55 protein-coding genes, 5 tRNA genes, 1 rRNA gene and 1 pseudogene (1 of these 62 running past the window's edge) are annotated in these 57671 nt (G+C 35.5%); 51 read left to right on the forward strand and 11 right to left on the reverse strand.

Features of this window, described 5'->3' with window-relative positions:
• Window positions 1-7: 7 nt before the first annotated feature.
• From rrf to F5ESL0263_RS01440, 6 genes are all read left to right on the forward strand, one after another.
• Window positions 8-124, forward strand: a 5S ribosomal RNA gene (gene rrf, locus F5ESL0263_RS01415).
• A gap of 11 nt (window positions 125-135) precedes the next feature.
• Window positions 136-208, forward strand: a tRNA-Asn gene (locus tag F5ESL0263_RS01420).
• A gap of 166 nt (window positions 209-374) precedes the next feature.
• Window positions 375-1379: a mannose/fructose/sorbose PTS transporter subunit IIA gene (locus F5ESL0263_RS01425; RefSeq protein ID WP_122034314.1), complete on the forward strand. Its 1005-nt coding sequence runs from the start codon at window positions 375-377 to the stop codon at window positions 1377-1379.
• 18 nt (window positions 1380-1397) lie between these two features.
• Window positions 1398-2204: a PTS mannose/fructose/sorbose transporter subunit IIC gene (locus F5ESL0263_RS01430; protein WP_046306072.1), complete on the forward strand. Its 807-nt coding sequence runs from the start codon at window positions 1398-1400 to the stop codon at window positions 2202-2204.
• Window positions 2205-2231: 27 nt separating this feature from the next.
• Window positions 2232-3146 carry a PTS system mannose/fructose/sorbose family transporter subunit IID gene (locus F5ESL0263_RS01435; RefSeq protein WP_122034316.1) on the forward strand — a complete coding sequence of 305 codons (915 nt, stop codon included), beginning with the start codon at window positions 2232-2234 and terminating at the stop codon, window positions 3144-3146.
• A gap of 3 nt (window positions 3147-3149) precedes the next feature.
• The gene (locus F5ESL0263_RS01440) at window positions 3150-3512 is read left to right on the forward strand and encodes a DUF956 family protein (protein ID WP_109715127.1); all 363 of its coding nucleotides are present in this window, start codon (window positions 3150-3152) and stop codon (window positions 3510-3512) included.
• 38 nt (window positions 3513-3550) lie between these two features.
• On the opposite strand, the gene F5ESL0263_RS01445 is transcribed toward F5ESL0263_RS01440, so the two are convergent.
• Window positions 3551-4243: a B3/4 domain-containing protein gene (locus F5ESL0263_RS01445; RefSeq protein ID WP_122034318.1), complete on the reverse strand. Its 693-nt coding sequence runs from the start codon at window positions 4241-4243 to the stop codon at window positions 3551-3553.
• A 144-nt stretch (window positions 4244-4387) separates the two neighbouring features.
• The gene (locus F5ESL0263_RS01450; protein ID WP_122034320.1) at window positions 4388-5758 is read right to left on the reverse strand and encodes an amino acid permease; all 1371 of its coding nucleotides are present in this window, start codon (window positions 5756-5758) and stop codon (window positions 4388-4390) included.
• Between the two features lie 149 nt (window positions 5759-5907).
• Between F5ESL0263_RS01450 and F5ESL0263_RS01455 the strand changes: the two genes are divergently transcribed.
• A complete protein-coding gene (locus F5ESL0263_RS01455) occupies window positions 5908-6459 on the forward strand; it encodes a GNAT family N-acetyltransferase (RefSeq protein WP_122034322.1) in 552 nt (183 codons plus the stop codon).
• 25 nt (window positions 6460-6484) lie between these two features.
• On the opposite strand, the gene galE is transcribed toward F5ESL0263_RS01455, so the two are convergent.
• Window positions 6485-7477: a UDP-glucose 4-epimerase GalE gene (gene galE, locus F5ESL0263_RS01460; protein ID WP_122034323.1), complete on the reverse strand. Its 993-nt coding sequence runs from the start codon at window positions 7475-7477 to the stop codon at window positions 6485-6487.
• Between the two features lie 136 nt (window positions 7478-7613).
• Here galE and F5ESL0263_RS01465 point away from each other — a divergent pair, with 136 nt between their 5' ends.
• The 4 genes from F5ESL0263_RS01465 (at window position 7614) to F5ESL0263_RS01480 (ending at window position 10600) form a co-directional block, all read left to right on the forward strand.
• The gene (locus F5ESL0263_RS01465; protein ID WP_122034325.1) at window positions 7614-8378 is read left to right on the forward strand and encodes an NADPH-dependent oxidoreductase; all 765 of its coding nucleotides are present in this window, start codon (window positions 7614-7616) and stop codon (window positions 8376-8378) included.
• A gap of 119 nt (window positions 8379-8497) precedes the next feature.
• Window positions 8498-8570: transfer RNA gene (locus F5ESL0263_RS01470), tRNA-Thr, on the forward strand.
• A gap of 573 nt (window positions 8571-9143) precedes the next feature.
• The gene (locus F5ESL0263_RS01475; RefSeq protein ID WP_122034326.1) at window positions 9144-9815 is read left to right on the forward strand and encodes a DUF6287 domain-containing protein; all 672 of its coding nucleotides are present in this window, start codon (window positions 9144-9146) and stop codon (window positions 9813-9815) included.
• 17 nt (window positions 9816-9832) lie between these two features.
• Window positions 9833-10600 carry a hypothetical protein gene (locus F5ESL0263_RS01480; protein ID WP_122034328.1) on the forward strand — a complete coding sequence of 256 codons (768 nt, stop codon included), beginning with the start codon at window positions 9833-9835 and terminating at the stop codon, window positions 10598-10600.
• A 347-nt stretch (window positions 10601-10947) separates the two neighbouring features.
• On the opposite strand, the gene F5ESL0263_RS01485 is transcribed toward F5ESL0263_RS01480, so the two are convergent.
• Entirely contained in the window at window positions 10948-11130 is a 183-nt protein-coding gene (locus F5ESL0263_RS01485) for a YlcI/YnfO family protein (protein ID WP_122034330.1), read from the reverse strand.
• Between the two features lie 238 nt (window positions 11131-11368).
• Here F5ESL0263_RS01485 and F5ESL0263_RS01490 point away from each other — a divergent pair, with 238 nt between their 5' ends.
• The 8 genes from F5ESL0263_RS01490 (at window position 11369) to F5ESL0263_RS01525 (ending at window position 18777) form a co-directional block, all read left to right on the forward strand.
• Entirely contained in the window at window positions 11369-11965 is a 597-nt protein-coding gene (locus F5ESL0263_RS01490; RefSeq protein WP_122034332.1) for a CFI-box-CTERM domain-containing protein, read from the forward strand.
• Window positions 11966-12009: 44 nt separating this feature from the next.
• Window positions 12010-12858 carry a hypothetical protein gene (locus tag F5ESL0263_RS01495; protein WP_122034334.1) on the forward strand — a complete coding sequence of 283 codons (849 nt, stop codon included), beginning with the start codon at window positions 12010-12012 and terminating at the stop codon, window positions 12856-12858.
• Between the two features lie 159 nt (window positions 12859-13017).
• Window positions 13018-13572 carry a hypothetical protein gene (locus F5ESL0263_RS01500; RefSeq protein WP_122034336.1) on the forward strand — a complete coding sequence of 185 codons (555 nt, stop codon included), beginning with the start codon at window positions 13018-13020 and terminating at the stop codon, window positions 13570-13572.
• 7 nt (window positions 13573-13579) lie between these two features.
• Window positions 13580-14161, forward strand: coding sequence for a hypothetical protein (locus F5ESL0263_RS01505; protein WP_122034337.1), 582 nt, complete (start codon window positions 13580-13582; stop codon window positions 14159-14161).
• Window positions 14162-14228: 67 nt separating this feature from the next.
• Window positions 14229-14972 carry a hypothetical protein gene (locus F5ESL0263_RS01510; RefSeq protein ID WP_122034339.1) on the forward strand — a complete coding sequence of 248 codons (744 nt, stop codon included), beginning with the start codon at window positions 14229-14231 and terminating at the stop codon, window positions 14970-14972.
• Between the two features lie 29 nt (window positions 14973-15001).
• A complete protein-coding gene (locus F5ESL0263_RS01515; protein WP_122034341.1) occupies window positions 15002-16159 on the forward strand; it encodes a hypothetical protein in 1158 nt (385 codons plus the stop codon).
• A gap of 424 nt (window positions 16160-16583) precedes the next feature.
• Window positions 16584-17828 (forward strand): MrcB family domain-containing protein, encoded by a 1245-nt coding sequence (locus tag F5ESL0263_RS01520; protein WP_122034343.1) that lies wholly within the window; start codon window positions 16584-16586, stop codon window positions 17826-17828.
• 208 nt (window positions 17829-18036) lie between these two features.
• Window positions 18037-18777, forward strand: coding sequence for a BspA family leucine-rich repeat surface protein (locus F5ESL0263_RS01525; protein ID WP_122034344.1), 741 nt, complete (start codon window positions 18037-18039; stop codon window positions 18775-18777).
• A gap of 127 nt (window positions 18778-18904) precedes the next feature.
• On the opposite strand, the gene F5ESL0263_RS01530 is transcribed toward F5ESL0263_RS01525, so the two are convergent.
• Both F5ESL0263_RS01530 and F5ESL0263_RS01535 read right to left on the reverse strand, forming a co-directional pair.
• Window positions 18905-19669: a MerR family transcriptional regulator gene (locus tag F5ESL0263_RS01530; protein ID WP_122034346.1), complete on the reverse strand. Its 765-nt coding sequence runs from the start codon at window positions 19667-19669 to the stop codon at window positions 18905-18907.
• A gap of 128 nt (window positions 19670-19797) precedes the next feature.
• The gene (locus F5ESL0263_RS01535) at window positions 19798-20760 is read right to left on the reverse strand and encodes a D-2-hydroxyacid dehydrogenase (RefSeq protein WP_122034348.1); all 963 of its coding nucleotides are present in this window, start codon (window positions 20758-20760) and stop codon (window positions 19798-19800) included.
• Window positions 20761-21022: 262 nt separating this feature from the next.
• On the opposite strand from F5ESL0263_RS01535, the gene F5ESL0263_RS01540 reads away from it, so the two are divergent.
• The 13 genes from F5ESL0263_RS01540 (at window position 21023) to F5ESL0263_RS01605 (ending at window position 32106) form a co-directional block, all read left to right on the forward strand.
• Entirely contained in the window at window positions 21023-21853 is an 831-nt protein-coding gene (locus tag F5ESL0263_RS01540) for a DUF6574 domain-containing protein (protein WP_046306085.1), read from the forward strand.
• A gap of 21 nt (window positions 21854-21874) precedes the next feature.
• Window positions 21875-23269, forward strand: coding sequence for a zinc ribbon domain-containing protein (locus F5ESL0263_RS01545; protein WP_158593011.1), 1395 nt, complete (start codon window positions 21875-21877; stop codon window positions 23267-23269).
• 374 nt (window positions 23270-23643) lie between these two features.
• Window positions 23644-23970, forward strand: coding sequence for a hypothetical protein (locus F5ESL0263_RS01555; RefSeq protein ID WP_147441550.1), 327 nt, complete (start codon window positions 23644-23646; stop codon window positions 23968-23970).
• A gap of 210 nt (window positions 23971-24180) precedes the next feature.
• Window positions 24181-24936 carry a DeoR/GlpR family DNA-binding transcription regulator gene (locus F5ESL0263_RS01560; RefSeq protein ID WP_122034356.1) on the forward strand — a complete coding sequence of 252 codons (756 nt, stop codon included), beginning with the start codon at window positions 24181-24183 and terminating at the stop codon, window positions 24934-24936.
• A gap of 22 nt (window positions 24937-24958) precedes the next feature.
• Window positions 24959-25387: a galactose-6-phosphate isomerase subunit LacA gene (lacA, locus tag F5ESL0263_RS01565; protein WP_122034358.1), complete on the forward strand. Its 429-nt coding sequence runs from the start codon at window positions 24959-24961 to the stop codon at window positions 25385-25387.
• 11 nt (window positions 25388-25398) lie between these two features.
• A complete protein-coding gene (gene lacB, locus F5ESL0263_RS01570; protein ID WP_122034360.1) occupies window positions 25399-25974 on the forward strand; it encodes a galactose-6-phosphate isomerase subunit LacB in 576 nt (191 codons plus the stop codon).
• A gap of 199 nt (window positions 25975-26173) precedes the next feature.
• On the forward strand, window positions 26174-27172 hold the full coding sequence (locus F5ESL0263_RS01575) for an NAD(P)-dependent oxidoreductase (RefSeq protein ID WP_122034362.1): 999 nt from the start codon (window positions 26174-26176) through the stop codon (window positions 27170-27172).
• A gap of 187 nt (window positions 27173-27359) precedes the next feature.
• Window positions 27360-28076, forward strand: a complete 717-nt coding sequence (locus F5ESL0263_RS01580; protein WP_074426396.1) for a GntR family transcriptional regulator — start codon at window positions 27360-27362, stop codon at window positions 28074-28076.
• Between the two features lie 30 nt (window positions 28077-28106).
• A complete protein-coding gene (locus F5ESL0263_RS01585) occupies window positions 28107-29270 on the forward strand; it encodes an SIS domain-containing protein (protein ID WP_122034364.1) in 1164 nt (387 codons plus the stop codon).
• Between the two features lie 151 nt (window positions 29271-29421).
• Window positions 29422-29910, forward strand: a complete 489-nt coding sequence (locus F5ESL0263_RS01590) for a PTS sugar transporter subunit IIB (protein WP_109715145.1) — start codon at window positions 29422-29424, stop codon at window positions 29908-29910.
• 10 nt (window positions 29911-29920) lie between these two features.
• Entirely contained in the window at window positions 29921-30835 is a 915-nt protein-coding gene (locus F5ESL0263_RS01595; protein WP_122034366.1) for a PTS sugar transporter subunit IIC, read from the forward strand.
• A complete protein-coding gene (locus tag F5ESL0263_RS01600) occupies window positions 30822-31640 on the forward strand; it encodes a PTS system mannose/fructose/sorbose family transporter subunit IID (protein ID WP_074426349.1) in 819 nt (272 codons plus the stop codon). The genes F5ESL0263_RS01595 and F5ESL0263_RS01600 overlap by 14 nt, the downstream gene beginning before the upstream one ends.
• A gap of 64 nt (window positions 31641-31704) precedes the next feature.
• Window positions 31705-32106, forward strand: a complete 402-nt coding sequence (locus F5ESL0263_RS01605) for a PTS sugar transporter subunit IIA (RefSeq protein ID WP_109715148.1) — start codon at window positions 31705-31707, stop codon at window positions 32104-32106.
• A gap of 55 nt (window positions 32107-32161) precedes the next feature.
• Here F5ESL0263_RS01605 and F5ESL0263_RS01610 read toward each other — a convergent pair whose 3' ends face one another.
• Entirely contained in the window at window positions 32162-34180 is a 2019-nt protein-coding gene (locus F5ESL0263_RS01610; RefSeq protein WP_122034368.1) for a hypothetical protein, read from the reverse strand.
• 471 nt (window positions 34181-34651) lie between these two features.
• Between F5ESL0263_RS01610 and F5ESL0263_RS01615 the strand changes: the two genes are divergently transcribed.
• Window positions 34652-37351: a TIM-barrel domain-containing protein gene (locus tag F5ESL0263_RS01615; RefSeq protein ID WP_122034370.1), complete on the forward strand. Its 2700-nt coding sequence runs from the start codon at window positions 34652-34654 to the stop codon at window positions 37349-37351.
• Window positions 37352-37526: 175 nt separating this feature from the next.
• Window positions 37527-38519: a tagatose 1,6-diphosphate aldolase gene (locus F5ESL0263_RS01620; RefSeq protein WP_122034372.1), complete on the forward strand. Its 993-nt coding sequence runs from the start codon at window positions 37527-37529 to the stop codon at window positions 38517-38519.
• Window positions 38520-38767: 248 nt separating this feature from the next.
• On the opposite strand, the gene F5ESL0263_RS01625 is transcribed toward F5ESL0263_RS01620, so the two are convergent.
• Window positions 38768-39928, reverse strand: coding sequence for an SLAP domain-containing protein (locus tag F5ESL0263_RS01625; RefSeq protein WP_122034373.1), 1161 nt, complete (start codon window positions 39926-39928; stop codon window positions 38768-38770).
• Between the two features lie 256 nt (window positions 39929-40184).
• Window positions 40185-40946 (reverse strand): MurR/RpiR family transcriptional regulator, encoded by a 762-nt coding sequence (locus F5ESL0263_RS01630; protein ID WP_109715153.1) that lies wholly within the window; start codon window positions 40944-40946, stop codon window positions 40185-40187.
• A 118-nt stretch (window positions 40947-41064) separates the two neighbouring features.
• Between F5ESL0263_RS01630 and pfkB the strand changes: the two genes are divergently transcribed.
• The 3 genes from pfkB (at window position 41065) to F5ESL0263_RS01650 (ending at window position 45156) form a co-directional block, all read left to right on the forward strand.
• Window positions 41065-41997 (forward strand): 1-phosphofructokinase, encoded by a 933-nt coding sequence (pfkB, locus tag F5ESL0263_RS01635; RefSeq protein WP_122034375.1) that lies wholly within the window; start codon window positions 41065-41067, stop codon window positions 41995-41997.
• Window positions 41997-43898 carry a fructose-specific PTS transporter subunit EIIC gene (locus tag F5ESL0263_RS01640; protein ID WP_122034418.1) on the forward strand — a complete coding sequence of 634 codons (1902 nt, stop codon included), beginning with the start codon at window positions 41997-41999 and terminating at the stop codon, window positions 43896-43898. Before pfkB ends, F5ESL0263_RS01640 begins: the two co-directional genes overlap by 1 nt.
• Before the next feature lie 595 nt (window positions 43899-44493).
• Window positions 44494-45156, forward strand: coding sequence for a hypothetical protein (locus F5ESL0263_RS01650; protein WP_122034377.1), 663 nt, complete (start codon window positions 44494-44496; stop codon window positions 45154-45156).
• Between the two features lie 80 nt (window positions 45157-45236).
• Here the strand turns inward: F5ESL0263_RS01650 and F5ESL0263_RS01655 are convergent.
• A pseudogene (locus tag F5ESL0263_RS01655) lies at window positions 45237-45530 on the reverse strand (UTRA domain-containing protein); the annotation flags it as partial.
• A 427-nt stretch (window positions 45531-45957) separates the two neighbouring features.
• Between F5ESL0263_RS01655 and F5ESL0263_RS01660 the strand changes: the two are divergent.
• The 9 genes from F5ESL0263_RS01660 (at window position 45958) to F5ESL0263_RS01700 (ending at window position 51790) form a co-directional block, all read left to right on the forward strand.
• A complete protein-coding gene (locus F5ESL0263_RS01660) occupies window positions 45958-46209 on the forward strand; it encodes a GntR family transcriptional regulator (RefSeq protein ID WP_122034380.1) in 252 nt (83 codons plus the stop codon).
• 96 nt (window positions 46210-46305) lie between these two features.
• Window positions 46306-47364 (forward strand): SEC10/PgrA surface exclusion domain-containing protein, encoded by a 1059-nt coding sequence (locus F5ESL0263_RS01665; RefSeq protein WP_122034382.1) that lies wholly within the window; start codon window positions 46306-46308, stop codon window positions 47362-47364.
• Between the two features lie 102 nt (window positions 47365-47466).
• A complete protein-coding gene (locus F5ESL0263_RS01670) occupies window positions 47467-47982 on the forward strand; it encodes a GNAT family N-acetyltransferase (protein WP_122034384.1) in 516 nt (171 codons plus the stop codon).
• Window positions 47983-48100: 118 nt separating this feature from the next.
• Window positions 48101-48172: transfer RNA gene (locus F5ESL0263_RS01675), tRNA-Gln, on the forward strand.
• 163 nt (window positions 48173-48335) lie between these two features.
• On the forward strand, window positions 48336-49517 hold the full coding sequence (locus F5ESL0263_RS01680) for an aminotransferase class I/II-fold pyridoxal phosphate-dependent enzyme (RefSeq protein ID WP_122034386.1): 1182 nt from the start codon (window positions 48336-48338) through the stop codon (window positions 49515-49517).
• A 62-nt stretch (window positions 49518-49579) separates the two neighbouring features.
• Window positions 49580-49661: transfer RNA gene (locus F5ESL0263_RS01685), tRNA-Tyr, on the forward strand.
• Window positions 49662-49668: 7 nt separating this feature from the next.
• Window positions 49669-49740 (forward strand) — tRNA-Gln (locus F5ESL0263_RS01690).
• Window positions 49741-49894: 154 nt separating this feature from the next.
• Window positions 49895-51010: a hypothetical protein gene (locus F5ESL0263_RS01695; protein ID WP_122034388.1), complete on the forward strand. Its 1116-nt coding sequence runs from the start codon at window positions 49895-49897 to the stop codon at window positions 51008-51010.
• Between the two features lie 81 nt (window positions 51011-51091).
• Window positions 51092-51790, forward strand: coding sequence for a GntR family transcriptional regulator (locus F5ESL0263_RS01700; protein WP_046306117.1), 699 nt, complete (start codon window positions 51092-51094; stop codon window positions 51788-51790).
• 39 nt (window positions 51791-51829) lie between these two features.
• Here F5ESL0263_RS01700 and tagD read toward each other — a convergent pair whose 3' ends face one another.
• Complete coding sequence (gene tagD, locus F5ESL0263_RS01705; protein WP_046306118.1) at window positions 51830-52216, reverse strand: glycerol-3-phosphate cytidylyltransferase; 387 nt, start codon at window positions 52214-52216, stop codon at window positions 51830-51832.
• Window positions 52217-52341: 125 nt separating this feature from the next.
• Between tagD and F5ESL0263_RS01710 the strand changes: the two genes are divergently transcribed.
• From F5ESL0263_RS01710 to alaS, 5 genes are all read left to right on the forward strand, one after another.
• A complete protein-coding gene (locus F5ESL0263_RS01710; RefSeq protein WP_122034390.1) occupies window positions 52342-53073 on the forward strand; it encodes a WecB/TagA/CpsF family glycosyltransferase in 732 nt (243 codons plus the stop codon).
• 2 nt (window positions 53074-53075) lie between these two features.
• Entirely contained in the window at window positions 53076-54176 is a 1101-nt protein-coding gene (locus tag F5ESL0263_RS01715; RefSeq protein ID WP_122034392.1) for a glycosyltransferase, read from the forward strand.
• Between the two features lie 71 nt (window positions 54177-54247).
• Window positions 54248-55726 carry a nicotinate phosphoribosyltransferase gene (locus F5ESL0263_RS01720; protein WP_074426371.1) on the forward strand — a complete coding sequence of 493 codons (1479 nt, stop codon included), beginning with the start codon at window positions 54248-54250 and terminating at the stop codon, window positions 55724-55726.
• Window positions 55723-56556, forward strand: coding sequence for an ammonia-dependent NAD(+) synthetase (gene nadE, locus F5ESL0263_RS01725; RefSeq protein WP_122034394.1), 834 nt, complete (start codon window positions 55723-55725; stop codon window positions 56554-56556). Before F5ESL0263_RS01720 ends, nadE begins: the two co-directional genes overlap by 4 nt.
• A gap of 325 nt (window positions 56557-56881) precedes the next feature.
• On the forward strand, window positions 56882-57671 hold the beginning of the coding sequence (gene alaS, locus F5ESL0263_RS01730) for an alanine--tRNA ligase (protein ID WP_122034396.1). Its footprint extends 1847 nt past the window's final position; 790 of the gene's 2637 nt are visible here — the first part of the coding sequence; the start codon lies at window positions 56882-56884; its stop codon lies off the right edge, out of view.

Below are 57671 nucleotides of genomic sequence, written 5' to 3' on the forward strand. Positions count from 1 at the left end.
AAAAAAGTACGGTGGCAATAGCAAGAAGGAAACACCTGTAACCATGCCGAACACAGCAGTTAAGCTTCTTCACGCCGAGAGTAGTTGGTGGGAGACTGCCTGCGAGGGTAGGACGCTGCCGTGCTTTTTTAATATTCCGGCTTAGCTCAGTTGGTAGAGCGCTTGACTGTTAATCAAGATGTCGTCAGTTCGAGTCTGACAGCCGGAGCAAAGTACAAGAAAAGAGGATCTTAATTGATCCTCTTTTTTGTTGTACTATATTTTTATTAAATAAATAATATTATAAGATTAGAATGTGATTAGTCTGCGGTTTATAGCTCTTTTTAGGTGTACAATGTAAATGGATACATTTTATCTAAAAGGAGGAAAAGCTCATGGTAGGAATTGTGTTAGCCAGCCATGGCGGTTTTGCCGATGGAATTGCGCAGTCTGCGCAAATGCTATTCGGAGAACAAGACAATTTTGCTCATGTTATTTTGTCGCCTGATGAAGGGCCGGAAGATATTAAGAGCAAGATGGAAGATGCAATTGCCTCATTTGATGATTCGAATGAAGTATTGTTAATAGTTGATCTTTGGGGTGGGACACCGTTTAATCAAGCAAACGGTTTACTAGAAGATCACGAAAACTGGGCAGTCGTTTCTGGTATGAATTTACCAATGGTTGTTGAAGCTTTAACGCAGAGAATGACCAATCCTGATCATACTGCAAAAGAAATAGCCACTGCTATTATTGAACCTGCTAAGGATGGTATTAAAACTAAACCAATAGATTTAATGCCAAAAACTGAAGCTTCAGTTCAAGGTGGTGCAGGTGTAGCTAAACCTGCAAAATCTATTCCAGAAGGAACAGTAGTTGGTGATGGACATATCAAGTACGTTCTAGCTAGAATTGATTCACGTTTATTGCACGGTCAAGTTGCTACCGGATGGATACCAGCAATGCATCCTGATCGCGTTATTGTTGTTTCAGACAGTGTTGCTAAGGATGAGATGCGTAAGAGCATGATTCGTGAAGCTGCACCTGCTGGTGTTAAGGCTCATACTGTTCCAATCAAGAAAATGATTGAAATTGCAAATGATCCTCGCTTTGGTAATACTCATGCATTATTGCTGTTTGAAAATCCTGAGGATGTTCTAACAGTTATTAAAGCTGGTATTGACCTTAAGACTATCAACGTGGGTTCAATGTCTTATAAAGTTGGTGATGTTAACGCTAATAACGTCTTGTCAATGAATCAAGACGACGTTGATACTTTCCGCGAACTTGAAAAAATGGGAGTTGAGTTCGACGTACGGAAAGTACCAACTGATAAAGGCGGTAATATGGACGCAATTTTGAATAAGGCTCAAAGCTTGTTGGATGAACAAAAGAAATAAAAGAGTAGGAGCAAAAAAATGAACGCTATACAAATGATCTTAGTTGTTCTAGTTGCCTTTCTTGCAGGTATGGAAGGTATCTTGGATCAATGGGAATTTCACCAACCTTTAGTTGCTTGTACACTAATTGGATTAGTTACTGGACATCTAGATTTAGGAATTATCTTAGGTGGTTATTTACAAATGATTGCACTAGGTTGGGCTAACATTGGTGCCGCAGTTGCACCTGATGCCGCATTAGCCTCAGTAGCTTCAGCTATCATTTTGGTTCAAAGTGGTCAGGGCACCAAAGGAATTGGTATGGCTACAGGTATTGCTATGCCTTTAGCTGTTGCCGGACTATTTTTAACTATGATTGTACGTACTATTTCAACTGGTATTGCGCATATTATGGACGCTGATGCTAAAAAGGGAAATTGGCGCAAAATTAATATGTGGCAATGGGTTGCTGTTTGCTTGCAGGGATTAAGAATTGCTATTCCAGCTGCTTTATTGCTAGCTATTCCAGCATCTACTGTTAGATATTGGTTAGGTTTAATGCCAGCTTGGTTAAGTGATGGTATGTCACTCGGTGGTGCTATGGTCGTAGCTGTTGGTTATGCAATGGTTATTAACATGATGGCTAGCCGTGAAGTTTGGCCATTCTTTGCAATTGGTTTTGCTTTAGCTGCCATCAAGGACTTAACTTTAATTGCTTTAGGCGCAATTGGTTTGGCTCTTGCCGTAATGTACTTAGCTCTTGAATCTAAGGGTGGTAATGGCAACAAGAGTTCAGATAATGAAGGTACCGGCGATCCACTCGGCGATATCATTGACGACTATTAAAGTGATATTTAAGAGGAGGATTTTATTATGGCTGATCAAAAAATCAAATTAAGTAAAGCCGACCGCTTCAACGTGATGTGGCACTCACAATTTTTACAAGCATCATGGAACTATGAAAGAATGCAGAATGGTGGTTTTGCGTATTCACTAATTCCAGCATTAAGAAAGCTATATCCAAAAAAGGATGATATGTCTGCAGCACTCGAACGTCACTTAGTTTTCTTCAACGTTCACCCTTACCTAGTTTCACCAATTTTAGGTGTTACGCTTGCTTTGGAAGAAGATAAGGCAAACGGTGCTGAAGTTCAAGACGAAGCTATTCAAGGTGTTAAAGTCGGAATGATGGGACCTTTGGCTGGTGTCGGTGACCCAGTATTTTGGTACACAGTTCGTCCAATCCTAGGCGCTTTGGGAGCATCAATGGCTATCCAAGGCAACCTTTTAGGGCCTATTTTGTTCTTTGTACTTTGGAATGTCATCAGAATTGCCTTTATGTGGTACACACAAGAATTTGGTTACAAAGCAGGTTCTGCAATTACTAATGATGTATCTGGTGGTCTTTTACAAAAGGTTACTCGTGGAGCTTCAATGATGGGTATGTTTGTCCTTGGTTCGCTAATTGAGCGTTGGGTAAACATTAAATTCACACCAATAGTTTCAAAAACACCGCTTCAAAAGGGTGCGTACATTGACTGGAACTCGATTCCTGCTGGTGCGAAGGGAATTCAACAGGCATTGATTGATCAAAGTAACGGATTGTCGCTTACTAAATTCAAGGTAACCACTTTACAAAACAACTTGGATACCTTGATTCCTGGTTTAGCTGGTTTGCTGTTAACTTTCTTATGTATGTGGTTATTGAAGAAGAAAGTTTCACCAATCGTTATTATTATCGCTATCTTTGTTATTGGTGTTCTACTACACGTTTTACACATAATTTAAAAAATGGTTGAATCACAGAACACTAAAGTAGACTTGACGACTGATGCTACGTGGTTTCGAGCAGTTGCTTCGTACGGCAACATCATGGTTGGAAACAAAGCAATCGAATTTTATAATGATCGCAATCTTTCTGACTATGTCCAAATACCTTGGAATGAAGTTACTTATGTAGTGGCTGACGTTCATTTCAAAGGAAAGTATATTCCGCGATTTGAAATTAGAACTCGCACTAGTGGAACATTTATTTTTACTACTAAAAATAATAAAAAAACATTACGGGCAATCCGTAACTATGTTCCGGCTGATCATATGCGACAGGCATTGAGTCTATGGCAAAATTTAAAGCGAAGATTTACACGTAATTAAAAAGGTTCCTAAGTAGATATCTACTTAGGAACCTTTTTCTATTGGTTTTTAGTAAATGAGTTTATTTTACCCTCAATACCTAAATAATTACGAACTTTATCACGTAATGCAGTTACTGCTGCTTCAGCACGCTTTTTCTGTGCAGGAGTAATGCCTTCAATAATTAAAATCGCATTGGTTGTTTCTTCGGTCAGCATTGTTCTTTCACCGTCACGCCAGTTCAGTGATCGACAAATTGCGCCAGCTTCATCATAATAAATCACTTCTCCATCGCGAGGAGGATCATTTTTAGTCTCACCAATTGGGAAAAATTCTTCAGCACCTTTTGCAATTCCTAGATGCATTGGACCTACTATCTTATCGAGGTCTTCACCACCACATGGTACGCCATACTCAAGCGAAATACTGTTATAGATGTCGACTAATGGATTAATTGGGGAAAAGGTCCTTCCTTGAGAAACTCGTTTTAATAGAGCTTCAATTGAGGCACGAGCTCCCTTTTTCTTTTTAAATTTAGTCAGTACCATGCGCCAATCGGCTATTATTTCGTTATCCTTAAAATCAGCTGCAGATAAGAATGATTTTGCTTCTTCTTCAGCATTATTAAGCATAGTTTGATAATCACTCTGATTGGTTGGTATTTGGTTGTTCAATCCGCTTAATTCGATAGTATAAATTTGAGCATCTGGAAAAAGGTCCCAAAAATCATTATCAACGATAAGTGCTGTCATTATAATTCCTCCTAATAATAAAAAAACTTAGTAAACTCTACTAAGACCTAAAGAGTTTACTAAGTTCTGGCACCCGGTGGCGACTTGGTTATATAAATAAATTAAATTGTATTACAAGGGATAAACACATGCAAGAACCAAATTTTATTTCTCTTTTTCTTTTTGCCATATTTTGGCTACAGTGGATAAGAGAATAAAGATCAAAATAGCTGCAACCATTGATACACGATTATTTGGCAAAATGAGTAACAAAATAATCATCATGATAAAAAATAGTAAGGTTAAATAATCCAAATAAGGAAATCCTGGCATTTTAAAATCACTTAATTTGGTCTCTGGTGTCTGTTTGCGATATGCAATGTGCGTCAGTAGCATTAAGCACCAGATGATAATAAACATGCTGGTAGAAGTGGACGAAATGAAATTAAAAGCCTGGTTGCCAATTAAGATAATGACAAAGGGTGCAAGAGCCATTAGACAGGCGGATAAAATCAAACCGTTTTGAGGTAATTGTCTTCTTAAATGACCAAAGGTCTTGTTCCACTTGCCTTTTCCATTAAAGGTAACAGAAAAAAGTAATCGTCCCGCACTATACAAAATACTATTGGTTGATGAAACGGCCGCAGAAATCACAACGAAATTAATGATTGAGCCAGCGTTACGAATGCCAGTTGCTGCAAGAGTCTGTACAAAAGGGCTAGAACTAGTTGAAACCTTATTCCAAGGAATAACAATTAGAATTGCAACAATTGCTAAAACATAAAACAAAATAATTCGTAGTGGAACTTCATTAATTGCTTTCTTAATTGTGACTTTAGGATTTTGTGCTTCGGCTGCCGTCAGGCCAACCAATTCAACACCGACAAAACTAAAAATTACCATTTGAAATCCAGCGAAAAAGCCGGAACTTCCTTTAGCAAAGAAGCCACCATTATTAGTTAAATTCGCGAAAGTTACTGGGCCAAAACTGGTTTTTCCACCAGTAACGGCCAAATAAGCTACCAAAATGACAAAAGCAATCACAGTAACAATTTTGATGATTGCAAAACTAAACTCTAGATTTCCAAATAGGCGAGCAGAAAGTAAGTTAATAAAAAGCAGGATAGCAATTGTAACCAGACCTGGAATCCAGGTTGCCAAATGAGGGAACCAATATTGAAAATAGATTCCTAAAGCCGTCATTTCAGCCATTCCTAGCGTGACCCAACTAATCCAATACAGGTAACCGGAAATAAAACCGATATTTTTACCTAAATATTTCTGAATAAAATCAATGTAGGTGTGCTTGGATAGGTCAGAGACAATTAATTCACCCAGGGCCCGCATCAATAAAAATAAAAAAATACCGACAATCATGTAAATTAAAATGACGCTTGGACCGGCCATTCTAATACTGTTGCCGACACCCAAAAATAAACCCGTGCCAATTGTACCACCTAGTGCAATTAACTGAATATGGGCATTGGTTAAGGTTCGTTCATAACCCGAACTATTATTTTCGTTTTCGTCATCCATCTAATCACTCCAAATTCTAGATATGTATTTTTATACTACAATAATCGATTATAGCACTAGTTTAACTGCCTTGAATTATTAGTATTAAAAAAAGATGAAAACAGTAGTATCATGGAATAAAATAGATAGGTAAAAGGAGTGTTACGGAAATGTTTACAATTGCTAAGTTTTTGTTTGCTGGCCAAGAAATAGAGTTAGTTTTACCTGAAATAAAGCATGCACAAGCGCTATATGAAATTATTGTTCACGATCGAGTAGAACTGGCACGCTTTTTACCATGGGCTGATAAAATTAACGTAGTTGAAGATGAAATAGATTTTATTAAGCAAATGCGTAGGGAAACCGCAGAGTATAAGAAACTTGCTTTAGTAGTTCTAGTTAACGGCGATGCGGCTGGAATGCTTGACCTCCATAATATTAAATTGAAAAATCAAAGTGCGGAAATAGGCTATTGGTTGGGGCAAGCGTATCAGAAGAAAGGAATTATGACTCAAGCAGTTAAAAAGCTGGTTGAAGTATCCTTTAATCAATTAGGATTGCATCGACTTAGCCTATTGGCTGACCATGAAAACAGGGCTAGTTGTGCAATAGCGGAGAGACTTAATTTTGCCCATATAGCATTATTGCCGGATGAAGTAAAATATCATGGTGAGTTTCGAGATATGGAGTTGTATACCTTAATAAACAAAAACAGCTTATAGTAGCTATGTACTATAAGCCGTTTTATTATTTGTCTTCGTAACCATTGGGATGTTTTTGGTGCCACTGCCAAGCACTTTCAATGGCCTCTTCCGCACTTTCATGTTGCGGTTGCCAGTTTAAGATGGATCTTGCTTTGTCCGAATTAGCGATTAAACTATCGGGATCTCCAGCTCTTCGTGGTCCGATTGTATAAGGAATATCTATTCCGGTGACACTACGAGCTGCTTGTAGAATTTCAAGATTGGAATAACCATGTGCGGTTCCTAAATTGAAAACATCTGAATGATCAGTTTTCATTAAATATTGAAGTGCTAAGATATGAGCGTCGATTAAGTCGTTTATTTCAACGTAATCGCGCACGTTAGTACCATCCTTAGTATCGTAATCATCACCAAAAATAGTAAATTTTCCGTCTCCAGTAATAGCACTACGTAAAATATTAGGGATTAAATGCGTCTCAGGTCCGTGATCTTCACCGTAATTACCGTCTGTTGAAGCTCCTGCGACGTTAAAGTAGCGAAGAGCAACAGACTTAATACCCTCAGATTTATCTGCCCAGTGCATGATTTTTTCCATCATTGCCTTGGTATCACCATAAGGATTAATTGGATTTAGAGGCGAATCTTCTGTAATTGGTAACTTCTTGGGGATGCCATAAGTTGCAGCACTTGATGAAAAGACAAGATACTTAACTTGTGCATCTTTCATAGCTTCCAAAAGGGCAATCATACCGGAAACATTATTATCGTAGTATTTAAGTGGCTTTTTAACAGATTCAGGTACAAGTGAGTAGGCAGCAAAGTGCATCACTGCGTCAATTTTTTCTTCACGTAAAATCTGACTGACTAAGAATTTATCTTCGATATCACCTTGATAAAACTTTGCCTTGGGATTAACAGCTTTTCGATGGCCTGTGTAGAGTGCGTCAAGGACAACAACTTCATAGCCTTGTTCAACTAAATGCTTGACGGCAATTGAGCCAATGTAGCCGGCCCCGCCAATAACTAATACACGCATAATTTCCTCCATTAATATTTTTATAGACAGTTAAATTCTAGCATAGTGCAAGAGAGGTTGCTGAAATATTTCTGCTATAATGTTTTATATAGCAAAGTAAAAAGTTAGTCAAAATAGTATGGAAAGAAGTAGTCAAATGATTCATAATGCAACAATTGATCAACAAGTCAATCATCGATCGATTCGTAAATTTAAAGATCAACAATTAACTGAGGAGCAGTTAACGACTTTATACACAGTTTTTCAACATACTGCGACAAGTTTATTTATGCAAAATGCAACTCTTTTACATATTACTGATGAAACTAAACGAGCAAAAATTAGAGAATTGTGTGGGCAAAAATACGTTGGTGCACAAGGAGATCTCTTTATTTTTGTAGTTGATTTATACCGGAATCAACAAATTAGGCAGCAGTTAGGTAAGGATGATGGTCGACTTCACACTACTGACATTTTCTTCCAGGGTTTGGATGACACACTACTTGCTTGGCAAAATGTGGGTAATGCCGTGGAAAGTATGGGCTTAGGTTATGTGCCACTTGGGACAATTAATGATCATCCGTTGGCGATGTTAGATGTATTGGGCTTGCCTAAACTGACTTTTCCAGCTTTAGGGATGCAAGTAGGTGTGCCTGACCAAAATCCACAATTAAAACCACGTTTGCCACTAGAATTTACTACTTTTGAAAATGATTATCCACGTGATTTTACTGTGGATAATTTGAAAGATTACGATCAAGTTGTCACAACTTATTATGATTTGCGTGATACAAATAAACGAATTGATTCATTTACTAAACAAATTACGGGTGAAAAGTTAAATACAAAGGCAATTGACCGTGATGAGTTACCTGAACTTTTACACAAGCAAGAATTATGCCTAGACTGGAAATTAAACTAAAATTTGATTTTTGTGGAAAAGTTGTCAGTAGCTTATGTAGTCTACTATAAATAAGAAAAGTCGTGCATTCAATTGCACGGCTTTTCTTGTTCTGGTATAATTTATACGTTGTAAAAAGCGCTGATTTAGCTCAGTTGGTAGAGCGTTTCCCTCGTAAAGAAAAGGTCGCCAGTTCGATTCTGGCAATCAGCATTCAGAAGAATCATTCAAATTAATTAACCTTGATTTATCAACGTTTTATGAAGATAAATTAAGGTTAATTTTTGTTTATAACAGATAATTATGTACATGAGTTGAACACAGTTTCAGCTCATGTACTAAGAAAATCTTATGGAACAAAAATTAATAATTTAGCGGGCTTTGTACTCGCTATTTTTTGTGTCAAAGGATATGCGTCAAAAGGAGTGTTCTTTTATTTAGTAAAAGAACAAATTCGTCATCAGATATAAAAATACTCACATTTTTATTTTGCATTGCATTTTGCAATGCAAATAGTAAAATATATTGCTAAAGAAGTGGATATATTTTTGATTACTATTTCATTTTTTTAATGCGTATTCACATGTTGAAATAATTAATTCAAAAGATTAAAGATAAAATCCGACGGACTGACTTTCCATTTCTTTAAGATTTTGTCTCATCATGACTGACAATTTGAATGTCAAAGCGTATGTAATGACAAAAGGCGTTGTTCATATAAGCTGAAAGACAGTTATATTCTTAAACTGTCTTGCGAAGTGTAAAACGAAAAGGGTTGAAGATATTTTGAATAAAAAAATAAAGATGATAACTGGGTTGCTAATATGTAGCAGTCTGTTTGGGGGATGTAGTGCAAATCATAAATCTAGTTCTAATGAAAGTTCTGTAAGAACTGTTCAAACTAACAAAAAAGTAAAGTCAAAAAATACAATTCAAAAAAATAGTAATAGCAATGCTCCTCATAAAGTTGAGGCAGTTAGCAACAAGATAAGCCATAAGATGAATTTAGCTCAAATTAGAAAAGGCAATTATTCTAGCATTGCTGGTGAATGGAAAGAAGTTGCGTTTGCAAATAATCGGCTTGACGGCAAAGGAATTACTTGGAGAAATATGAAAAAAGTATATATTCAGAATCTAAGAGTTACTAAAAATAAGATGTTTTTGGGTAAATACGAACTTGTTCGAGGCAAAAGATTGTCAGACGCTAATGATGTCAAAAAGTTTAAGCGAAAACTAAAGTTTACTGTTCCTTCAAAGGCCAATAGATCGAAATATCCTCCGCTTACTGCATCTTCTGAAGGTGCGATTACGTGGAGTTTGGATTTTTATCCGCGGAATATTCCTATTGTGAGTCAAGTACATGGTCGATTTACAAAGGCTGTTGATACTAGAAAAGAGCGAATATTGATTTTCTGTAGTAATATGGGTGATAACTTTATTTTTCAAAGAGATAATTGATTTATGAGAGGTGCTTAATGAAACTTAAAGAATATTCTGGAATTAATAAAGTAACTTTAGAAGATTTTTTAGCTTTAGATTCAGAACAGGCTGTAAGATTTGATTTCTTAACTCAAGGAGAAGAAGCGGATCGAACGGAGCTAACAAATAGCATTTATCATAAGCTTTTTCCTTGGTTTGATGAAAAAAAACATGCGGGTGATACGATAAATACCTATCGAATAGCAGTAAAAAAGTATTATGGCAAGTACTATCGCTTTTTAGACAGAAAGACACAGTTAGAAATTATTGGTATTATAAAAAAATGTACGCCGCATAATGAAGGCCAGATTTTAGAATTTGAAGAAACTGATAAAAATGGCAAACCATATTATCAACTCTGTAATAATTATCAACTAGGAAATTTCTATATCTTGCCAGTTCAAGGTGGAATTAATCCTAAGAGAGCTCAAGAGCCGTACAATGATTTCTTTGATGATTTTTTAAATGTACTGAGTGATTTTTATAATAATAATGATTTCAAAAAAACTGATAAATTGAAGGAAGCTATACTATCTCAGAAAGATTATTTTAAAAGATTTGATAGCATTACTGATTTTCTAGATAAGAACTACTTATGGAGTTTTACAAAAAGAATTACAGAAGATACTATTTCACTCCAAAATTTATCAGATAAAGCAACTTTTGAAGAGTATGTTTTAGCAATTACAGATATTATCAACCAGCGAGGCAAAGAGCTTTATGATGCATTGAAGGTGAATGATAGTCAGAATACAATCTCTTAAATAAAAAAATCAGAAATCAATTGCTGCTGTTAAAAGTTTAATGATCCAATCACCTAGAAGACAGCAGCATAGGAAAATTACAGGTATATATTAACTGTGGTACTTTTTTATAGAATTATAAATATAGTCTTTAAAGTTAATAAAAACTAAAATAAAACTAAAACAGCGTTTGTCGGCTTTAAAATTTTGAGCCATCAAACGCTGTTTTTGTATATGATTTATCAAATCGACTAGGACTAATACGTCTCTAATTAATTATAAATCAACAAATGCACTTCATATTTTATCATGCAAAGTGTATTGCAAAATATAATGCTAAATGTAAAATAAAACTATGGAAAATTTAGTTACTTCTTTTTAGGTGTGTCTTCTAAATCACTAAGAGCATACTCACATGCTTGAATCACAAAACTAGAAAAAGTAACATCTTTTCCTTCAATTGCTGTCTCGATCTGCTTAATAAGACTTAGCGGAAAGCGAATAGTCTTATTTTCAGTTTCTTTTCGGTTCGATTTAATTTGAAATGCCAATTTGTTTACCTCCTGTTGGAATCATTGTAAGGAGTAATCTATTATAAATATGCATTGCAAATAGCAGGACGGAAGAACGGAAGATAATCAGCAAAAGTGAATAAGTAAGTATTACTAAAGACGCAATATACTATTGTAATAGAGTTGAAGAATATACTTGAATATAAATTTCGAGTACTAGCTTTTATTACCTAGTTTGTTCAATAGTAAGATTAGTTAATGTTAAAGGAGAAAATTAATGAGTTACAGTGATTTAGCAAATTGTGCAAGAGAGGTTATGTCAAAACCGGACTTTTTAGCTGACCATAAGGTATATATGTATATGAAACCGCAAAATGGAAACCAGAGAATTGAAGAATACACTAATGTTTATAATGTCAGTGCTCAAAATGATAATTCAATTGCTTTATATGATAAAAATGGTTCAAAGATAGTTGAAATTTATCCAGATGAAACTACTACGTTGAATGGTGTACCGGCTATAAATTATGGGGTTGATGAAACAAATGGTAGTACAGGTTGCTACTTGACCACTGCATGTGTTGATTATTTTGGTAAACCGGATGACTGTTATGAATTAGAAACGTTAAGAAGTTTTAGAGATGGTTTTATGCAGACTTCAACTGAAATGAAGGAAGCTGCTAAAAAATATTATGTAATTGCACCAAAGATTGTAGCAAAAATAAATTCTTTGCCTAATAAAGCTTCTGTTTATCAGAAAATGTATACGGACTTAGTACAAAAGTGTATTAACCTGATTAATAAAGGCAAAAATAAAGAAGCTTATGAAACTTATAAAGATTATTCAGAAGCATTAGAAGAGAAATATTTGTAAATTATATTGTTCTTTGATGATAAATTTGGCTGGTGAAATAAAAAATGAAAAGCAAGCACAAAATACTTAAACTATTAGTTTCTATTTCAGTAATAGGAATTTTTGGTGGTATTGCTGAAACTAATCCAATCAATGCTATGAATCCACAAACCGTTAAAGCTAAGGAAAAAGAAAAGTACGTTCTTACTTTTTATCCAGACTATCAAGTTATTCACGGTTCATTCAAAAATGAGTCTTCAAATTCAAGTGGTTATAAATACATAAAATTTCTAGTATCCGGTTTAAAACGGCGAGGCTATAAATTTAATTCAAATTTTTCTGAAGGAAAATGGCATAAGCATAACAGTAAGTTAGATAAAAAAGAAACAAAGAAATTAGCTTTTAAGGTTAAAAAAACTCAGATTGCTAATACTACTGAAAAAGAAAAATTAATTGGAAAAAGACTGAAAACAATACCTAAAAAGCTTCGTGGACAATGGTTTAGTCCACAAAATCTTCAGTGGACAATTAATAAAAAGCGAATGAATCGCACTGAACATGTATATAAACAAGAAAAAAAAGATATTTATGTTATACCGACTAGTAGTAATAGCGGCTATAGGTTTTGGGTAAAAAGTATTAAATATAAAAGCAGAAAGTACCGAGTTTTAGTCTATCAAAAATATAAATTTGTTCCTCAAGCAACAAATAATGCGCTTGTATATGAATTATATTCTAAAAACTGTTATTTAAGTGAAGAAGCAGCAAAATCTAGAAACCTTATATGGAAAAACATCAAATATCCAAATATTAACATGGTGTTTTCAACCTGGTTTCAAGGTAATCGACATAAACTAAGACTAAGTTATAAAGATGCGATTAGAATTTCAGAAGGATGGATAATCTCGTATTAAATTTTTATTTTAGTTGATTAGTCGATTAAATTATGCTTGAGCGTTCTGATTGAGACGGGGTAAAAAATAGACTTAACACCCAAAATCATCATGAATGATGTAAAGGTATCGGATTTTAAGGAATAGGGTTTTTATATAAAAGAATAAAGGGAGAATACTATGAAATTAAAAAAAGTTTTAGTGACATTAGTTGCTAGTTTAAGCTTGGTTTCAAGTGTTGGCACTATTAGTACTAGTCAAGTACAGATTGTAAGTGCAGCAAGAATGAAGTATGAATCGAACATGGATACGCCCAAGTTTATACGTGGCAAATGGTATTTTTCAGGTGAAAAAACTCCTCGGTTCAAATATACTAAATCAGTTTCATCTGTCATTAGATGGGGTCAAGGAATATTTGAGGTTGAAAAAAATGTTGCTAGATGGAAAAAATTAGGTAAAAACAAATATAAAATAACAAACCAAGAGCATAACAAGGACGGAAGTAAGAGTTCGTTCATGGGTGTAACGTTTGAACTTAAAAAGGCTAGCTATAAAAATAAGAAATATAAAGTTTTAATTCAACGTTGGGACGACTTGGGTGAGCGTGAGAATATTGACTATACTCCAATGTTTAATCACAAAATCAGTAAAAAAGATGCTAAAAACTTGGTGAAGAAGTGTCATCTAAGTAAATTCGAATTGAAATATGTATTAAAAAGCATAAAGAACTCATAAATCTTTTATGCTAAGGAAGCAAGATAATGAAATTAAAAAAGGCACTTATAGCACTGGCATGGGTTTAATTGCTGTTTCTACAATTACTGTTAAAAACGAAGAGCAAATAGTTAAGGCAGACGAACAGTATCAAGACCCACCTAAAGAACTTAGAGGGAAATGGTACGACTTAAATGAAAAACACTCGAATTATTTCTTTATATTAGGTACTCAAAAAAGCATTGATGCTGGTAAGGCGTATTCTAATACACTTTTTCAATATTGTAGGGAAGATTCCAAAAATGAATGTATTAAAACTGAATATAAGAGGTTAGGTAAGAATAACTATGACTTATTTCAGACAATGCAGAATAAGAAATCAAGCAAAACTGTAAAAGATATTAATAATGAAAAAGTTAAGAACATTTCTTATAAGGGTAAAAAATATCGCGTCTTGTTAATCGGTTACCGCGACCCAGGTAGAACAGTGAAGAGCTACTGGGCCCTATTTAGCAAGAACACGTCAAAAAAGATAGGCAAGGCTTTATTAGAGAAATGCCACTTAAGCAAAAAGGTTTTGAAGAAGACAATTAAAGAATCTATTCAATAGGTTTTATCAAAATGAAAATAAGGGCTCTTTTTGAGTCCTTATTTTATTAACTACAAGGGGGTAGCTAATGAGAAACATTAAAAAGCTAGTAATGTTAATAGTCGCATGTTCAGTGCTAACAGCACCTATGGTTACTACGGTACAAGTTGCTTCAGCTGATATTCTTTCTGAGAGAGCGCAGAAAGAATTTGATATGGGAAATAAAGCAGATACTGCGTCGTATAAGCTAGTTGGATATTCTGACGACTTAGATTACAGAATGTATCAAGGGAAAAAAGTGACCGCAAAACAAAAAAGAAAAACTGATAAACTCATGAAAGCATATTACAAAATAGTGGTTAAAACATATCCTAAAATGAATAAATTAGGAATTAACGCCTATGCTTTAATTAATGATGCGGTTAGTTGTATTCAACTTTGTAAGAAAAAGTGTACATGGTCTAAAGCTTCAAAGTACTTAAAAACTTTGAAAAAATATCAAAAGGAAATCAACAATGCTAGAAAGGCAGAACTTTCGAATGATTCGCCCAAGGTTAAACTTTTTGACGGCTTGGACTATCAATCTTCATTAACTAAACATCAACAAAAAATTGTTGAGAAGAAAAATCTGTACTTAAGAGAAGATGATTTAAAAAAGTTGGCAGACTTTGAGCACATCAAGATTCCAGCAGATGTTAAGGTGGCAGATATTGTAGTTTATACTAATGTAGATATGATGGGACCAAATTATGTTGAATTAGAATATAGACTTTCGAATGATCAAATAATCACTAAAGATACTGATGGACGTATGGAATTTAATAGGACGTAGAAAGCGTTTATCTATATGGGAGAACTAACATGAAAATTAATAAAAAATTGCTTCAAGTCCTGTTTGCATGCACAATTATAATAATGCCAGTGCTTACTTCCACAAAAACAACATCTGTCATATACGCTGCAGATGTTGTAATTGATCCAGTAGATAAGCCTCTGCAAAAAATGGATAAGTTGCGAAATGATCTTGATGACAATTGCCTTGGATTAAGTAGCTCTAAGGCAAGTACTAAAAAGAAACAAAAATATAATAAGCTATTGAAGTCATTCTATGATACAGCCGCTGAAGCGTGTGATATTTCTGATTTAAATTCACAGGTCAAAGCAGCTATAAATGATGGAATTAATCAATTATCAATTGAAAAAGATTCGCTTAAGAAAATTAAAGGTCTTAAAATTTCAGAATATCTCACTGCTCTTGAGAAATTAAAGCAGAGGATTGATATGGCACAAAAGGCGGTACGTGAAGATAATTCTAAGTATGTTACAGGAACTGAAAATTTTGTTTATGATAAAGAACGAGCTAAGAACATTAGTGATAAGAATTTATACTTACGTGTAAATGATTTAAAAAAATTGAATATTCCTGAAGACGTATATATAACAGAAGAAAGCTATAACTTTAATGAAGTGCATTATACTTTATCTAATCGGCAAAAAATAACAAAAAAAGCTGATGGAAGTTTAGATCTTACAACTGTTCATACCGAAACAGCTAAAGAATTAGAAAAGAAGGAATTAGATAACCAAATTAAGCAATACTACAATGCAACCGTAAAAAAAGGTAAGAAGTATTCTACTTATAATAAGAAATCGATTAATAAAGCCATTAAGCTCTATCAAGAGGCAGATGAGCATTTAGCAGGTTTCGATACAAAAACTACTGATGTAAAAAAATATCATAAGCTACTCAAAAACAAAATTAAGGAATTAAAAAATTATAAAGCTGACTCATGGCGAATGAGCAAAAAACGAATTAAAATTTCGCAAAAGACCTTGCGTGAGCTTGGTGTTCCCAAAAATGCCAAAATAAAAAGAAGTTATAATGTAGGGGAACTAGCCGGTCCGGTCGGTGGACCTAATTATGGTCATTGCACGTATTATGACTTTTATAAAGGTAAAAAATATGTTGCAACTGTCATGGTATTTGCTGATGGTCATAGTTTTTCTATGTTTCCTTAATAATGAAATAGAGTTAAAAGGACTCTGTATGAAGTGGAACCTAAATTAGAGTAGTGTATTAATTGCTAACTGAGGACTAACTCAAGATATTAAATCGGAGTTAGTCCTTTTAGTTTGCTTTTAATTCAATTCTTGAGTTTCGTGATTTAACTTATTTTGTGGGCTAAAATGTTCAGTAATGCTTATGAGAAAGTGTATTTGATAATTAACATAGCAACTTATAACTTATAGTAAGAAAGTCAAATTTAGAAAAGTATAAATGAAAAATCTACTCTGTAAAGTGCTAGGCTTGTGTGTCAACTTTATTATATAAATTCAGAAGTACTTACATGTAATATATCATCATACTCACAAACTAATGTATAATTAATTAGATTATGAATAAATCGCTAAAAAACTTATAATTTAGGGCTTGAGGTTTGGAATGAATTTACATGATGTCTTAAAAGAAATAATGACAAACTACATAAAAGAAAGCACGGAAAATCCTTTTAAAGGAAATAGTTTAGCAAAAAATATTAGGTCTAATTTTATAAATTGTTTTAATGAAAATCACTCAATAAGTGAGAACAAAGACTTTTTTATAAAGGGTTCAGCAGGTCAAAGTCAATGGGCAAAAATACCATGGTTGGGAATTTTTAATAAGAAAATTGCTAAAGGTCCGAAACAAGGTTTTTATCTTGTGTATTTGTTTTCGGAAGATATGGAAAAGGTATATTTATCTTTAAATCAAGGATATACATATTTTCAAACGGAATATAAAAAATATGCCTTGAGAAATATTCAAATGGTTTCTGCATACTTTCAAAAAGAACTTTTGAAAAACAAGAAATCCAAATTACTGGAAGATATAAATTTACGGAAGAATCATTCTAATCATACATTAGGAAAAGGCTATGAAAAGGGGAATATTTTTGCAATTGAGTACCAAGTGAGTAGTCTTCCTGATAATGAAGAGCTAGTGACAGATCTTTCGGAAATGATTAGCATTTATAAAAAGTTAAATGACATAATAGAAGATGGCATTAAGGATGATAGTGTTGTAAATGAAATTGTAGAAAATGTTTTAGAGAGCCGAAATACTTCTGTAGGAAGGCAAGAACAATACCCAGATAAGTACCTGACTAAAAACATTGATAATCTGGTTGACTCCGCTGAAAAAGAAATACAAAAAAATGGGGTAAGCTTAAAAAAAGTTGATATTGAAAAACTTAAGGCATCAACTACTAAAAAAGCTAAGAAGGATGTATCTCTTAAGCCTAAAAGAAAGAGAGACTATATAGCAGAAGCGGCTAGGAATAGTAAAATAGGCTCTTTAGGTGAGAAAATGGTTCTAGAAGACGAAAAAAGTCGGTTGAAGAAAAATAAAAATAAAGTAGTTCATGTTTCAGAGACTGATGACAGTAAAGGATATGATATTGAGTCAGTAGATAATAATGATAACCCTATTTATATTGAGGTTAAAGCTACAACTGGTCCGTGGGATACGCCTTTTTATATATCCCAAAATGAAATTGATGTTTCGAAAATGAAAGGAAAACAGTACGTTTTAAAAAGGCTTTACAATATAAAAAAATCAAAAGCTGATTTTTACGAAATTAGGGGCCCGCTGGAAGATAGTGAAAAAATTGACCTTGAGGTAGTAAATTATATTGCTAAATTAAAGTGAAATTTTTCTTTTTTATTATTTAAATATGGTTGTCATTAATCTTCAGCTTGGCTTAAATCTATATTTTTAATCTGTAAATTCTGTTAGTAAAAAATGTGCAGCAAAGTTAAAAAATCAATCTTTTATACTCTTTCTTATTGAATTTGATTGGATAGAAGATATACAATTAATGAGTATTAAATTAGTTTTATTTTAATGAGAGGCAAAAATGAAAAGTAATCACAACATTAAAAAAGTCACTAACAAGGTGTTGATTAGTTCTGCAATTGCAGGCATTTTAGGCGGGGCTGCAGTTACAATAATTCCTGACCAATCAGGTGCTGTTCAAAATGTTCAAGCTAAAAAGAAAGCCAAATCTAAGAAGTCTGCTAAAAAGCAAGTTACTAACCAAAGCACTGAAAATGTTAACAAGAAGATTAATATTAGTAAGTATTCTAAAGAAAATGACTGTGTTTTGAAATTTGATCCTAGTACCAAAACGCTACATATATCAGAAGGCGTAAACAGCAATAAATTAGGCAATACTCCGATTTATGATGTCGTTTATAACGCCAAGAAACATATTTCTAAGAAGAATATGTTTAAGCCTTCTGACATTGAACATATAAGTATTGATAGTAATATTGCTTTCCCAAGAGATAGTTCTAGTTTATTTGCAAAATTATATAATTTACAGGATATTACTGGTCTTGACAAAGTAGACACGGGTAAGGCTGAAGCCCTCAATAATATGTTTTCTAAAGATAGAAAATTAACTCAACTTGACTTAAGCAGTTGGGATACAAGCTCTTTTGAATGGTATGGAAAGAAAGAGATGTTTTCTGGTGATACATCTTTGAAAGAAATCAATGTCTCTGGTTGGGAAGTGAAGCTGTCTGATGATATCTTTGATGGCTTGGACACCACGAAAGTTAAAATTATTGGCTTTAAGTCTGATGATGAAGACTAGCCTATAGTTTGCTTGATTTAACCAACATTTAAATAAAATATTTGAACAAAAAACCTTTCAAAACAATTCTTAGTGAAGTTGTATTTGAAAGGTTTTTTAAAACTGTATTTATCAAGATTAAAGAAAATTATGCATAGTAATCAATAATTGCTTTCAACGTTTTCGCAGCTTCAGGATTACCAGTGCCTTCTTCATAATATTTACTAAAACGTTCGTCACATATGTACATCTTGGCGAGATTCTTATGTGCCTCTGCAGAATATTGGTTTTTTTGCCATAATGTTAGTAAATACTCTTTGTGTAAATCAAACAGATGTTTAGCAGCAGGTTGCTTGATATCAGTAGTATTAGCCAAATTTTTTAGTTCAGTCAAAATTTCAGTAGATAATTCTTTGAAATGTGAAAATTCATTTTCTGATAGAGAATTGAACTTTTGATTGCTGCGATCTATTTGGGCATCGCCATACTTTTCTCTAATTTCTGTACCGTATTGCTTTTCGTTATTCTTAATTACCTCTTTTTTTAGTGTGGCAAATTTTTCAGTGTCTGTCATTTGTGTTTCTCCTTTCATTGTTGCAAGTGTCTTGTCCAAATTCTTAATCAAATCATCTAGATATTGTTGCTCTGCAACTAATTTGCTACGCTGACTTCGTAAAACTTGATATTGAGTTTCTGGTGAAGTTTGCATAACTTTTTTAATTTGCTCTAGTGGCAGGTCAAATAGCTTTAAGAATAGTATTTTTTGAAGTTGATCAACTTCAGTTTCTTCATAGTAGCGATAATTATTTACGGGGTCTCTGCGCGCTTTTAAAAGTCCCTGTTTATCGTAGTACCGTAAAGTTCGAGTTGAAATGCCAGCTAGTTTTGCTAGTTCATTGATAGAATATGACATGGGTTAAAAATCTCCTCACTTGCAAAATCAAGTATATTAGTTGACGTAACGTCAAGGTCAAGCACGGAATTAATTTTTATCAACAAAAAAACAGTATTCTGATTAGAATACTGTTTTTGTTTTGGCGTCTAGTTTACTACATTTAGTCTTTCACCATTTAAAAAGGACTGAAGATTATCAACGACGATTCCTAAAAGACGATTGCGGGTCTCGCGAGGTGCCCATGCAATATGAGGTGTAATGTAGCAGTTTTTAGCAGAAAGAAGTGGACTGTCAGCTGGAATTGGTTCTTTTTGGACGACATCAACTCCGGCAGCAGCAATCTTGCCATCATTTAACGCATCTGCAACATCTTTTTCACTGATTAATCCGCCACGTGCTGTATTAATCAAGATAACGCCGTCTTTCATTTGACTAATTGCTTCTTGATTTATCATTTCTGTGGTTTCTGGAGTTTGTGGAACGTGTAGGCTAATAATGTCAGATTGTTGGTATAGCTCTTCCAGGCTGACTTGTTTTACATAATTAGGTAAATCTGTTTTAGGACGGTGATTATAAAAGATGATATTCATAGAAAAAGCATGACCAATTTCGGCTACTTTTTTGGCAATACTACCAAATCCAATTAAGCCAAGGGTCTTACCTTGCAATTCCATTAATGGTTTAGCCCAAAATGTGAAGTCAGGGTTGCTACTCCAGCGGCCATCATGCACAAGTTGATTGTGTAGTCCCACGTGGCTGGTAATTTCAAGTAGTAGGGCAAAAGTAAATTGAGCAACTGCATCAGTTCCGTATGTAGGAATATTGGTTACAGGGATGTTAGCTTTTGTTGCAGCTTCAGTGTCAATTACATTGTAGCCTGTTGCAGTTACACCAATATACTTGAGATTAGGAGCAGTAGAAATCACATGCTCGTCAAGGGGAGTTTTATTGGTCAAAACGATTTCGGCATCACCAATTCGCTTTAAAATTTCATTATCGTCATTTACTGGAGTTCGATCATAAAAGGTGCAGTCACCCAATTCTTTGAGAGGCGACCAGTCAAGATCACCAGGATTTAACGCATAGCTATCTAAGTTTACAATTTTCATTTCTCAAACCTCTTTAATTATCAATAATACATATTTTACTATAATCTGCTCAAGTAAAATTAATTTTGCAACTAAATTGACAGCGTTTTTAGATAATTTTACAATTGATTAGTATGACACTTTTATTGCTGTGCTTATATGTATCTTTTTACTTTAAAAAACTGTGGGAGAATTTTGGAGTATAAGATAGTTAACTAAAAACATGCAATTATTAAAGTGGCGAATAAGTATATGTTGTTACTGAATATAGAAGGAGTTAGTAATGAAAAAATGTCCTAAGTGTGGCGCTCTAATGGAAAAGAACGTCAACTTTTGTACGAAATGTGGTGCAGATTTGCGTAATGTTGATCTGGGGCAAGAAACTAAGCAAACCAACACTGAGCCTGCTAAAGTTGAAACCGCACCGGTAGAGGAAGTGCAGACACAAATCCCCTCTACTGGTCGTTTCCAGCATTACTGGCAATGGTTAGTGGAATCTTGGCAAAAACCGGCGCAAAATAATTTACCAACTGAAAGTTGGTATGGCTGGGTAACTATTTTAGTTGAAGATCTTCTTTTTATTTTAGGATTGTACTTTTTGGCTAAGGCACTTATTACTGGTGCAATTGGCCTTGCTAGCAGCTTTGGGGTTAGTACTCGGGGTTGGGGAAACTATGACCTTTCTTTTAATATCGTCTTCAGAGTATTTATTATTATTTTAGTTTTTGAAGCGATCATAATCTTAGCGCATTTTGCTGCATATAAATTTGTCTATAATGGTCATCCTAACCTTTTTGCTTTTGTAAATACCAGCACACATGCAAGTAATTTAAACTTGATTCTTACTGCAATCTTCTTTTTATTAATGCTCTTAGGTCTTAATAGTATTAGGTTCTCTTTGTTCCTAATTCTTTTAATGATAGTGATATTCTTTATTGGGCAAGAAGTAACTTTATTAGCACACGAGGGTGCAGTACGAGATAAAGTTTATGGAATGTTAATTGCTTTTGGTATCATTTTTGTTTGCACCATAATTGTTAATTCGATTATTTATAATTCGGTTCTGCGTGTGATTATTAACGAATTCATGTCCGGAATCAATGGCGCAATGTAGTTTATGGATGGTGTGAGAAAAATGAGTGAATCTGAATTTTGTCCCAACTGTGGCAAGTTAATTAAGCCTAATGATGAATTTTGTCCTAACTGTGGCGCTAGGATAGCTGCCAAAAAAAAGAGCAGACAGGAATATCGTGCTAAGGAAGGTACCCAAAAGAGCACAAGTGTACCTAAAAATGAGCTTGCGACAACAGTCAATCGTCAACCGATGAAAAAGAAGAATAAAATTATCTTTTCATGTCTTGGTATCTTAGTTGTAGCATTTATTGCCTTTTATGCTTGGGGCTCTAACCATTACCAACGTCAAAATCAAGTTGATCAAATTACAGCATATTTGAAAAATCCACATGAAAATATGGCGCAATATGTGACTGCAGATAATCCAGCAGTTCATGTGACAAACGCTGCCTTAAAACCAACTCAGAATTATTATTTTAGCCATAGTAGAGCCGCTGACCAGATGGGTGAGGCACTTAAATATAGTGATAACTATGATAATGTTTCGCTCGTACAGTCGGGACGCTATTTATTGTTTTTCCCTAAGTACACATTAAAGTTTGAAACTTTTTCGCCACAGATTAAAACCAACCACGCTAATTCGACTATTTATGTTAATGGTAAAAAGGTTGGTGGCGTTAATGGTAGTGGGGAAGAGTATTATAAAAAAACGGATCCACTTTTCCCAGGTAAGTATCATATAAGTGTTAAGTCAGTTGCTTCAGGACATAACTTAGCAGCTGAAAAGACAGCCAATATTTTTTCTAATGATGCCATTAACATGAACATTAAGACAGTTAACTTCATGATTAAAAGTGTTGCAGGTGCTGATATTTATATCAATGATAAAAAAGCTGGCACTGTTGGTAAAGATGGAACAAAGGACTTTAAGGACTATCCTGCTACTGATGATATGAAAATCTATGTGGTTATCAAAGTTGGTGGTCACGAAATCAAGTCAAAGGTGATTGACTACGATGAACTTGGCTTTGACGATGATGATGACAGTAGCAGTAATGTAATTAAGCCCGAATGGCCTGGCTTAATCAGCCAAGATGATGCGGAAAGTATGCTACAAAATGCATTTAATTCGCCAGATGAGGATGATTTTGTTGGTGGAGCAGAAAACAAGGGATATCAAGAACTTCATGGTCAAGTTGGTAACTTTAACGATGATGATGATATTATTGAATACGATATGGAATGTAATGTCGTTTCGGTATCACCTGCTCCAGGAAATTGCAGTAATGTGGTTTACAAAATAACTTATACTTTTGAGCATGATGATTATGAGCATAAGCAAGTAATGCTATATTCAGGTGCCGTCTTCCACCAAGATGGGGATGAGAGTGACTCACAAAAGATCAAGTCAATTGGTAACGGTAAGATTATTAGTGATAAGAAATATAATAACTAAGTACATATATTGACTATAAATTGAAAGAGTCCGGAAAGTTAGACAACTTTCTGGACTCTTTTTCTTATAAACTAAATTCTATCGTTGATTCTGATGGTTAACCAGTTTTCAAAATGTAGACACAAGTTTTTATCTGGACTATTAAAAAGAACATTTATTTTTCAATGCTGTGAGAGTTAATTTTAATACCATTTTTATAGACTCTTTTTTGTTTATTTTCGTCTTATTAACCATGTCTTCTGCAAGATCACTATCCAACATTTCAGAAATACTAAGGAAAAAATTCCTACATCGGTAAGCTAGCAGTAATACCTGCTTAAAAGGTGCTATACTAAAAGTATAAATAACTATAACTATATAGGCTAGGAGGTTATATGATGAGTTCATCAATGAAATCAAATCAGTCTTCTACTCAACTGTCAAAGAGTTATAAAGGTAAGCAGCTAGTTTGGAGCTCTATATACAGGTTCGCCTTGAAAAATGGTTTAAAAATAGATGTTAATAAACATCCAGAATTGAACAAGCTTGGTTATTGGGCTAAAACGGATGATCAAGCTAATTTACGTCTTTGGTCACAATTAAGCCGTCCAGTTTTGATTAAAGAATTTTGCGAAATAACGCAACTAACGCCAGAGGATTTTTATGTGAATTCGGCCGCTGAAGCAAAGCATAATTGGCCAATTTCACGGAGTTTTAATTAGTCGATGAAATCTTAAGCACACTTTCTTAATTGAAAAGTGTGCTTTTTATATACCTAAAAAACTGTTTTAATTTATAAAAGGTTAGTACAATAAAAGAAAAATTAACCAACTATCTTTGAACAATTTCAAACATTGACAAACAAAAAAGAACAATTATAATAATGCTTGACTAAGTTAGTTGCTTAATCTAATTCTAAAAGTAGGTAACCAATGTTAAAAAGTGAAAGAATAAAGACTATTTTGCAAATGGTCAATACTCAAAAGTTTGTAACAGTAGATGAACTAGCTCAAACCATGCAAGTTTCTGACATGACAATTAGGAGAGATCTTAATGAACTTCATAAAGCGAATAAGATATTACGTGTTCATGGCGGAGCACAATTGCTGTCTGATCAAAGTTTGATTGAAAAGAGTTATAAACAAAAACGTGAGATTCATAATAAAGAAAAGGATGAGGTTGCAAAGCGCGCTTGTAATCTGATCCATGAAAACGATTCTATTTTTGTTGGTCCAGGGACCACTTTGGAATTGATGGTAGCAAATCTTAAGGTAAAGAAATTAAGAATTATCACTAATTCGTTACCGGTTTTTGAAGCTGCAAAAAATAATATGAATGACTATGATTTAATCATGGTTGGTGGTGCCTACAGAAGAATTAGTGGTGCGTTTTTAGGAGCATTAGCTAACAATGAATTAAAAACCATGTCATTTTCGATTGGTTTTGTTGGGGTTAATGGTATTAAGGATTCTGCCATGACAACAGCTAACTTAGAAGAAGGTCAAACTGAAGGTATAGGACTAGATCATTCTCAACTAAAATTTGTTGTTGCAGATTACACTAAGCTAGATCATAGTGATTTTCATCAATTTTATGATCTACGTAACGTAGATGGTTTAATCACTAACCATGAAATTGCGCCTGAGTTGGAAAAACAGTACAGTCAATTTACGACTATTTATAAGTAGTTTATTGAGAGGAGATACAACTATGAAAGTTGTCATTGGTAGTGACGAAAATGGTTTTATCTTAAAAGAAAAGATAAAAGAGTATCTGGAAAAGCACGACTATGATGTTGTAGACGTCACGCCAGAACCTGCTGAAGACTTTATTGAGTCTAGTTTAAAAGTTACGCACGAAGTGCTAGACAATGGCATTAAGAAGGCTATTATGTTTGACGAATATGGTGTTGGCTCTGCCATGGCATCGAATAAAGTTAAAGGTATGGTTACAGCAAATGTGAACGAGGAAAGAACAGCTCATATGACCGCTATGCATAATGGCGCAAAGGCAATTGCACTTGGTAGTGGAATTGTAGGTGAAAAGCTGGCTTACTCGATTGTACAGCATTATTTAGATACAGAATATGCAGGCGGACGTCATCAAGTTCGTTTGGACATGCTTGAAGAAATGATTTAAGGAGACTGCAAATGTTAGAAAATGATAGACCACAGCCAGAGTTTGTTGATCCTAAGATTGATAAGCATACTGTAATTGCTTTGGGAAATGATCATATTGTAACTTCTATGAAAATGGCAATTTCTGATCATTTAAAAGATGAAGGTTATCAAGTTATTGATGAAGGTACTCACGATAACACAAGAACACATTATCCAATTTATGGAAAGCGTGTAGCTGAAGACGTTGCTGATGGAAGAGCAGATTTAGGTATTGTACTTTGTGGTACTGGTATTGGTATTTCAACTGCTGCAGATAAAAACGAAGGTGTTCGTGCAGCAATGGTTGGTGACGTTGCCCAGGCTGTATATGCGCGACGCGAATTGAATGCAAATGTATTGGGCTTTGGTGGTATTGTGCTTGGACGCGATTTTATTTTTGACATCGTAGATTCATTCTTAAATGCCAACTATGAGCCAAGTGAAGAAAATAAAAAGTTAATCGAAAAAATCAATGGTATTGCTGAGCCGAATTCTGAACAAAAAGATAATATTCACTTTTTTGATGAAGAGAATAAAAAGTGGGCAGAAGGTTATTACCACGACTAGTAATAATTGAACAGTAAAAAATAAATAATTAAATTTAATCGCACACATAAGAACTATGATCTAAAAATCATAGTTTTTTTTATGATAAAAATGCTATGGTGAATTGAATTACCTTAATCCGCTATAGTTTGCTGGATAAAATATGTGCTATTATTATATTCAATAACAATTTTTGGGTTTTGAGTTAGGGAGAATTTTAATGTTTAGAGTTGTAGCATATGGTGTGCGAGAAAACGAAGTAGAGTATTTTAAAAAATTAAATAAATATGATTATGATTTACAACTTGAATCAGAATTATTAACACATGAAAATATTGAAACTGCCAAAGGTGCTGATGCTGTTTTGCTTAGAGCAAATTGTGAGGCGGACGATATTAACTTAGCAAAGCTAAATGAGTGGGGTATCAAGTACGTTTTCACTCGAACAGTTGGCTATAATCATATTGATTTAAAGGCAGCCGCTAAATACGGGATGGAAGTTGCACGAGTTCCTGCATATTCACCATATGCAGTAGCAGAGCTAGCAATGACATTAGGAATGATGCTCTTTCGGCATACGGCTTTGGCAACAAGCATGACTGAACAAGGTGATTTTAGTGTTGCAACTGCAACTTTTTCAGGTGAAGTTCATTCCAGTACTGTTGGAATTGTTGGCATTGGTCGAATTGGTGCCACTGAAGCTCAACTATATAGTGGCATGGGAGCTAAAGTATTGGGCTATGATCCTTATCCTAGTGATTTTGCAAAGCAATATGTTACTTTTGTTAGTCAGGATGAGCTATTAGAGAAGTCTGATATCGTTTCAGTTCACGTTCCTTATTTTCCTGGACAAAATGATAATTTAATTGATAAGGGATTTCTAGCTAAAATGAAAGAAACCGCTGTTCTTGTTAATACTGCACGTAGTGAATTAGCGGATTATGCCGCAATCACTTCTGCAGTTAAAGCCGGCCATATTGCAGGGTTTGCAAGCGACGTTTTACCAAACGAAGCAGAAGTCTTGGGACACGACTTTAAAGGCAAAATTACGGACGAAACAACTAAAGCACTAGTTGATTTATATCCGCGAGTTTTATTAACCCCACATATTGGTTCATATACCAGTCCAGCTTTAACTGACATGATTGCAGTTAGCTATGATAATTTTCATCAAGCTATAGAGACTGGCAAAACAGACAACGACGTTAAATTAGATTAAAGATAATATTTAAACTCCGTATTAATCAAAGATTAGTTGATTAATATGGAGCTTTTTTGTTAACTAAAATTCAGAAAAAGAGACTTTTCCATAAAAACAAAACTGTTTAAAAATTAATTGAAATAAACCGCTTTCTTTGCTAAGCTTTAAGTGGTATCAACCAGTTAAAGAGAAAGGGAGTGTGTTAATGCAAAAACCACTTTACCGACAGGTCATTCGAGATTTAGAAAACCAGATTAGACAAATGAAGCCTAATGAAAAATTGCCTAGCGAACGCCAATTATTAGTAAAGTATAGCGTTAGTCGAAATACGATTAGGCTTGCTTTACAGGATTTGGAAGAACGCGGGCTAATTTATCGTCTCCATGGCAAAGGGACTTTCGTTTCAAGTAACTTTTTAAGTCAACCTAACATCGGCGGGATGTACTCGTTTACTGAAGAACTTAAAAAAATTGGGCAGAAGGCCTCAACGCAAAATCAAAGTTTGTCGCTAATCGTTCCTGACGAACATATTGCCACACAGCTAAATATGGCTTCGACTGAAAAGGCATATAAATTAGTCCGCTTACGATTAGCTAATAATCAGCCACGAATTTTTAGCACATCTTATTTACCAGAAAAATTATTTCCTGGACTTGAACTGTCAGACTTAAATGACAAGCCTCTATATGATGTGATGAAGGAAAAGTATGATCAGATAAGTGTGATGGCTTTTGAAGATGTCCAAGCAGTTTGTCTTAACCAAGAAGAAAGTGAAAACTTGGCAGAAAAAGTCGGTTCGCCTAGTTTGAAAATTTTCCGAAAAACAATTAATGATAAAAATGTACCAATTGAATTCACGATTTCGTTAGCGCGAGGCGATAAATTTGTTTATCGGTCAAGACAATATAACGATTTATTTTAATATTTATAACAACTAAGGAAGGTTAAAAAAATGTTTACTAAAACTGATGAAGAATTAACAAAAATGGGTGCAAAGATCACAACACGTGAAATTGAACAACAACCAGAATTATGGCAAGAAACCTGGTCAATATATCAGAATAATAAAGCAAAAATAACTGACTTTTTAAATCAAGTTCAAAATCAATGGGGCAAAGTAAGAGTGATTTTCACAGGTGCAGGAACTAGTGCATACGTAGGAAACATGATAATGCCTTATTTACAAAAGAATGGCGATCGTACTAAGTACAATTTTGAGGCAATTGATACAACCAAAATAGTTTCTACACCAGAAGACTATTTAGAAGAGCAAACTCCAACTATCTTGGTATCATTTGCTCGTAGTGGTAATTCACCTGAATCAGTGGCAACTGTTGAATTAGCTAAAAAACTAGTCAAAAATTTGGCCCAAATTGCAATAACTTGTGCACCTGAGGGACAGTTAGCTCAAGACTTAAAAGATGATGCTAATGGATTAGTACTATTGATGCCAGAGAAATCTCTTGATCAAGGATTTGCGATGACCGGATCATTTTCTTGCATGAGCCTAATGGCACTACTTGTTTTCGACACTTTGGCAGATAATCGTAAGGAAAAAATAATAGGTCAAATTGCACATATGGGACAAAGTGTTATCGAACGAGAAGATGAAATTCAAACTTTGGTTAATACAGACTTTAACCGTATTGCCTATATTGGAAGTGGATGTTTAGGTGGATTAGCAGAAGAGACACGACTCAAGATTCTAGAGCTAACTGCTGGCGAAGTAGCAGCATTATTTGATACTTCGATGGGCTTACGTCATGGTCCAAAGTCATTTTTAGATAAGAAAACCATTGTTTTTGACTTTGTATCTAACAACACATACACAAGACAATATGACTTAGACATTTTGAATGAAATTAGAGACGATCAAATTGTTCCATTAGTAATGGCAGTTGGACAAGAAAAAGACGGTCAAAACTTTTCAGGAAAGGCATTTACATTTAGCGATGAAGAGCTGTTACCTGATGCTTACTTGGCACTACCAGATGTAATGTTTGGTCAAACAATCGCCTTATTAACTTCAATTAAAGTTAATAATAAACCTGATACACCATCACCAACAGGTACGGTTAACCGTGTGGTCAAGGGTGTAACAATTCACGAATTCTAGTTTTAGAGAATCATTACTATATAAAATATTTTTATAAGTAAACTTTTTATCAGGAGCATATTGACAAAAAGTGGTTGGTACCTTAATATGAAGTTGTGAAAGCGTTTTAATTAATATTTAGATTTCCTTATAAAGATATGGAGGAAGAAATATGAATATTGTGGGGGCAAGAGTCGATGAACGCTTAGTTCATGGTCAAGTTGCTAATCTTTGGACACCAAATTTGCAAGTAGAGCGAATTATTGTACTTGATGAAAAAGCGGCACAGGACGACATTCAAAAAAGTGGTCTAAGGATGGCAACACCAATGACTACAAGATTAAGTGTTTTACCAACTGAAGTAGCTGCTGATCACTTAAAGAAGAATCGTTATGGCAATCAGAGATTGTTTCTTGTTGCAAAAAGGCCAGATAAGTTTCTTGATCTTCTTAATTTAGGAGTTGATCTCGATACAATCAATGTTGGTAATATGTCAAAACAAGATGATACTACTGAGTTAACTAAACAGGTTAACATCAATGCTGATGAAGCTCAGACTTTCAGAGAAATTGCCAATAAGGGCGTTAAGTTGATTGCACAGCTCAATCCTAGTGTTGATGCTCGTGACTTGATGAAATTAATTGATGAAAAAATGAAGTAGGAGGAAGAAAATGGCTTGGTGGCAAATATTACTGCTTACTTTGTATGCAGGATTAGAAATTTTAGACGAACTACAAGTTTATTCAGCATTGAATACACCAGTTGGTGCCGGCTTAATTGCTGGTATTATCATGGGCGATTTGCCAACGGGATTATTCATTGGTGCTTCAATGCAATTAACCGTTTTAGGAATCGGTACTTTTGGTGGAGCATCAAAGATTGATGCAACGACTGGTACAGTCTTAGCAACAGCCTTTTCTACCACTGTTAAAGGAATGAGTCCACAAACGGCTATTTCTTCAATTGCTGTTCCGGTTGCTGCAATTATGATTGAATTGGATATTTTAGCTAGATTTGCAAATACCTATTTCTCTCACAGAATCGATCACTTAATTGATCAAGATAAGATCAACTATAAGGCAGTTGAACGAAATGTTTTATATGGTGCAATTCCTTGGTCCTTATCTCGTGCAGTCCCAGTCTTTATTGCTTTAGCCTTTGGACGTGGCCTTGTACAAACTATCGCTAACGCACTAAATGGTGATTTATTATGGCTAGGTAATGGATTAGCAGTTGCTGGTGCTACTTTACCAGCTGTTGGTTTTGCAGTTTTATTGCGTTATCTACCAGTTAAAAAGCATGCCGCATACTTGATTTTGGGTTTCACGGTTACCACATTGTTCTCAGTTCTCTTTAGCAGTATTCAAGCACTTGGAACTGGCCTATCTCAAGTTAATAAAGGCTTTACTTCAATTTTCAATGGTTTACCAATGCTTGCAATTGCAATGTTAGGACTAGCTCTTGCAATTTTGCACTATAAGAGCATCCCACTTACAAAGGGTGCTGCCCAAACTACTGAAAAACAGAGTAACAATGCAAATTCTGATTCTGACGATGAAGGAGAGATTACTGATGACGAACTCTAAACCTAAATATAAATTGACGGATCAAGATTTCAATCAGATTAACCGGAGATCACTCTTTGGCTTTCAACTAGGTTGGAATTATGAAAAAATGCAGAACAGTGGCTATCTTTACACGATTTTGCCACAATTACGTAAAATTTATGGTGATGATACACCTGAATTACGTGAAATGATGAAGACACATATGCAGTTCTTCAACACTTCTAATTTCTTTAATACGATTATCACAGGATTGGATCTTGCCGTTGAAGAGAATGAAGGAATTGAAGGTAAGGATACTGTAACTGGTATTAAAGTTGGTTTAATGGGCTCATTTGCAGCCATCGGTGACTCGATTTTTGCATCATTAATTCCAACTATCTTTGGTGCCTTGGCAGCTTCAATGGCTACGCAAGGAAATCCAATTGGAGTAATCATTTGGGTCGCTGCATGTTTGTTAATCTGTGTCTTCCGTTGGAAGCAACTTCGCTTTGCCTATGGTAAGGGTGTCTCACTTGTTACTGACATGAGAGATCAACTTAATGCCTTAACCGATTCAGCAACTGTTCTAGGTGTCTTCATGGTTGGCGCATTAGTTGCAACGATGGTTAACATTAAATTTGCTTGGGTACCACAAATTGGTAAGGTAACAATGAATATTCAAAATAATTTGGATATGATTATTCCTAAGTTATTACCGGCTGCGGTTGTGGGCTTTGTATACTGGATGCTCGGTAAGAAGGGCATGACTTCAACTAAAGCAATCTTTATTGTTTTAATACTTTGTGTCATTCTAGGTGGCCTTGGAATTGTTACAAAGATATAATAGAATATAGTGATAGTTACTAAGACATCTTAAATGATTTGATTATTAAATAGAGAGATAAAGTATGGCAGAAAAAGAGTTAATTTTAATTAGTCATGGAACCATGGCAGAAGGTGTGAAAACCAGTGCCGAACTGATTATGGGTGAACAAGAACACTTGCACACAGTTTGTTTACTACCGTCAGAAGGTCCAGATGATTTTAAACAAAAGTTTGAAGAGCAAATTTCAGGAATGAATGCTGAAGACATTACAGTTTTTGCAGATTTGATGGGTGGCACTCCAGCTAATGTGGTAAGTAGAATGATCATGAGTGGCCAAAATATCCATTTGGTTTCAGGAATGAATTTACCACTTGTAATCGAATGGCTTAACAGTCAAATGAACGGAACAGAATCCGATTTGATTACAGCGGGTAAAGCAGGAATTGTTGATGTTACTGAAATGTTAGCCAACATGAAAAAATAAAATTTGCTAAGTTAAAAGCCTAGTTCTTTTTAAAGAACTAGGCTTTTTAATTGGATTAAAAACATAACTGAATTGTTTCTAAGGGACTAAGCGGTTCGTCAATTGTAGCAATGTCATGTTCAATGTGAATTTGAACTTGCTTTCTTTCCAACTTATTACCACGTTTTCTGATGATGGTAACTGTGTCACTTGGAAGAGGTGCGGCTAGATGCCAATTAATTTGTTGGTAACCATCTAAGGTAAAGTTAGATAGCCAAGCGGCTGTACGATCTTCTTGTACAAGTAATTTAACGTTTGGCATTTCTACTAAATAGTCGGCTGGACAAATGCTATTTATCATTTGCTGTAATAGCCCCTGTTTATACGTTGTGAATTGTGCTTCCCAACCATGAGCAGGATCTTGATCTATCGGCAAGATAAGAATGTGGTCATCAACTATTGCCATTACATTACCAAGCTTTTCATCAAGTGAGTTATATGCATAAGACCAAATGCTGACATTACTATTCGGCTGATATTCCAACTTTAAGTAACTACCAGTTTGTTGCAGCATAGTGATTCGTGGGTTATCGACACCTTCAACAGTATGACCATCTGCTTGTTCAAACACTTGGTAATTTGACCTATGAAGGTGCCATTCAGCTTTTTTGATATGTAATAAACTACCTAAGCCACGATCAAGCAATACTTGGATACTCTCACCATCGAGAAGAACATGATTGTTTGCAATTAAGTCCGAGATTTGCGTGTTCGTTAAATTGCGGAGCAGTTGACCCGAAACTGCAAGAGTTTCACCAGTCAAACGGCTATTTGTTGTAAGTGGAAAAATTGTTGTGGCGAAACTAAATGATCCCAAGAGACTTGCCCAATTTTTTTCGTGAGGTAAGAGCTCTTGAATGTCTTTACCTGTCGTTGTTTGTATGTGATAGCTTGAGTCTTGATCTACTAAGATTTTGATGCCACTTAAATGGTCAATTGGCAGACGTTTTTCTACTAATTGGTTAACAAATGGTTTGATTTCCGCAAGCATTTCTGCATATTGCCAATTATTATTAATACCATTTCCCATCATATCGAAAAGGTTTAGCAAAATTCCTTGACTGCCTATTAAAGCAGTGGAAATGATTTGGAACTTAGTAAATGACAGTGATTTAACTAGCGGTGAGTACATATAGCTTTCTAGCTCAGGATATAGCTCTGCATTTTCACCTAGAAAAGCGGCAGTTATTCGTGTGTACTCTTCAAAGGCGCGCCCGTACTGCAATGGAGCCACTTCATTGTATGCAGGTAAATGGGGACGTGCAATTTTTGGATGTCCTTCTCCTGCTTGGACTGAGAACAACTTATTCCAATCGCGTCCTTCTAGGGCATGCCAGTCAGGATAGGAGGTCATTTGTGCCAAGTCAGTTTCTGGACTAACTTGATGAACTGCCTGTTCAATTAGATGCTCGGTTTCAATCATTTCGATTCGTGCTTGATCTAAATAAACTTTTCGCTCAAGTGTTGGTTCCCCTGGCTGCAAAAGTTTGGCAACAAATTCTGAGCGCGTTTCTTCATGTGGTAACTTCTGATTATAAAGTTGCATGTGATAATCACAAAAGCACATTAATTTTAGCGGTGAGTGGTTATAGTGACGAAAATCATCTTCTAGCCAGAGGCGGCGAGGATGAATACTGGCATATTGTGCATATGTTTCGGCTAAGTATTGCCGCCATTTTGGATCGGCTGGGCAAGCCATGTCTTTAGCCTTATTCCCGTCAAGATCAACAAAAGTGTTAAAACCAATTTCAGGATTAACATGATAGCCGCGATCTGAATGCATAATTGTTGTCCAAGGATTCAGACTTGTAGTAACGCCAATCTCCGCTAGCTCTTTCTGCAATGGTTTAATTGCATCAAGCCAGCGCTCGGTCTCACTTCTAGTCAAATGACTATGGTTCATTTCCTCACCGTTAATGAAAAACGCAACGTCGTCAATTTGCCCTTTTTTTACAAAATCAATTAGTTTCTGATCTTTAGCTGGAGTATTTGCCCGTGGGTCCAGCATGTATCGTAGTGTATAAATAAAGCTCATAATTTCATTCCTAATAATAAAAACTACTGAATTATTTAAATTTATCATAGCAGTTATTGATGAAATAGAACATTAGTTAAAAAAATATTAATCATTTTTAAACTATGCTATCGGTGCAAAAAAGCTAGCTGGAAAAAATTTATGCTTTGTAATCTAAATAAGTGGTTGGACCTTTAATTCACAACTATCTATTTATCTGGCATTTAAAATAGCTTATAATAACTTTTATTAATATTTTTTAATAAAAATCAAATATTTGTTAATTAGCGTGATAATTACGCGCAATTGACTTGTTAAATGAAAACCTTAAAAACTATCAGTTTATAGGAGGAAAGAGCAATTAATCAGCAGAAAGAAACCGAGCAGGTAAGAGAAGTTAAAACATTAAAACTACAAGCAATTGCAAGTGTTGAAAAACAGCGTGATTATTTTGAAATTAAATATGTAGGTGGCTTAGTAGGACGCCTATATTTGATTGATGCAACTACGTTCCGCTATTATGTTGATCCATTGAAAAAATTTCAAGAGCCGGAACAGTCTGAAGAAGGGCTACACGCACAAATCTTTGTTAAAGATGTTTACGGTTCCGCAGGGATGAATGAAGCTAGTTTAAAAGAAACTGCAAACGGCTGGCAAATTTCAACTGGAGTAATTGAGATTTGCTTCAAGCAAGCACCGGCAGTAATGTCTGTGAACAAAAATGGTCAAACTATCCTAGAAGAAGCAGAGCCACTTGAACTGACTAATGTAAAAACAATACAGACTTTGGCTAATCATAGTGCAAGCTATTTTGGTGGTGGTACACAAAATGGACGATTTAATTTAACGGGTGAAAAGATCGAAATCGTCAATACTGGTAACTGGGTTGATCAAGGTGTAGCTTCTCCAAGTCCATTTTATTGGTCCAATGCAGGCTATGGCGTCATTCGTAACACCTATAAGCCAGGCCACTATGATTTTTCTAATATTGATAGTCAGGAAATAACTATCAATCATGAAGAAGAGCGTTTTGATGCAGTTTACTTCTTTGCGGACACTGCATATGAATTACTTCATGAGTATCATCAATTAACTGGTCAGCCGATTTTAATGCCAATCTTTGGTTTTTATGAAGCTCACTTGAACGCATATAACCGTGACTATTGGGTTGAAGTGGAGCCAGATGAAAAAGGTGCAATTAAATATCCAGATGGCAAATACTATCGTGAGTATTTGCCTAAAGACTTGCCAGCAGAACTAAAGCCGCAGTCAATTAGAGAGACTTTGAATGGAGAGCATGGCGGGGTAACGTATCAATTCAGTGCACGAGCAATGCTAGAACAATATCTTGAACATGATATGCCGCTAGGCTGGTTTTTACCAAATGATGGTTATGGGGCTGGTTACGGTCAAACGGATACGTTAGAAGGAAACTTGGCCAATTTGGCGGAATTTATTAAGTTTGCCAACGCTAAAGGAGTTCAAGTAGGATTATGGACGCAACAAAACTTATCTCCAGTTGATCCTGAACATCCGAAACCAGATGATCGTGACTTTGAAAAAGAGCTTGTTGCTGGTGTAACTGCATTGAAAACTGATGAAGCTTGGGTTGGTAATGGTTATTCATTTGGTTTAAACGCTACTCAAAGCACAGCTAAAATGGTTGAAAAAATAAAAGGAGATCAGCTCCGTCCATTTATTCTCACGCTTGATGGCTGGGTGGGTACCCAGAATACAGGCGCTGTTTGGACTGGGGATGAGGTTGGTGGAGAATGGGAGTATATTCGCTTCCAAATTCCGACATATATCGGCGAAGGGCTTTCTGGTCAGCCAAACGTTGCTTCTGATATGGATGGCATCTTTGGTGGCGAACATCCAATTATTAACACCAGAGACTATCAATGGAAAACATATACACCAATTGAACTTAACATGGATGGTTGGGGCAAAAATCCCAAGAACCCTTTTGTTTTTGGCGGTATCACAACTAAGCTTAATCGGGCGTACCTGAAACAAAAATCAATGATGCTTCCTTATAGCTATAGCATTGCGGCTCAAGCTTCCTTTGAGAGTAAGCCAATGATTCGTGCAATGTTTTTGGAATATCCAGAAGTTCCGGAATACTACACTAATTTAGTTAGGTATCAATATCTCTGGGGACCTAATTTCTTGGTAGCACCAATTTATCAAGATACGGCAAGTGATAAAGATGGTAATGACGTACGTAATGAGATCTACTTACCTGATACTGAGCAAATTTGGATTGACTATTATACAGGTCAAGAATATCAAGGCGGACAAGTTATCAATAACTTTGATGCACCTTTGTGGAAATTGCCTGTCTTTGTTAAAGCTGGGGCAATTATTCCGATGGCACCTGCAACGAATACACCGCGCGACTATCTGAAACTAAAGAAACAACGACAAATAGTGTTTTATCCTGCTGGTGACTCCAATTTCACGCTTTATGAAGATGACGGTATTTCGGCTAAATATCAAAAGGGTGAGTATGCCCAAACAAGAATAACGAGTCAGTTGGCCGATAATAATTTGACAATCAAGCTTGAAAGAACTCAGGGTGGGTATGAAGGATTTGATCCTGAAAAAGTAACTGAACTAGATATTAGAACTAAGAAAGCCCCTGTAGCTATTGAAGTGAAGGCTGGAAATGATGAGATTCAGCTAACTGAGGTAAATAGTATAGAAGAATTTGAAAAGCAAGCTAATTGTTTTTATTTTGACCAACACTATTTAACTAATCCATATTTGAAAGAATTCGATCCAAAGCTTGAACAATCCTTTTTAAGAATGAAAATTAGTCAGACTGATGTTGTTCAAACTGATTTAATAGTAAGTATTACTGGGGTTGATGACACTCCTGTTGCTGTTAATAAGATTCCAGCAGTAAATGATACTGTGGCTATTCCAGTGGAACTTAATCAAGATGAGACTAAAACAACTGACACTGCTATTAGTGTTTTGTGGGAACCAGTTCTTCGTAGTGAGAGTTATCAACTAAAAATTGATCACCTTTTATACACTAATATCAAAAAGCCACAGTTCACTTTGAATAGTTTAAAACCCAAAACCCTACACGAATTTCAGGTACGTGTTGTAACTGAAAAGGGTGTATCTGCTTGGAGTCCAAAGGTTAACTTTAAGACAAAAATACAAGTTGAAAAAGAGAAATAATTTTCGAACTAAAAAGAAATATTTTCAGTAAATCAGACATTTTACAGAAAATATTTTCAAAAAACTCCACATACTTGGAAACCTTTACAAATATGTTAGCGCTTCTTTAAAACGGCATTGTATCGGTATATAATAACAGTGTGCGATTAAAGAAAATACTAAAAGGAGACATATAATGAGAACAATTTCTGCGGCAGTTGCCAAACATATGGAAAATTTGTCAACAACTGATGGGGTAATTAGCGCTTTAGCAATTGACCAACGTGGTTCACTTAAACAAATGTTGGCAGATGCTGCTAACAAGCCAGCTGATGAAACAACAATTGTTGATTTTAAAAAGGCAGTTTCAAGTGAATTAACGCCATATGCTTCGTCAATTTTGACAGATCCAGAATATGGTTTACCAGCAACGAAAGTAAGAGATAAGAATTGTGGTTTACTGCTTTCATATGAAAAAACAGGATATGACACAACAGAGCCTGGTAGAATGCCTGACCTTATTGCTAATCAATCTGGTTTGCGTATCAAAAATGAAGGCGGAGACGCAATTAAGTTTTTAGTTTATTATGATCCAGATGAAGGTCAGGAAATTAATGATAAAAAACAAGCCTTTGTTGAGCGTGTTGGTGCAGAGGCAAGAGCAAATGAATTGCCATTCTTTTTAGAAGTCTTAACCTACGATGCAAATATTGCAGATGCCAAAAGTGAAGAATTTGCAAAAGTTAAGGCTAACAAAGTTATTGAGACAATGAAAGAATTTTCAAAACCTCAATATGATGTAACTGTATTGAAGGTAGAAATACCTTTTAATATTAAGTATGTTGAAGGCTTCAATGGCTCTAACAATGTTGTTTACACTCAGCAAGAGGCAAAGGACTTATTAAAAGAGCAGTCTGAAGCAACAGACTTGCCATATATCTTCCTGTCTGCTGGAGTAACCAGTGAAGAATTTATTGCCGAAATTAAAATGGCTGAGGAAGCTGGTGCTGACTTTAATGGTGTTTTATGTGGACGTGCTACTTGGAAACCATCTATTGAGCCATTTGCTGGCGAAAGTGAAGAAGCAGGTCGAAAATGGCTATCGACAAAAGGTAAAGAAAACATTGAAAATCTTAACGCAGCTCTCAAAGGTGCAAAATCTTGGCGTGAAAAGTTAAGTGTTGAATAATAGCTTCAATGTTTGAAATTAATTAACTGAATATACTTTTTATACTATTGCTGTATTGAAAAATATAGCAATAGTTTTTTGTTTGTATCTTACCGGTACTATCTGCTAATTATTAGTTCGTACTTGTTAAATTAGTTTCAATAGATCTGCAGCTGTAGATCTATTTCTCTCATCTGTTGTTTAAAGAGCAAATTTTTTACACATAAAAAGGCACTATTTTTAAGTAATGCCTTTTGCTTTTTTACATATTAATTTTGGTTATAGTAATCTATCCATTCTTGGCTGCTACCTGTTACTTCAATAAACACTAATCCAACACAAGAGGAGCGACCGTCCCAGTAATAGTTTAATCCTAAAGAACCATATGATAATTTATCGTCTTTGCCTAAAATGGTTTCATCATAGAAATTATCATTTTTTAGACTTTCAAAAATTTCAGTGGCTACATGTTCAGGGTTTCGGTCTTTTATATTAAAAATAGCAGGTGCCCCTAGATAATTACCATAATACTTATAGTTATCAACAGCACGGATTGCATTCATTCCTTTTGAAGCCAAAGACGGCAAATGCTTTTCAAGGTCTGCACCATTAATATCGTCCGCATAGATAATCATGTTAGCTGACTTTGATGAAACCTTTTTGATAAAAGTATCCAATTCTGGATTGGATTTATATGCAGGATAACCTTTTTCTATACGATAACTTTGAATTTTCTCCCACAAGTGATTTTTTACTTGTGCTAGTTGGCTGTCACTAAAATATACTGCATATCCTAGTTTATCATTACTATTTGCAAGTAAACTTCTAACTTCTTTTGGTGTTGGCTTATCGCTTCGATCTGATAGCCATGTATCAATTTTGTCAGTGGAATCACTGGTCTTATCTTTTTCAGTATTAGTTGTAGTGCCACTACTCTTAGCAGTAGAAGCTAAAATATACTGATTATTCCCAAGTTTGTAGAATAAATATCCTTTAATTTTAGTAGTGCCATATGCAACTTTTTGTGTACCAGCAGAAATAAGTTTACCTGTCGATACAAATTTACTATTGAAAATCATAGCAGGCTTAGTCAGTGTTATTTGGAATCCGTTGTTTGCTTTTCCTTGGTTTGAAATAGCAGATACATTGGTTGATTTAATATACCGTGCCTTTGACAAACAGTAGTATTTTTTACCTTTTATATTTATTGTGCCGTGTGTAGTGAAGACTTGCCCTTTTTTCAAACTTTTACCGTGTTTTCGTACACCGCGCTTAGTATATACATATGCGTTGTGCTTGAGCTGCACCATTGTGGTAGCAGCATTTGCTGTTTGCGTGAGAGGAGCTGGGCTTTGTTTACTATTCAAGCTAATTCCTAATAATGTAATGCCAAGAAGAATAGCTATATACTTTTTTATTTTAGTTTTCATTTTTAAATTCCTTAAGATGGTATTTTATAATTTGATAGATCCTGTGTTTATAATACATTATGGTCAAATTAAGGTAAAGTCGGTCACTAGTCTGTAGACGGTTATCCTTTTTATGACTTAAAAGTCTAATACATAAAAGGCATTCTCCAAACTAATATTTGGAAAATGCCTTTTTGCTTAAATTTTTAGTTTTTCTGACAAGATACAACTGACCATTAAGTTAAATGTTAGGTAAATTCAAGCATAGCTATTATTGCTACTTACTTTTATAAAAATTAGTTCGAACAGAATATGCATCACTAAAGATACGCGTCATGATCTGTAGTGGCAAGCGTGATCTGACCTCATATTCAGGGAAATAATTTGTTTTTGACTGGTAGCCAATAAATGAAAGCGTTGAATAGTGACTAATACTGCCATTTGAATTCGTCGAGAACGTTAAAATTGGAATATCGTTTTTGTTTAAAATTTTAGCTGCAGCAACCAATTCTTCAGTTTCACCGTTGAGGGTAATAAAAATCACTAACGAGTCAGGTTTAATTTTTTTAGCAATTGTTTTGATGATATTGGGATCCGAATGGAACTCACAGTACTTACCGGTAAGCTGAAGCTTTACCATCATCTCATTTGCGATTGATTCTGATAAGCCGCGAGCAAAAATATAGACTAATTTAGCTTGTTTAGTCATTGAAATACTGTCTTCAAGCGTACTATAGCTCAAATTATGGAGTGTGTTGTTCATTTCAATTTCGTTTTTAGTAATCACACTACGGATTTTATCGTCTGCGTCATTGAGAACACTAAAAGAAGAGGAGGAGTTACTCTTGAGCTTTAATGATTCACGATAGGACGTATAACCACTGTATCCCATTTTTTGCATTGTTCTGACAATTGTAGCTGTAGAGACATGAGCAAATTGGCTTAACTTAACAATCGACATTTTCGCAATCTTATCAGGATTGTTTTCTACAATATTCCACAAATGTAGTTCAGCAGAACTTAATTCTCTTGATGACATTCTTTTACCCCTTTTGTAAATGTTTTTCTGCTTATTCAAGTAAACGCTATCATTATTGAAAATCGTTACACTCTATAGCCTATATAATAATCCAAAAGGTGGTAAAGGAGAGAATACTTTGATATACACAATAACTTTAAATCCAGCAATTGATTTAGTAATTGTAACCAAAAAATTAGAGCCTAAGGTTGTTAATCGAACTGAGCGGTTTGAATTGCAACCTAATGGTAAAGGTGTCAACGTTTCATTTATTTTAAAGAAACTAAATATTGACAGTATTGCAACAGGAATAGGTGGTGGTTTTACATTAGATTATGTTACATCGGGATTAGAAGATAGTGGGATTAAGGCCAACTTCTATAAAGTTGATGAACCAACTAGGGTTAATGTTTTTACTAATGTAATTGATCAAAATACTGAATATAAAGAGGTTAATCCAGGTCCCATAATTAGTCAAGCTGTCCAAGAAAAGTTTTTGAACTACTTGGATTCTAGCGTTCATAAAAACGACATGATTGTAATTTCTGGAAGTTTTTCTAGGGGAATTGAACCTAACTTTTTAGTTAAGATTGCTCAAATTGCAGAAAAAAATGCAGTCAAATTAGTAATTGATTGTAGCTACCTGGCAGTTTTGGATACATTAAAGTTTCATCCATTTTTGCTTAAACCAAATGATGATGAACTTGCCACTTTTTTTAATTATCACGGTGAGATGACACAAGAAAAGATAATCGAGCTTGCACAAAGATTAATTAGCCTGGGGTGTCAGAATGTCCTGGTTTCACTAGGAGCACAAGGGGCTGCGTTAGTTAATGAAAACACTGTACTTTATGCTAATGCACCTAAAATCAAGTTAGTGAATTCAGCTTGTGCAGGTGATACGATGCTTGGAACATTTATTGGATTATTATCCAAGGGCAAACCAGCTAAAGAAGCTCTTAAAACAGCAGTTGCTGCAGGTAGTGATACAGCTAGCAGATTGGGATTAACCAATTTTGAATTAGATGAGCTATTGCCACAAATTACAGTTAGAGAAGGGAAGACTGAATGATGACTAAATATGACTTGGTGGGAGCAACTGGTTGTGCAACCGGTGTTGCCCATACTTTTATGGCTGAGGAAGCTTTAGAAAAAGCTGCTCAAAAGCTGGGATATACAATTAAAATTGAAACGCACGGTCAGACTGGTATTGAAAACAAATTATCACCAGAAGAAATCAAGGATGCCAAGGCAGTCATAATTGCTTCTGATATAGATGTTGGAACAGATCGTTTTGCTGGAAAAAGACTAGTTATGGTGCCAGTTGCACGAGGTGTAAAAGATCCAGATGCACTAGTGAAGAAGGCTCTAACAGCGCCTATTTATAAAGAAGGGCAGACGGCCAAAGGAGAAAACGAAGCTAGTGCGACACAAACGCAGAATTTCGGCAATAAGATTTATACTTCATTAATGAATGGTGTTTCTCACATGTTACCGTTTGTGGTAGCAGGCGGTGTCTTAACAGCTATTTCCTTTTTCTGGGGAATTGACTCTGCTAACCCGAAAAGTAGTGAGTATAATCAAATTGCTGCAATGTTAAATACGGTCGGTGGTACCACGATGAACCTGATGGCACCAGTTTTGGGAGCTTACATAGCTGAAGCCTTTACACAAAGAACTGGTTTCGTAGTGGGACTAGCAGCTGGATTTGTGACCTTTAATGGAGGTGGCGGATTTTTAGGAGCAATTGTGGCAGGTTACTTGGCTGCAATCGTTGTTACGCTATTACAAAAATTATTCAAGCCATTGCCTGACAATAAATTTAGAGGCTTAAAGTCAATCTTCTTACTTCCTGTCCTTGGCGTTTTAATCACTGGTTCAATTATGTTTATGTTGAATACCCCAATTAAGGTAATTAACGTTGGTCTAATGAACTGGCTTAGAGGATTTGAAAATACTAATCCTGCATTATTGGGGATTATTATCGGTGTAATGTGTGCATCTGACTTCGGTGGCCCGATTAACAAGGCAGCATATGTTACTGGAACAGTCCTTTTAGCACAAGGAAATTATTATTTTATGGCTGGTGTTTCAGCTGCTTGTATTGCACCACCTTTAGCAACAGGTTTTGCAGTTCTATTTAATCCTAAAGCATATTCAAATAGTGAAAGAGCTGCGGGTTATGTTAACTTTTTGTTAGGTTCAACTCACATTACAGAAGGTGCTATTCCATTTGCAGCTAAACATCCGCTTTGGAATATACCTGCATTCATGATTGGTTCAGCAATCGCTTCGGTTCTAACTTATATTACACGTATCACGGTTCCTGCACCTCATGGTGGTTTTATTGTTTTACCTTTAGTTAATAAACCATTTTTATGGGTTCTATGGATATTAATTGGTTCAGTTGTTTCTGGAGCTCTTTTGGCACTAATTGCTGGTAGATTTGCCAAAAAAGAGCAACTTGCAACTGAGAATGTCACAGCTAGTGTTTCAAATAATGGTGAAGTAAGTGCCGATGAATCATTTGATCCTAGTGAAATTCTTGAACTAAAAAACATTCAAGTTAATGTTGATGTTGCAAGTCGTAATGATGCTTTACACTATTTAGCTGACTTTGCTGAAAGAAATGGTTTAGCAAATGATAGTGAAAAAGTATATGACAGTTATCTTAACCGTGAAAAGGAGGGCTCAACAGGAATGACTGATGGTTTTGCAATACCTCATGCCCAGTCTTCTGCAATTACCAAGTCCTCGATGATTGTTCTCAAACTCAAAAATCCAGTTGAGTGGCAATCACTAGATGGTCAAAAAATTGATACAGTTATCTCTTTCCTAATTCCACAGGTAGATAGTAATGTCCATTTACAGTACTTATCAAACACAGCTAAGCTTTTAACCCATCAGGAATTTATTACTCAGCTCAAGAATGCTAAATCACCTGATGAAATTATGGCACTGTTTAAAAATTAGCAAATAAAAAATCCTAACTTCTTAATAAGTTAGGATTTTTCTTTATTTAATTAATCCGCAATCTTTTTTGCCTCATCGAGAGCCTTCATAATAGAAGGATTTTTTGAATGGCAATCTTTAATCATTTGGATATCTTCGTCACTTAATGTAACAGTATATTTGCTCATGATTATTGTCCTTTCTGCAAAAAACTTATCTTAACTATAGCACTTTTAGTGCTAAATTTAATTAATAATGGCGAAAAAACCAGAGATAGCACCGATAAAATAGCGATTGTTATTTTTCAATCATGTTTCAAAAGCGCTCTAAAAAAATCCTAATTGCTAAATACAAACATTAGTTCTTGTATTTAGCAAATATAAGTAAATCTAGCATTATAAGTGGTTTTCACACGTTTACTAATTCAAAAAAATTCTATTACAAATGTGACAAGTATTTTTATTTAGGTAATTATTTCTTAAAAAGCGAGTGATACTTCTGTTATGGTTCTGCAATTTTTAGGTTGTAGGATATAGAACATCAAAGCGAAAGTCACTTTTGTGCTTTCAATTTGAGATAGAAAAAAAGATCGGGTTTTTTATAAGGAGAGATTTTTTTGAAGGTAAAATCTATCTTGGCTAAAACAGCAGCAGTAGCAGCAATGTCAATTTCTGGTGTAGCATTAATGAACAGCACCAATACAGACACGGTTCAAGCTGCAACAGTAGAAAATGATGCAGAAGTTGTAACTGTAAATTATGTAGATGGCAATTCTATCCGCGTTTGGAACAGCTACAAGCATCCTGAAGCTACTGGACAAATTTTGCCAAGTAATTCTTCCTGGAAAGTTATTAAAACTGCTTATGACAAAGATGGTCATAAATGGTACGACCTAGGTAAGAATCAATGGGTAAAAGCTAAATACGTTAACAAAGGCTACTACCCAGAAAATGCTTCAAGTCAAGAAGCAGTAGTTGCAGATGATAATTCAGCTAATGCGGAAGATACAAGTGTAAACTACAGCGCAAATGCGCAAAATTATGTAAGTCCAGCTGGCTCAGAATCTGAAGCTAAGGCATGGATTGCAAGTCGGGAATCCGGCGGCTCATACAGTGCACAAAATGGCCAATATATTGGCAAATATCAACTATCAGCTTCCTACCTTAATGGAGATTACTCCGCCGCTAACCAAGAGCGCGTTGCTAATAATTATGTTGCGCAACGTTATGGTTCATGGGCAGCCGCTAAGGCATTCTGGCAAGCAAATGGCTGGTACTAATAATTCCGCTAAAAATATAAATAACAATTTAACAAAAAAGAAGAGCTAGTTTAATTACTAGCTCTTTTTTTGTATTGAAATTAATGGTCAATTGCATAGGTCAGCTTATCACTGCGAAGTATTTGTGAGGTGATGTGTAAAGGTTGGCCCTTTTCATCATAAACAAAGTCTTTGATTAGCATTAATGGTGAATTCTGGTCAACATTTAGTAGAACTGATTCTTCTTTAGTTGCAAATGCTATTTTAAAAGTCTTTCTGCCAGTACTAGGTATTGTTGAAAATTGGTCCTTCAACAACTGATATAAGGGATGATTAAGGTCAGCGCTTTTTAGTTGATCAAATTTTGGTGGCAACCAAATCCATTCAAGACAAAAAGGTACATCATTATATTAATGAATAAGAGCTCAAGAAAATAGTAAATTTTAAAATTGAAATGAGAGCTTGGCATGTAATTCTAGTAGATTAGGTAATAGCTTTTTATTGCAATTAATGTGCTTAGGGAAATATAAATTACGAAAACTATAGTCTCACATTGTATTCATTTAACTTATTTATTCAAAATTATTGTAAATTCGTAAATATACTACGCAACTTGCCAAAAGTGGCGAACTTTTCTTATTTTGTAAAAAGTATAGGCAAACCGCAAATATTAGATAAATGTGTTGAATGTTTTTAGGAAAAATATATGTAACCGCAGAAGCTATTTTATGCTATTCTTTATGAATATAGAGCTAAATTGGTCGTTGTTCATAATCACTCATTAGACCTAAGAAGATATGTCTGCAAGTCAGAATATAGGTAATGAAGACTTTAAGTGAGCAATTTGATGTTAGCCGTGTTACTTTAAGAAAAGCAATTAAAGGCTTAGCTGATGATGGTTTGGTGGAAAAGATTCAAGTGGTTGGAACTTTTGTCCGACAGCCACAGAAAGTTAAACGCATTGTTAGCTCTTTGGCCATAGAGCACCGTTTATCGAACGAGTCCATTCGATCAATGAAGAATCGATTATGCTTGAATGTAATTATTTTCCCTTACCTCGTTTTAAAAAGTTGATGAAGGAAATAAAGTGGTAATAACGTATAATTAGTTTTAGAATTAAACATAAACCATAAAGAGCCGTTAGGTAAAGAATACTCTTGAGGAAGATAAATGAAGAAAAGTAAACTTGCCCTTGTCGCGATTAACCTTATTTTTTGGGTAACTGTCCCAGTACTTGGATTGACTGAGTCAAATCAGGTGGCAGCAGCTACTGTTAAAGGCTATGTCAAAACTAGAAGCAATAAAAAAGTGCGCTTATACACGATTAAAGGCAAGCACTCTAATTTTTATGCAAGTCCAAAGTATCGTTATCCATATAGTTCGAAAAAGAAAATTGGTAAGCAAAAGCATGTAGCATACAAAATTGGTAGTAATTCCCACTGGATTTTAGCCAAGGATGCGACTGTGATAAAACAACCGAGTCCTGAAAAATATGTTCAAGCCCAGCTACAAATGCCAGCGGGATATACCAAGCTAGAGCTGTTACAAGCTTATCAGGGCAATCCTAGTCAGGCTTTTATCAATGCCTCAATTAAAGGGATGAAGACTAATAGCTTTAGTCGCATTAGTGCAGCTGAAAATGAAGAAGATAACCATAATATGGTAGACTTGGCTAAACCAACACCAGAACAAATTGATACTTTAACCACTTTTTCACTCCGCTTAATTAATCAGGCTAGAAGCCAACTAGGTCTTGAATTGTGGCAAGACAGCGTTGGTGCACGAAAACTAGCGCGTGACATAGCAATCCAATATACTGAAAATAATAAAACAATCAAGGATAGCCATTACGTTACTGGGATAGTTAAAGCATGTAAGTCCAATGGACTAAATCTTGATGATAATTATGTCGAAGACATGGCAGGTTTTTATAATCCTAATAGAATAATGTCAATGACAGAATTAAAGAAAAGCGTTTATTTTGGTTTGAAACAAATGATTTTTGGCTATACAGGTAGTGGTGAAGAGGGTCGAAATGATCGCAGCAACTATCAAGAATGGGAACATGCAGGCGACCTATTTAATACTCAGGGCTCTCTACATGATGGTGATTATAACTATTATGGTTTTAGCCTTTCCCATAATAATGATATTTGCTCAATGCACTTTATCAGTATTCCAACTTATATTGTAAAAAATAATACGTATAATACTGGCTTTAAGCCATAATGAATTTGTAAAGAAGATAGTCGAAATTTGACTATCTTTTTTGTTAGCAAATAATAAAAAAATGCTAAAATTAATTATCTTGAATAAAGTGAGGGTTAGAAAATGCCAACTTATATTAAATTAGCGCAAAAAAGCGATTTACCAGAAATAATGAAGATAATTGACGAAGCAAAGCAATTAATGAAAAACGATGGTACTCCTCAGTGGCAAGAAGGAAAGCCTAATGAAGCAATATTATCTGATGATATTGAAAAAGAACGTGCATATTGTTTAATGGTTGATCACGCTATTGCAGGAATTGCTGTTTTAATGACGACCCCTGAACCGACGTACGAGCAAATTGAAGGTGAATGGAACAATGATGTTGATCAATATGCGACAATTCACCGCATTGCGATTTCGACTAAGTTCCGTGGCCAGCATCTAGGAAAAATTTTTATGTCCAACTTAATTTCTCGTGGAATGATGCTTGGAATACATAATTTTAGAATCGATACACATGCTGTTAATAAGAGAATGCAAGGTCTAATTAAAGCTACCGGCTTTGAAGAACGTGGGGTTATTTATATTGATCAAACTGAAAACGGTGCTAGAAACGCTTATGAATTAAACCTGTAGTTTTAGCTGAGTTAATAAGGTAATTACGGATATGAAAAAATAATTTTCCCTCTTGACTTACGAACAACATTTTTCTATACTATTAAATGTTGAGCGAACAAGTAAAAGCTCAAAGGAATGGGTTATAGCCAAGTGGTAAGGCACTAGTTTTTGGTACTAGTATGCGCTGGTTCGAATCCAGCTAACCCAATTGTTCTTACGAACACCCAACCCAAATAAAGGCAGTTCATTTAATTATGAACTGCTTTTTTATTATAAAAATTAATAACAAATTAAATAAATATGGTAGAAAAATAATTTCGTTAACTGTATAATTTAAAAAAAGCAAGAAAACAGAAGTTAGGGTGAAACATATGGTTAACTTAATTAATTACACTAAAAAAGGTCTAGCAGATCTTCCTTCAAATCCAATTTTGAAGTTTTCCGATTACGCAAGTAAGATTCCTGATGTTATCAAGTTCACTTTGGGTGAGCCTGATTTCGACACTCCAGAGCACATCAAGCAAGCTGCTATCAAGAGTGTTACTGATAATCACTCGCACTATGCTCCATCAAATGGAACAATTGGTTTGCGAAAAGCTGCAGCTAACTTTTTGGCTGAAAAATATGGTCAAAAGTATGATCCAGAAACTGAAGTTTTGGTTACTACTGGTGTTTCTGAATCAATTTTTGACACAGTTTTAGCGTGTCTTAACCAAGGCGACGTGATGGTTGTGCCTACTCCTGTTTTCCCACTTTATATGTCTGATGCTAATATCATTAATCAAGGAGTAGAAATTGTTAAAGTTGATACTTCTGATGATGGCTTCAAGTTAACACCAGAAAAATTACAGGCTGTGCTTGATCAATATGGTGACCGTGTTCGGATGCTAGTAATGAACTATCCTACTAATCCAACAGGGGTAACTTATACACAAGATGAGCTTGATGCATTAGCTGATGTGATTCGTGACAAGCCAATTTTTGCCTTGTGTGATGAAATTTATAGTGAACTTTGCTACGACGGTCCACACGCTTCAATGGAGAAATCATTGCATGATCAAGTTATTGTGATGAATGGTGTCTCAAAGGCATGGGCAATGACCGGATACCGGATTGGAATTGTTTGTGCGCCAAAGGACGTTTTGGAACAAATCGCTAAGGTGCACCAGACAATCGTAACGACTGAACCTACACCAATGCAGGATGCGGCTGAAGAAGCTTTTAAAAATGGGATGGATGATTCCAAACCAATGAAAGAAGAATTCCAAAAGCGGCGCGACGTTTTATATAAAGGTTTAACTGAAATTGGCTTTGAATGTGCAAAACCTGAAGGTGCCTTCTACATCTTTGCTAAAATTCCAGAAGGACTAGAGCAAGACGATAACAAATTTATTTATGACTTGGTTGATAAAGCTCATGTCGCTGTTACAAGTGGTTCATGCTTTGCAAAAGGTGGTGAAGGCTATATCCGTTTCTCATATGCAGTTGCCATGGCAGAGATTGAGGAAGGCCTAAAACGAATTGCAAAATACGTTGAAGAATATAAGAAGTAAAATAGCATAATTTTTGCTTGCAATTACGCATGTTTTTAGATAAGATAGTTAACGTGCGTAACGGAGGAGTAGCGAAGTGGCTAAACGCGGCGGTCTGTAAAACCGCTCTCTCTGAGTTCGGCGGTTCGAATCCACCCTCCTCCATTATCAGTGGGTTATAGCCAAGTGGTAAGGCACTAGTTTTTGGTACTAGTATGCGCTGGTTCGAATCCAGCTAACCCAATTAAGATTACAAACTAAAGGCAGCTCTTGATAGTTGCCTTTTTACTTTCTTTTATTGACTGTTTAAAATACAATTTTCATGCGAGAACAATGACTTGGCACTGAAAAAGAGTAGGATGATAGCTAGTTTGCTTTTTAACTAAGAAAGGAATTTTATGTCGAGACTAGTTAAAGTTGGGGCTGGAGGTAGTGAAATCGGCTGGCACGAAGCTTTAAAAGATTTACGTGCAGATGATGTATTACTTCTAGAACCGGGCTTTTATGAATTACCACAGGATACCCTGTTTTCAGACATTACAGTTAAGGGTACTGGTAGTTTACCAGAAGATACGACAATTCTTGGTTATGTTAACGTTGCGGCTGATAGTCAGTTTGTTAACTTAGAGAATTTATGCATCAATACTAATACAGATTCAAACAGCTTATTTGTGCCCGCTGAAGCAAACACTTATTTAACATTACGCAATTGCATAATTAAGGGTTACGGTAACGATACGGCAGCCATTGCTGCTAACGGTAAAGTGACCTTAGAACTGTATTCGACCATGATTTTAAATGGTTCACTATCTATTTTTGCAAACGCCGATTTTCGCTTAGAAATGAATGATTCTTCAATTGAACATGTTTCGGAAGAATTTGGTACTTTGGCACTTGAGGGTCACGGTACGGCTATTATTAACAACTCTCGTATTCATGGTAGTATTGATACTTTTACAAAAACAAATGCGGAAATTGATTTAAATAATTCCGTTACAAATTCAATGCTGCTTCAGGGTGAAGTTTGGCTGAATATGTTGAACAGTAAAGTCGTATCGGATGATGATACTTCTATGTATATTACTGATAAAACGTGGGCTAACATCATTGGTTCGGATTTTAATGGTGGAATCTATCTCGATAAAACTCCGCACGTGATTATTCAAAATAGCCAGCTTAACCGAATGATCGCAGTTAATGATGCAGAAATAACAATGATTAATTCTATTGTAGTTAATCATGCTGATTTTCAAGATAAGGCAAAGTGTTCGGCACGCAGAGTGACTTTTAATGGCGGTGCTGAATACCAATACTTTTTAGCGCTTGGTGACCAAGCATTTTTAGAAGGTCATGACCTGATTTTTAATTCTAACGGGGCCGACTTGGCAGTGAAAGATGCAGCCAAGATGCATGCAAGTGTGATTGCCAGTAGTGATGACTCGATTGCTGTTGAATGCAGTCAAGGAGCTAGTGTGCAACTTTTGGGTATGAAGTGGACCAACAAGAAAAAATAGCGCCAAAAAATTAATTTGATTTACCTTGGCTAAAATAGACCAATTTGGAATATAATATGGTCATACATGGAGGTGTGATAATTGGAAGAACCAATGTACATCAAAATTCATAATCAAATAAAACGTGAAATTGAGAATCACGTATACAAAGTCGGCAGTAGAATTCCAGCCGAACGACAATTGGCGCAAAAATTTGGTGTTTCGCGGATGACTTTACGTCAAGCAATCAAGACACTTGAGGATGAAGGAATCCTTGAACAGCGCATTGGTAGTGGCACTTACGTAGCTAACCAAAAAGTTCAAGAAAAAATGTCTGGTATCATGTCATTTACTGATATAACTCATGCTAACGGGCAAACACCGTCAAGTAAGCTAATTTCGTATCGAATCGGTAAGCCTTCATTGTCAGAAACTGAACGTCTCGACTTGGCTCCTAACCAAGAGGTTTTGCGAATGGAGCGTATTCGCTATGCCGATGATGTGCCTATTTGTTATGAGGTTGTAACTATACCACAGAGCCTGATTGCGAAAATGTCCAAGGCAGATATTTCATCACACCTGTACCAAACTTTAGAAAAAAATGGTTACAAAATAGGTCGAGTAACAGAACATATTTCTGCTGCGATTGCTAATGAAAATTCTGCCCGTTTACTTGATGCCAAAAAAGGCGAGGCGCTGATTACACGTCTGCAAGTAACTGAGCTCTCCACTGGATTACCTTTTGAATATACCAGGGCCAGCTATGTTGCTGATCGTTTCGAATTTACTTTTTCTAAATAAAAACTCTGAACTGCTTTAATTAGCTTAGTTCAGAGTTTTTTATTTTAAATCTTGTTTGATTTTAGTAGAAGAGATTCCAGGCGTACGAGGTAAATAAACGACGTCACAATATGATTTGAGAAAATCAAATTTACCTTCCCAGTCATTACCCATTACAAAAGTGTCAATATCATACTTTTGAATGTCAGTGATTTTTTGGTCCCAGTCTTGTTCTGGAATAACTTCGTCAACGTAACGAATAGCTTCTAAAATAAACTTTCGTTCGGCGTAATTGTTGTATGATTCTTTATGTTTTTGCAGTTCATTGAATTCATCGGTCGAAAGACCGACGATCAGGTAGTCACCTAGCTCACGAGCGCGCTTTAGTAAGCGAACATGACCATAGTGCAATAAATCAAAAGTGCCATAAGTGATAACTTTTTTCATTTGTAGTGTTACTCCTCTTACTTCGACAACTAAATATTATCATATTTATAGAAAAGGTAAAACATAGTCCGAAATACCAAATTGTCTGCTAAAATAAGGTAAATTAATCGCAGGAGGAAACTAACATGAGTAAAGTAAGCGTTTTAGGCGTTGACTTTGATAATAAGAGTTTCAAGCAATTTCAGAATGAGTTTATCGGTCGGATTAACACTCATCAATCTACTTTTGTAGTAACTGCAAATCCAGAAATTGTCATGTCAGCGAACGAAAATCCCGAATTTATGAAGATCTTGAATTATGATGCGGACTATGTCACTCCTGATGGAATTGGCGTGGTTAAAGCTGCTAAAATACTGGGAACACCATTAAAAGAACGAGTAACAGGCTATGATTTATTTTCTTGGCTAATGAAATTGGCTAACGAACGTAGCCTAAGGGTTTACTTAATTGGGGCCAAACCTAAGGTAATACACGCAATTCAAACTAAAATTGCGCGTGAATATTCTGATATTCAGCTGGTTGGTGCAGAAGACGGCTACTTTAAAGACGATTTAGAAGTAGTTGCATACCAAATTGAACGTGCTGAACCAGATTTGGTTTTTGCAGCCCTAGGATCACCTCGACAAGAACAACTGCTTGATATTTTGCGTAAAAACCTATTACCTGCTTTGATGATGGGTGTAGGTGGCAGTTTTGATGTCTTTTCTGGAATGGTTAAACGGGCACCTCAAGTCTGGCAAAAAGCACATTTAGAATGGTTTTACCGTTTGCTAAAAGAGCCATCACGCTATAAAAGAATGGGAAAGATTCCTAAATTTATGGTAGAAGTTTATAAGTCTAAAAAGGACCGAAGATAAGCATGAAAGTTTTGCATGTTAATGCTGGCCTCGAATCTGGTGGCGGGTTAACGCACATTATTAACTTATTAACTGAAGCTAAGCTGCAAGGTAAAGATTTTACTTTATTATGTTTAGCAGAAGGGCCGGTGGCCCAAGCTGCAAGGGAGGCAAAGTTAAATTGTCATGTACTAGGCTCAAGTAGTCGCTACGATTTGACCGCGCTCAGGCGCTTAGCTACTTTTATCAATGAAGGCAATTATCAAATTGTGCACACTCATGGTGCGCGTGCCAATCTTTTTATGGCGCTAATTAAACGCCGAATTACTGTTAAATGGTGCATAACGGTTCACTCTGATCCATATTTAGATTTTGAGGGAAGAGGACTAGCAGGTAAAGTTTTTACCAAAACTAATGTTAAGGCAATCAGGGAAGCAGATTGTGTATTTGCGGTGACGCAGAAATTTGCTAATTTACTCACTGAAAAAGCTCATGTTGATAGAAAGAAAGTTCATGTCATTTATAACGGAACTTTTTTCCATGAAGATAGCGACATTCCAGCTAAGTATGAACACCCTCATTTTAATATTGTTAATGTTGCACGAGCCGAAAAAGTTAAGGGTCAAGAATTGCTGCTAAAGGCTTTAAAAAAGCTGGATAATCAAAATGTTCATCTATATCTTGCTGGTGATGGTACACAGCTAGATAACTTGAGGACCTTAACACAAAAATTGGATTTGGGCTCACAGGTAAACTTTCAAGGCTTTATGACACATAAGCAATTGAAGCATCTTTATCGCCGTATGGATCTGGCTGTTTTAACATCGTATTCGGAGAGTTTTCCGCTTGTTTTGTTAGAGGCTAGTGACAACTTGTTACCACTTCTTTCAACAGCAGTCGGCGATATTAAAAAGATGATTCCGGACGGACAACACGGCTTTGTTGCCAAAGTTGGGAGTGTTGATTCAATTACCAACGCTTTGAAAAGTGCTGTCGCTATGCCACCGGCTGAGCTTAGACAAATGGCTGAACGTGAAAAGAAATATGTTGCGGCTAACTTTTCTCTGGCACAACAATTAGCAAGTATTGAAAAAGTTTATCAAACACTGCTAGCAGTGCATTAAATTGTTTAAACTGGGATAAGTGGTTATAATTAAGAACAAAAAATTTATTGTAATCAAGTTAAGAGGACACAATGTTTTACCAAGAACTAGACCAAGATGATTCTTTAACCCTGCATACTGATTTGTACGAAATCAATATGATGTATACCTACTTTAAAAAGGGTATTTCCGAGCGTAATGCTGTTTTTGAAGTATATTATCGTGAAGAACCATTTGGCAATGGCTATTCAGTTTTTGCGGGCTTAGAACACGTAATACTATATTTAAATAATCTGAAATTCAAAGAAAGTGATCTCGAGTATCTAAAAAATGAAGTAGGATATGATGATGACTTTATTGACTACCTGCGCAATCTGAAAATGAAATTGACAGTGCGTTCAATGAGTGAAGGTGAAATTGTTTTTGCCAATGAGCCGCTTCTTCAAGTAGAGGGACCGCTTGCTCAATGTCAATTGGTTGAAACGGCAATTTTAAATATTATCAACTATCAAACATTATTGGCCACCAAGGCAGCAAGAGTGAAATTAGCCGTTCAAGGCGATGGCGTAATGGAATTTGGCACGCGTCGTGCACAAGAAACAGACGCTGCAATTTGGGGAACTAGAGCTGCATATATTGGCGGCTTTGACTCCACTAGCAATGTCCGTGCAGGGAAACTGTTTGGTATTCCTGTTTCTGGGACACATGCACATTCACTTGTTGAAGCTTTTGGCAGTGAATATGAAGCATTTAAGGCATATGCCGAAACGCATCATGATTGTGTTTTCCTAGTTGATACGTATGACACGGTTAGAAGCGGTGTTCCTAATGCCATTCGAGTAGCAAATGAAATGGGCGACAAAATCAATTTCCAGGGTGTTCGAATTGACTCTGGAGATATGGCCTACATTTCAAAACAGGTCCGTCATGAATTAGATGATGCGGGCTACACGGACGCAAAAATTTATGCTTCAAACGATTTGGACGAGACAACTATCACTAGTTTGAAAATGCAAGGTGCCAAAATTGACGTTTGGGGAATCGGTACTAAGTACATTACCGCTTATGATCAGCCTGCACTCGGTGCTGTTTACAAGCTAGTATCCATTGAAGACGACAGTCACCAAATGCGTGATACGCTCAAAATATCTTCAAATGCGATTAAGGTTTCTACGCCTGGTAAAAAGCAAGTTTGGCGTATTTCTGCTAATACTGCCAAGAAAAATGAGGGTGATTGGGTTGCACGTGCTGGAGTTGATCCAAGAAAATTTGATTCACTTTACATGTTCCACCCGCAATATAACTACATTAATAAAGTCGTAACTGACTATACTGCTGAGCCACTGCTTAAAGATATTTTTAAAGACGGCAAGTTAGTATACAAGCAACCTAAATTGATTGAAATAAAACAGTTCTGCGCTGCTAATTTAGACGGCTTGTGGGATGAATATAAACGTAGCCTAAATCCACAGGAATACCCAGTTGACCTCTCTCAAGATCTATATGATAGTAAAATGAACTTAATTCAAGATATTCGTAACCATATTAATGAAGGAGAACTAGGTAAATGAGACCATTGCAAAAAGAAATAGTTGCCTATGAACATGTTTTACCAGAAATTGATCCCAAAAAAGAAATTAGACGATCCGTTGACTTTCTCAAGGATTATTTAAAAGCCAACCCATTTTTAAAGTCTTATGTTTTGGGAATTTCAGGCGGACAAGATTCAACCTTAACTGGTAAATTATGCCAGATGGCAATTACCGAAATGAGAGAAGAAACTGGTGATAAGTCATATCAATTTATTGCAGTGCGCTTGCCATATGGTGTTCAAGCCGATGCCCAAGATGCAGCTGACGCGGTTGCGTTCCAAAAACCAGATCAGGATTTGATTGTTAATATTAAGCCTGCTGTTGATGCAATGGTTGCTAGTTTAAATGAAGCCGGTCAAGAAATAACTGATTTTAATAAAGGCAACATTAAAGCGCGTGAACGGATGGTTGTGCAGTATGGCATAGCTGGTGCTAATAACGGTGCTGTTGTTGGAACTGATCACGCAGCTGAAAACTTTAGTGGTTTTTACACAAAATATGGTGACGGTGCGGCTGATCTTACGCCTCTGTTCCGTTTGGACAAGCGACAAGGTAAACAAATGCTGAAAGAACTTGGTTGTCCTGAGCATTTATACTTAAAGACTCCTACAGCTGATCTAGAAGAAGACCAACCAGATCTTCCTGATGAGACAGCTTTGGGAGTAACGTATCAAGAAGTTGATGATTACCTTGAAGGACGAGAAGTGTCAGACGAGGCCGCTGAAAAAATTGAGGCACTCTGGCGAAAGAGTGAGCATAAGCGCCGTATGCCGGTTTCGGTATTTGATGATTTTTATAAGCACAAATAAAAAGCGGCCTAAAAATAACAAAATAATTTGCAAACTCAGTATGTGAATAAGCTTCTAGATCTGCTTATTATGCATTGACAAAGATTGTGCAAGTAGTACAATTACTGTTAACTTAAGATATGTTTTTTAAATTAACAGTTCAAAGAGAGAGCTAATTGGTGAGAAGGGCTTACTGTTATTTAAAAAATGCTCCTTATAGATATAACGAATAAAAATAATTAAGAGGTAACAAACACTGTTGCAATTGAGGTGGTACCGCGTTTTAAAGCGTCCTTGAATTTGGCAACGGTGTTTTTATTTTTGGATAAAAAAGGGAGAGATATTGATGAAGAAACTAACAAGTTCGGAATTTAGACAAATGTTTTTGGACTTCTTCGAACAACATGGTCATATGGTGATGCCAAGTCAATCACTAATTCCGCAAGATGATCCAACACTACTTTGGATTAACTCTGGTGTTGCAACAATGAAGAAATACTTTGATGGTTCTGTTGTACCTAAAAATCATCGAATTACTAGTTCACAAAAATCAATTAGAACTAATGATATTGAAAACGTAGGTAAAACAGCACGTCACCAAACCTTCTTTGAAATGCTTGGTAACTTTTCAGTTGGTGATTACTTTAAAAAAGAGGCTATTTCTTGGGCTTGGGAATTTTTGACTAGTCCAGAATGGCTTGATTTGGATAAAGAAAAGCTTTACTGCACGGTTTACCCTAAAGATACTGAAGCACATAAAATTTGGCTTGAAGTTGGCATGCCTGAAGATCATATTGTTAAATTAGAAGAAAACTTCTGGGACATTGGTGAAGGTCCATGTGGTCCTGACTCCGAAATCTTCTATGATCGTGGTCAAGAAAATAATGACGTGGCAGAAGACGATCCAGAGAACTTCCCTGGTGGTGAAAATGCGCGTTATCTAGAAATTTGGAACATTGTGTTCTCCCAATACAACCACTTGGCAAATGGTGAATATGTTGATCAACCGCATAAAAACATTGATACGGGAATGGGACTAGAGCGTGTACTGTCAATTTTACAAGACGCTCCAACTAACTTTGAAACTGATTTATTCTTGCCAATCATCCACGAAACAGAAAAGATGACTGCAAATA

Origin of the sequence: Lactobacillus sp. ESL0263 (genome assembly GCF_003692845.1) — a bacterium.
GTDB lineage: Bacteria > Bacillota > Bacilli > Lactobacillales > Lactobacillaceae > Lactobacillus > Lactobacillus apis.

Coding starts and splice junctions, on each gene's coding strand:
- F5ESL0263_RS01555 (WP_147441550.1), top strand. CDS start 23,644: ATGATGAGTTCATCAATGAAATCAAATCAGTCTTCTACTCAACTGTCA.
- F5ESL0263_RS01670 (WP_122034384.1), top strand. CDS start 47,467: ATGCCAACTTATATTAAATTAGCGCAAAAAAGCGATTTACCAGAAATA.
- F5ESL0263_RS01480 (WP_122034328.1), top strand. CDS start 9,833: ATGAAACTTAAAGAATATTCTGGAATTAATAAAGTAACTTTAGAAGAT.
- F5ESL0263_RS01525 (WP_122034344.1), top strand. CDS start 18,037: ATGAAAAGTAATCACAACATTAAAAAAGTCACTAACAAGGTGTTGATT.
- F5ESL0263_RS01710 (WP_122034390.1), top strand. CDS start 52,342: ATGAGTAAAGTAAGCGTTTTAGGCGTTGACTTTGATAATAAGAGTTTC.
- F5ESL0263_RS01610 (WP_122034368.1), bottom strand. CDS start 34,180: ATGAGCTTTATTTATACACTACGATACATGCTGGACCCACGGGCAAAT.
- F5ESL0263_RS01430 (WP_046306072.1), top strand. CDS start 1,398: ATGAACGCTATACAAATGATCTTAGTTGTTCTAGTTGCCTTTCTTGCA.
- F5ESL0263_RS01515 (WP_122034341.1), top strand. CDS start 15,002: ATGAAAATTAATAAAAAATTGCTTCAAGTCCTGTTTGCATGCACAATT.
- F5ESL0263_RS01600 (WP_074426349.1), top strand. CDS start 30,822: ATGACGAACTCTAAACCTAAATATAAATTGACGGATCAAGATTTCAAT.
- F5ESL0263_RS01715 (WP_122034392.1), top strand. CDS start 53,076: ATGAAAGTTTTGCATGTTAATGCTGGCCTCGAATCTGGTGGCGGGTTA.
- F5ESL0263_RS01540 (WP_046306085.1), top strand. CDS start 21,023: ATGAAAAAATGTCCTAAGTGTGGCGCTCTAATGGAAAAGAACGTCAAC.
- F5ESL0263_RS01435 (WP_122034316.1), top strand. CDS start 2,232: ATGGCTGATCAAAAAATCAAATTAAGTAAAGCCGACCGCTTCAACGTG.
- F5ESL0263_RS01680 (WP_122034386.1), top strand. CDS start 48,336: ATGGTTAACTTAATTAATTACACTAAAAAAGGTCTAGCAGATCTTCCT.
- F5ESL0263_RS01440 (WP_109715127.1), top strand. CDS start 3,150: ATGGTTGAATCACAGAACACTAAAGTAGACTTGACGACTGATGCTACG.
- F5ESL0263_RS01450 (WP_122034320.1), bottom strand. CDS start 5,758: ATGGATGACGAAAACGAAAATAATAGTTCGGGTTATGAACGAACCTTA.
- F5ESL0263_RS01445 (WP_122034318.1), bottom strand. CDS start 4,243: ATGACAGCACTTATCGTTGATAATGATTTTTGGGACCTTTTTCCAGAT.
- F5ESL0263_RS01720 (WP_074426371.1), top strand. CDS start 54,248: ATGTTTTACCAAGAACTAGACCAAGATGATTCTTTAACCCTGCATACT.
- nadE (WP_122034394.1), top strand. CDS start 55,723: ATGAGACCATTGCAAAAAGAAATAGTTGCCTATGAACATGTTTTACCA.
- F5ESL0263_RS01695 (WP_122034388.1), top strand. CDS start 49,895: ATGTCGAGACTAGTTAAAGTTGGGGCTGGAGGTAGTGAAATCGGCTGG.
- F5ESL0263_RS01530 (WP_122034346.1), bottom strand. CDS start 19,669: ATGTCATATTCTATCAATGAACTAGCAAAACTAGCTGGCATTTCAACT.
- galE (WP_122034323.1), bottom strand. CDS start 7,477: ATGCGTGTATTAGTTATTGGCGGGGCCGGCTACATTGGCTCAATTGCC.
- F5ESL0263_RS01575 (WP_122034362.1), top strand. CDS start 26,174: ATGTTTAGAGTTGTAGCATATGGTGTGCGAGAAAACGAAGTAGAGTAT.
- F5ESL0263_RS01630 (WP_109715153.1), bottom strand. CDS start 40,946: ATGTCATCAAGAGAATTAAGTTCTGCTGAACTACATTTGTGGAATATT.
- F5ESL0263_RS01520 (WP_122034343.1), top strand. CDS start 16,584: ATGAATTTACATGATGTCTTAAAAGAAATAATGACAAACTACATAAAA.
- F5ESL0263_RS01500 (WP_122034336.1), top strand. CDS start 13,018: ATGAAATTAAAAAAAGTTTTAGTGACATTAGTTGCTAGTTTAAGCTTG.
- F5ESL0263_RS01640 (WP_122034418.1), top strand. CDS start 41,997: ATGACTAAATATGACTTGGTGGGAGCAACTGGTTGTGCAACCGGTGTT.
- lacB (WP_122034360.1), top strand. CDS start 25,399: ATGTTAGAAAATGATAGACCACAGCCAGAGTTTGTTGATCCTAAGATT.
- lacA (WP_122034358.1), top strand. CDS start 24,959: ATGAAAGTTGTCATTGGTAGTGACGAAAATGGTTTTATCTTAAAAGAA.
- F5ESL0263_RS01490 (WP_122034332.1), top strand. CDS start 11,369: ATGAGTTACAGTGATTTAGCAAATTGTGCAAGAGAGGTTATGTCAAAA.
- F5ESL0263_RS01495 (WP_122034334.1), top strand. CDS start 12,010: ATGAAAAGCAAGCACAAAATACTTAAACTATTAGTTTCTATTTCAGTA.
- F5ESL0263_RS01425 (WP_122034314.1), top strand. CDS start 375: ATGGTAGGAATTGTGTTAGCCAGCCATGGCGGTTTTGCCGATGGAATT.
- F5ESL0263_RS01590 (WP_109715145.1), top strand. CDS start 29,422: ATGAATATTGTGGGGGCAAGAGTCGATGAACGCTTAGTTCATGGTCAA.
- F5ESL0263_RS01620 (WP_122034372.1), top strand. CDS start 37,527: ATGAGAACAATTTCTGCGGCAGTTGCCAAACATATGGAAAATTTGTCA.
- F5ESL0263_RS01465 (WP_122034325.1), top strand. CDS start 7,614: ATGATTCATAATGCAACAATTGATCAACAAGTCAATCATCGATCGATT.
- F5ESL0263_RS01595 (WP_122034366.1), top strand. CDS start 29,921: ATGGCTTGGTGGCAAATATTACTGCTTACTTTGTATGCAGGATTAGAA.
- tagD (WP_046306118.1), bottom strand. CDS start 52,216: ATGAAAAAAGTTATCACTTATGGCACTTTTGATTTATTGCACTATGGT.
- F5ESL0263_RS01580 (WP_074426396.1), top strand. CDS start 27,360: ATGCAAAAACCACTTTACCGACAGGTCATTCGAGATTTAGAAAACCAG.
- F5ESL0263_RS01660 (WP_122034380.1), top strand. CDS start 45,958: ATGAAGACTTTAAGTGAGCAATTTGATGTTAGCCGTGTTACTTTAAGA.
- F5ESL0263_RS01545 (WP_158593011.1), top strand. CDS start 21,875: ATGAGTGAATCTGAATTTTGTCCCAACTGTGGCAAGTTAATTAAGCCT.
- F5ESL0263_RS01510 (WP_122034339.1), top strand. CDS start 14,229: ATGAGAAACATTAAAAAGCTAGTAATGTTAATAGTCGCATGTTCAGTG.
- F5ESL0263_RS01560 (WP_122034356.1), top strand. CDS start 24,181: ATGTTAAAAAGTGAAAGAATAAAGACTATTTTGCAAATGGTCAATACT.
- F5ESL0263_RS01455 (WP_122034322.1), top strand. CDS start 5,908: ATGTTTACAATTGCTAAGTTTTTGTTTGCTGGCCAAGAAATAGAGTTA.
- F5ESL0263_RS01665 (WP_122034382.1), top strand. CDS start 46,306: ATGAAGAAAAGTAAACTTGCCCTTGTCGCGATTAACCTTATTTTTTGG.
- F5ESL0263_RS01535 (WP_122034348.1), bottom strand. CDS start 20,760: ATGAAAATTGTAAACTTAGATAGCTATGCGTTAAATCCTGGTGATCTT.
- F5ESL0263_RS01505 (WP_122034337.1), top strand. CDS start 13,580: ATGCTAAGGAAGCAAGATAATGAAATTAAAAAAGGCACTTATAGCACT.
- F5ESL0263_RS01605 (WP_109715148.1), top strand. CDS start 31,705: ATGGCAGAAAAAGAGTTAATTTTAATTAGTCATGGAACCATGGCAGAA.
- F5ESL0263_RS01585 (WP_122034364.1), top strand. CDS start 28,107: ATGTTTACTAAAACTGATGAAGAATTAACAAAAATGGGTGCAAAGATC.
- F5ESL0263_RS01625 (WP_122034373.1), bottom strand. CDS start 39,928: ATGAAAACTAAAATAAAAAAGTATATAGCTATTCTTCTTGGCATTACA.